This is a genomic window from Brucella oryzae (genome assembly GCF_041929965.1).
Lineage (GTDB): Bacteria > Pseudomonadota > Alphaproteobacteria > Rhizobiales > Rhizobiaceae > Brucella > Brucella oryzae.
Window position 1 is genome coordinate 1 of sequence record NZ_JBHEEO010000024.1, and the last position, 57,671, is coordinate 57,671.

The following is a 57,671-nucleotide window of genomic DNA, read 5'->3' on the forward strand; positions in this document are numbered from 1 at the left end:
GAACGACGGATGATACGATTCAAGTCCGCACTACACTGCCCGTGCTTTGTCTCAACACATAGCCAGATTGCCAATCTCTTTCTTCTTCATCGAAAACACGTGACCGCCGCCGATCATCGACAACTACGCAGCAACGCCATCACGACTTGGCGTCAAATCGCCTTGTCGGTAAATGCGTGAAATTCACCGCGCAGGAACTGTCCCGTCCGTCCGTAACTTAGAGCGACACCACCGCCGGACTTCCTCCTCCCAGGATCTGATCTTGCCCATAATTCCCCGTCGCGTCTCTCGCGGCGGGTGTTTTATTTTGGGGGAACGGAGGGTAGCTCAAGGAGCTGGGCTTTCCGGTCACTTGCAGAGTAATGTTGAATCTCAGCCGCCATTGCTAGAAATTCTCATCCGTTCTGCCGTGCAGGTGACATGGATCCGTTTGGTGAGAGCTACGCTACAGGAATGCGATTATGGTGTTTGCAACCCATAGGCAAAAGCAAAAGCGGACAGATCAACATGTATCTCAATTAATTTCCCGCCCACTGACCACAGTTCGATGCGATCGTCCGTGTGAATGCGAACGTCAATAATCGCCTCACCGGTGGCGAAGGCGTCAAAGGAAGCACCAGTCAGCTGACCCCCGCCGTCGTTAAGGGCATGCATTGCATTGTAGATTGACTGGGCCTGCGCGGTTTTCAAAATCATAATACGGCTCCGTTCCCGGCAATACTGGACAACCTCCGAAGGAGAGAACAAAGGCACTGGATTTCCCTTGAAAGGGAACAGGTGGCTTTACCTGCAAGTCACCTGTTTGGTGGTAGCCTGGTGTAGTTGCTACGCAGTAGTTTCGTCTCAGTCCCGACCGAGACGTCTACGCAATTCTTCATTTTCGGCACGCAACTTCGCAGCAAGTTCCTGGCGTAGCTTGAGGTTCTCTGCTTCCAGTGCAGCCAAGGTGGAAAAATCATCGCTGGACGACCACCCTGTCGATGGTCTGGGCGCTATCTTTGCAGCAGCATTCTTCCAGTTGTAGTAGGTCTGCTCGCTCACTTCAGCCTGCTGCAATGCAGCTTTGAGAGTGGTCTTGCCATCTTTTGTTGCTTTTTCAATGGAAGCAAGGATCGAGGCGCGTTGAACCGGCGTATACGTGGTGCGTTTGCGTGCCGCCGGTGAAGGTGAAGCAGCTTCAGTCTTTGCTGCAGCCTTCGGTGTTCTGGTGGATCTGGTACCAGATTTGGTTTCCGCTACAGGCGGATTTGCTTCTGTAATTTTTTCATCAGCCACGTGGAGTATCTCCTGGTTCGCTAATCGGGATTGGATTTGTCGTAAGATATACAGATCATTGCTTAATGTGAAAATAAGATCGAAAATAATATGAAAGGTTTGTTTGGGATTCAATCTATGTGCCGTACATTGAATGCCTAAAGCAAAGTCATTACACGGAGAAAAGGTTTTTTGTACTTCCTTATGTCATATTCCACTGTAATAGCTATTCACGCATGAAGAACCATGTCCGCAAAGTAGTTGTCGAATATAAGAACAAATGTGCTCGCAAGGGGAATTTTTCCTTGTTGGGAAACCTCAATCTGAAATCGATTGCCTGAGAAGGCGAAGCGGATACATTGCATGCTCCCATGCATACTCGCGCTGACACTGATTTGCCTAACCCTATCGCTATTCTGTCCAGTAAATACATGAACAACGCCATTGAACTGGATCATCACAGTCGTGGAGGCATCGCGCAACTTTCGGCGGACATTTGGCGCAGGTAGCTCGCCCTAAGCAGGCAGTTAGTCAGCTTGACCACTTACCAGACAATGTCAGCCACTGGATGGCACAACGAACCACATTGACGCGCAACGAATATGCGTTATAGTTCTTGTAAATGAAACATAAGTTCCGTTTAATGGAACAATTGAGGTGGAATGACAATACTAGCGGCTGCGGCAGACGTATTGCGTTGCTTTTCAAGCACGCGTCACGACGTCAGTGTAACGGATCTCGTCAATCTTCTGGGAATGCCCAAAAGCAATGCGTCGCGACTGTTGCGTACGATGCGTGATGAGGGATTCCTGGAGATGGTTGGGGATACGAAACGCTATCGGCCCTCGCTGTTGATCAGCCAGGTTGGCCAGCTTTATCGTTATGCGGCCTCGATTGTAGATCACGCAGACAACGCGGTTTCCAAAGTGACCCAGCTTGTCGGTCACACTGGTTATGTGAGCGTGCGCCGCGGCCAGGATGTCATCGGCGTAACAGCACACCCCGGAACACATGCATTACGTGTTTTTACCACAATTGGTGACCGTATTCCCGCATTTGCATCGAGTACCGGGCGCGTTCTTCTCGCCAGACTATCCGACCTTGAGGTGCAGGAACTTTACAAGGACGGCTTTGTACCGCCATCCGCTACATCGCCCCAGAATATTCCGGATCTCCTCGCCCGGTTGGCTGACACCCGTCGGCAAGGATATGCCGAGTCCATAGATGAGGCGGTGCGTGGTGTGCGAGCAATCTCTGTTGCAGTTGGCGATCCGCGAACCGGAGACGAGGCCGCACTTTGTATATCCTTTCCTGATGCAATCGTCAGCTCTGAGGAAAGGCAGGTGATCATCCGTCACCTAAGAGATGGCGCAGAGCAGATCGCCGCGCTTGTAAAGGATACGAAATTCATCCCCGTAGCGAAATAAATGTTAGTGGAGGCAGATAAATGAGTTCGCGTTGGCGTATTGGTTTTGATATTGGCGGAACATTCACCGATTTCATTTTATACGATAAACTTGAAGGGACGATCAGGCTTCATAAGCGCCTGACCACCCCACATGACCCATCTGAGGCGGCGCTGATCGGGCTTGGCGAACTTACTGAGCAGGCTGGTATAACGCTGGCCGACGTCGGGGATATCGTGCATGGAACGACACTCGTTACCAATGCTGTTATTGAGAGAAAAGGCGCCAGGCTCGGCCTGATCACGACGCAGGGTTTCCGTGATATTCTCGAAATGGGTACGGAACAGCGTTATGATATTTATGACCTGTTCCTTACATTTCCCGAGCCTCTCGTCTCACGCGACCTGCGTCTTGAGGTAAAAGAGCGTATCGACAGCGGTGGCAATGTCGTTGATACACTGGATGACGAGGCGGTTCGCAAGGCGGCAGACATCCTGGTTGCGCAGGGCTGCGAAGCAATTGCCATCTGCTTTCTCAACAGCTACCGCAATTCAGCTCACGAACAGGCAGCCGGACGCATTGTCCAGCAGGCCCATCCAGGCATCGCTGTTTCACTGTCAAGCGAAGTGGTCGCGGAAATTTGGGAGTATCAACGTTTTGTGACGACAGCGGCGAATGCATATGTGCAACCGCTGATGCATCGTTATCTGGAACGTCTGGAACGCGAGCTTACCCTGCGATCATTCAGGGGCGAACTGCGCCTCATGCACTCGGCGGGTGGGCTTGTTTCGCCGGAAATGGCTCGAACTTTCCCGATCCGGCTTCTCGAAAGCGGCCCTGCTGGTGGCGGACTTGCAACTGCATTGTTCGGTGAACTGGCTGGCCACAAGGAGGTGATTTCCTTTGACATGGGCGGCACGACTGCAAAGGCTTGCATGATAGAAGATGGTGCGGCCGAGATAGCACCGATGCTGGAAGCGGGGCGTGTTAACCGGTTTGCAAAAGGTTCGGGATTGCCGATTAAGGCGCCAGTCATCGATATGATCGAAATCGGTGCAGGTGGTGGTTCAATTGCTGCTATTGATGAGGTTGGCCTTCTGAAGGTCGGACCACACTCGGCCAGTTCAGACCCAGGGCCAGCCTGCTATGGGTTAGGGGGTACCAAGCCGACCGTCACCGACGCCAATCTGGTTCTGGGTTATTACGATCCCGGGTTCTTCCTTGGCGGGCGTATGTCACTTGACGTTGATGCAGCCCGCAAGGCAATTGAGGCTGTAGCTACTCCGCTTGATCTTTCTGTAGAAGAGGCCGCCTGGGGCATCCATAAGGTTGTGGTGGAAAGCATGGGAGCGGCTGCTCGCGTCCATCTTGTCGAGAAAGGCAAGGATCCGCGTCATTACGCAATGGTCGGCTTTGGCGGTGCAGGCCCGGCTCATGCAGTCGATGTGGCCCGCGTGCTGGGCGTAAAGCAGGTTATCATTCCACCTGCCTCGGGAGCCGCCTCGGCGCTAGGGTTCCTTAGCGCTCCGTTGTCTTTTGATATGGTTCGCTCGCTGCCGGTCGAATTTTCTGAAGGATTTGACGCAGGCACCGTAAACACTTTGCTGGCCGAACTTGAAGCGGAGGGCCGCAGGCATCTTATTGAAGCTGGCGTCAGGGAGTGTGACATCGCCGTTGCAAGGTCCGCCGATATGCGTCTTGTCGGACAGATGCACGATATCGCAGTACCTTTTCCAGCGGGCCAGATCAATGCGACCAGTCTCGATGCTGTGCGGGCTGCGTTCTCGAAAGCTTATTCGGCACGCTACACTTCCGTCTACGACGGAGCTCGTCTCGAGGCCATCAATTTCCGCGTCCATTGCGAGGGACCAAAGCCGGAACTGTCCTTGTCCGGCGCAACCGGAGGCGGCGACGCAAAAGCAAAAGTCAAAGGGCACCGCCGCGCATGGTTCGAGGGCGGGTGGCAAGATGCTACCGTCTATGACCGGTATGCCCTGCAAACGGGCGACAGGCTTGCAGGACCGGCCATTATCGAGGAACGAGAGGCAACGACGATTGTGCCTCCTGGTGACAATGTCAGCATCGATGCCGTACTCAACCTGGTCATCGAGGTCGCGCAGGCCGGCGCGGCCGAAGTTACAATTCCATCCGACATGTCGCTTGCTGAAGCAACCCGACTTATTGAAGCGGACCCGATCTCTTTGGAAATCATGTGGAGCCGTCTGGTCAACGTTGTCGAAGAGATGTGGTTGACCGTCTGTCGAACTGCTTTCTCGCTGGTAATCTCCGAAGCTCAGGATTTTGCTTGTGAGCTTCTGGACCCGGAAGGAGAGACACTAGCTCATTCACCACGAGCCATGCCTGTGTTCAACCTTACTCTGCCGCGCGCCGTGAAAGCTTTGCTTGAGCGTTATCCAGCCGATACGCTGAAGCCAGGCGACGTGTTGATTACCAATGACCCGTGGCTTTGTGCGGGACACCTGTTTGATATTGCAGTCGTAACACCGGTTTTCCTGGGGGGCCGGGTGGTCGGCCTCATGGGCACGGTCGGTCACGTTTCGGATATCGGCGGAACAAAAGACAGTTTGCGGGCGCGCGAAATCTACGAAGAAGGTTTTCAGATCCCGCCTATGAAACTTTACGAGGCCGGGGAACTCAACGAGACGCTGACACTCCTTTTGGGCGAGAATGTACGCAATTCCGAACAGGTGCTGGGTGATCTGCATTCCTTCGTTGCAGCCAACCGGATAGGCGCTGAACGTCTGCAGGCATTTCTGCAGGATTATGGAATGCAGGACCTCCGCGCGCTGGCCTCAGTGGTACAAGACCGTTCTGAAAAGGCAATGCGCGATGCCATATCGGCTCTGCCCGACGGTACCTATCATGGCAGCGTATCAAACAATCCTCTCGGCACCAAGATGACCTACCCCCTGGCGCTGACAGTCAGGGACGATACTATTCACCTCGACTTTACCGGTGCGCCACCGCAATTGCCGCAAGGCGGCCTTAATTGCACACTCAACTATACAATGGCTCACGCTACCTATCCGCTGAAATGTATGCTGACGCCGAATGTACGGGGGAATGCGGGTTGCTATCGTGCCTTCTCCATCGAAGCGCCGGAAGGATCAATTCTTAATTGTGACAAACCGCTTGCAGTGAATTTGAGAACCAGGACCGGCTGGTATATTGCGCCGAACATCTTCCGCGCGCTTTCAGAAGCTGCTCCACGACAGGTGCAGGCTTTCACCGGACTGCCGGTTGCTGCCAGTGTCTATGGTCGCGATAACAACGGCAATACCTATTCCGACATGTTGTTCGTCGGAGGCGGCCAGGGTGGTTCTGCCCATGGAGATGGTAAGTCAGGCCTGCTTTATCCAACGTCAGCAGCAAATACTTCAATTGAAACATTTGAGGCTCGCGTTCCTGTTCTGGTGATAGAAAAGTCGTATCTCATCGACTCCGGTGGAGCCGGCAAACATCGTGGTGGTCTTGGACAACGCGTCCGCTTGCGCAAGATAGCCGATGACGATCTGGCAACGCTCGTTTCGCTTTATCCGGAAGGTGTAAACAACCCCATTCCGGGATTGTTTGGGGGGCATGCCGGTGGAGGAGCATCCGGTCGGGTTATTGATAGCTCAGGCCAAACGCTTCGCGATGTCGGCACGGGCGACCTGGTACAGGTTACGCAGGCCGACGAGATCGTTGAACTCGTTCTGGCGGGCGGGGCCGGTTATGGCGCGCTGTCCGAGCGTGACCCCGATGCGATCGCGCGCGACATCGCATTGGAACTTGTATCGCCGGAGGCTGCAAACCGGGATTACGGCGCAAAAATACCATCCACGCCTCAGCTGATCTCGGCACGGGAAAACATGGGGGCATCCTCCTGAACGCGTGAAAACACCAGAAGATGTCAAAATAAATCCTGGGGAACCGATATGACAGACCAAACAGGGGGGGCGCCGCGGCGTCACCCCAGCCTCTTCGAGCCGTCGACGCTTCTGCTGATTACAGTGCTTTGCGTCTTCGGTTCGATCATTGGCATCCAGTTACTTGTATCGCTGGGTGTTTCAGCCAATACTTCGCTCATCGGTGCAATGGCTGCCATGGCGCTCGCCCGTGTGCCAGTCGGTATCTTTGCACGATACCGCTCGATCCATGTACAAAATCTGGCCCAAAGCGCTATATCCGCGTCCACGTTCGGTGCATCGAACAGTCTGCTGCTTCCGATCGGAATACCGTTTGTTCTCGGGCGTTCCGATCTGATCATGCCGATGTTCATTGGCGCGTTTCTCGCGATGTTGCTGGACGCCTATCTTCTGTACCGCATGTTTGATTCCCGTATATTTCCGGCAGAGGGCGCATGGCCACCTGGCGTTGCGGCAGCTGAGGCGATCAAGGCGGGCGACGAAGGCGGCAAGAAAGCCGTTCTTATGGGAGCAGGTTTTATTGTCGGAATCATCGGCGCATTTTTCAAGGTTCCGATGTCTGCATTCGGCGTTGCGTTCATCGGGAACATCTGGGCGCTGTCCATGTTCGGGGTAGGCCTGTTACTGAGAGGTTATTCACCGCAACTGTTCGGCGGCGTGCTTCCCGACGGCGATCTGATGGCTGCCTATATTCCCCACGGCTTTATGATCGGGGCTGGATTAGTAGCACTCTTTCAGGTTATCGCCCTGTTTGTGCATCGGGACAAGGGTTCCGTCGAGACGAGCCGGTCAGCTGCTACATCCAACAAAGAAGTGCGCCAGGCGCTTGGGTTGGGTGCTGTACTTTATATCGCAATCGCAATTCTCATTGCATTGATTGGTGGGCTGATCGGAGAGATGTCGTTCGGTATGCTGCTGATTTTTGTCCTCTATGCTGCAACAGCCGCTTATGTTCACGAGTTGATTGTCGGCTTGGCAGCTATGCATTCAGGGTGGTTTCCGGCCTTCGCGGTTGCATTAATTACCTTGATCATCGGCATGTTAATTGGCTTTCCTGCACCGGCACTTGCCCTTCTGGTCGGATTTTCGGCCGCCACGGGGCCGGCCTTTGCTGATATGGGATATGATCTCAAAGCTGGCTATATTCTCAGACGAAAGGAAAATGATCCTGTCTTCGAAAGGGATGGCCGAAGACAGCAGCTACTTGCTTCGATGTTCGCGCTGGTTATTGCTGGAGCGGTGGTTTTCTTTTCGTATCAGTATTATTTCGACCAAGGACTTGTTGCGCCTGTGAACAAAGTCTATGCGGCTACAATTGAAGCCGGTGTGGCGCCGGGAGTGGGATGGTCTTTGTTTCTCTGGGCGATTCCAGGCGCCCTGCTTCAGTTCATCGGTGGCTCAAAACGCCAGATTGGCGTGCTTTTTGCGACTGGTCTGCTGATCAGTTTTCCGGCAGCTGGCTGGGCCGTCCTAGCAGGTATTGTCATTCGGATCGTTTGGACGAGAGTAGCAGGTGAAGAAGGAAAACACGGAATGGAGGTTTTTGCGGCAGGTGCGATTGCTGGTGATGCCATTTTCAGCTTTTTTGACTCTGCAGTGAAAAGTTTCCGACGCTGATCCTTGCTTTTGATAAATACGTAAATCAACGGCAACTGACCGAACGTAGAAGCCCTCAACCAGGTCGACCCGAATGAGACCATCCGGGTCGACGACCGCCCACCTGAGCCTGTTCATTCGCGTGGCTGACGATGGACTTCCTCCGGCTCTGTCGCAAATTTTCGTTTGGGGTACAGTTTAACTATGGACGGATTTATTCTGCAAGTTCAGCAAAGATCTTGAATGACGAGCGATTGTCATTGGCGAACTGGTTCTTGGGGATCATGTAGGCAACTTCGATGCCCGCAAGGGTAGCTGACGCCGAATAAAACGCCTTGAAACCTATCATCGGCTTTGTGATCCGTTTGATGAAGCGATGATCAGAGGTTGCTCGGTTTGTCTGAACAGTTTCTGGCGTTTTGCCAAGTGGATTTCCGCCTCGATTATGCCGCCGCCATTATCGGTGTCAGCGCGTTGAAGTAGGCCTGATCCGGTGTCTGCCGGTCAAGGGATGAATGTGGACGTCGGCTATTGTAAAAGGTCAGATACCGACCGATCCCGGTGCGGGCTTCGGACACGGTCTTGTGGGCATGGAGATAGAGCTCTTCATATTTGATCGACCGCCAGAGCCGCTCGACGAAGACATTGTCCCGCCATGCGCCTTTGCCGTCCATCGAGATGGCGCCCTCCGCCTTCTTCAGCACGGCGGTGAAATTGATGGAGGTAAACTGCGATCCCTGGTCCGTATTGACGATATCGGGTTTGCCGTATCAAGCAAGCGGCTCTTCGACGGCTTCGATGCAGAAGGCTGCCTCCATCGTGATCGACAGCCGCCACGACAGAACCTCCGGCTGAACCAGCCGACGACGGCGCAGAGATAGACGAAGCCGCGCGCCATGGGGATATAGTCCAGACCTGGTTGGGCCGGGTGACCGCCAGCTTGCGCAGGAGGTGGGGTAGATTTTGTGATCTGGTGCTGGTTTGGAGGTATCAGCGTGGCGACATGAAGTCGCTGGCCTTCATGCCTTCTCCTCTCAAAAGCCCCTGCAACATCCGACTTCCGGCAAAAGGGTAGTCGAGACGCAGTTCATCGATCCGGCGCATAAGGGCCAGATCGCCGTCGGACACTGGACGCGGGGAGTAATAAACGCTGCTACGGCTGAAGCCGAGAAGCCGGGCTGTGCAGATTTCCCGAGCCATCTCTCCCTAATCTGGGTCAGCACTACCGTTTTCAATCCGTGCTTGACCTGGTCAATCTTCCAAACTCCGATTGTGAATGCGCAGCAGTTTTGTGTTGCTCGTCAGGTGTAGCAACTCGAAGCGCACAATCCACGACGAAAGAAAATCCTTTAAAGCGCTCCATGACTCACCCCTTAACTGCCAGCGGTTGGCCATCTCGATTGACAGGCAATCTGGTGTGTGCAACAAATATTGCAGAATATAACAATAAGAAATTTTCACTGTGAGATGTAATCGGGCGTCGTCGCGAAACGGGAGGAAAGCGTGAAGAAGACAGGTGCATCACAGCCGCAGTCCCCGCTTCTGGAAGCGAGGGGCGTTTCTAAATTTTTCGGGGCGATTACTGCCTTGCGAAACGTGAATTTTCATGTTGATCCAGGCGAGGTACTAGGGGTTGTCGGCGATAACGGGGCTGGCAAATCTACCTTGATGAAGATCCTGTCTGGTCTTTATGCGCCCAGCGAAGGAGAACTCATTTTCCAAGGCGTTCCGGTGCGTTTTTCGGGTCCGAAGGACGCCCGTCTGCACGGTATCGAGATGGTCTATCAGGACTTCGCGCTGGCCGGAAATATGCCGATCTACGAGAATATCTATCTCGGCCGAGAACCCGGCCGTAAATTCGGGCCGTTAAGGATTGTCGATCACGCCAAATCCCGTCTCATGGCCCAGATGCACCTGGAAAAACTGAAGATCAGCGTCAAATCTATCGATCAGAATACTGAGAATTTGAGTGGCGGCCAGCGTCAGGCCGTTGCGATTGCACGTGCTACCGCCTTTGATGCCAAACTAGTTATCATGGATGAGCCGACGGCTGCACTGGCGATCAAGGAAGTAGGAAAGGTGCTCGATCTGATCCGCTCACTCAAGGAACATGGAGTCGCGGTTATCATCATTTCGCATCGCATGGACGACATCTTCTACTGCTGCGATCGTGTGATAGCCCTCTTTCATGGGACCAACTTCGCCGAGGCCAAGCTTTCAGAGACGAACCGTAACGAAGTTATCGGTTGGATCATGGGCGCAAAGGACCATGCCGACGAATTGGCTCACGATCGGGTGAAATAAAGTGCTGGACAATCCAAAATTTTCAAAATTTCTCGAAACTTACGGCATTGTCGTGGTCGTCATCGTCATGATGATGGCTCTGGCTATTATCAAGCCCGGTGTCTTCCTGTCTGCGGAAAACCTCTCCAATATCCTCAAGCAGAACGCCTCGCTAGCACTGCTCGCGCTTGGCATGCTGCTGGTGATCATAACCGGCGGTATTGATCTTTCCGTCGGTTCGACCATGGCGCTGGCGATGGTCTGCATTGCCATGGCTGCCCAGGCGGGTGTGCCCTGGCCGATCTGTTTGCTGGTTGGACCCGCGGTGGGACTGGCGGTCGGCTATATCAACGGCGCCGGACTGACGAAGCTAAGACTCCCGCATCCTTTCATCATGACCTTGGGCACGCTCAATATCGCACGCGGACTGACGTATCTGCTGACCGGTGGGGCGCCCGTTTCCGGGCTTCAACCGGAAGTTCGTTATCTCGGCATCGCTTATTGGGACCTGGGACTGTTCGCGCCGCCAGCCGGGGTGCCGGTCAGTCTTGTCGTCGTGCTCGTCAGCGCCGTACTCGTCTGGTTGTTCCTTAACTACACTTCAACCGGACGTCATATCTACGCGATCGGCGGTAATCCGCAGGCTGCGCGCGTATCGGGCGTCAATGTCGATAGAATTCTGGTTCTGGTCTACATGATCTGCGGCTTCTTCGCAGGGCTTGCCGGCCTTTTGCTTGTTGGTCGAAGCGGCAGTGGCTTTCCTAATGCCGGTATCGGCATCGAGTTGGATGCCATCGCGGCGGTTATCATCGGTGGCGCTTCCTTCTTCGGTGGACGGGGAACAGTTCTCGGAGTTTTGGCCGGGGTGCTCATCATGGGCCTGCTCCGCAATGGCCTCAATATCAACAATGTCAGTGCCTTCTGGCAGATGATCCTGATTGGCTTTGTCATCATCATTGCTGTCTACATCGACGTTTTGCGCAAGCACGCCTCTGTCCGGCGCTGAACGTCCAAGATCCCGGATGCTTTTGTCTCGGCACGCCCGGTGAAAAAACTCCAGCGAGACGTTTAAATTATGGGAGGAAACCTAAATGAAAAGAATTCTTCTTTCCGGCGTCGCTATCGCCGCCATGATCGTAACGGCCCAGGCCGCCGACACATATGTAGTCACCATGAAAGGGCCAGCTGCTGGCAATCCATACTGGGCCGCTTTTGAGGAAGGTGCTAAAGCGAAAGGCACGGAACTCGGTGTCGATGTGGTTGTGGTATCTCCGCCAAGCGAAACGGATGTTCAGGCGCAGATCGGCCAGGTCGAAGACCTGATCGCACAAAAGGTGGCGGGCATCGCCATCGCGCCGACCGATCCTGCCGCTCTCGCGCCAGTCGTGGACCAAGCGAAAGAAGCCGGCATCAAGGTGGTTTTCGTTGATGGAGCCGGTACGAACAAGGATGTGCCGTTTATCGGGACCAACAATCTGGAGGGCGGCAAACTTGGCGGCGAATACATGTGCAAGCAACTGCAACCTGGTTCCGAGGTTGCCATCCTGCAGGGTGTGATGACTACGACGAACGGTGCCGATCGTTACAACGGAGCCAAAGAAGCGCTCGAAGGTTGCGGCATGAAGATCGTCGCCGCACAGCCAGCCGACTGGGATCGCGCCAAGGCGCAGTCAGTGACCGAAACCATCATGGCCGGCAATCCAAACATCAAGGGCGTTTTCGGTTCAAACGATAATATGGCGCTCGGTGCAGTGGAAGCTTTAAAGGCTGCCGCTAAGTTGAAAGACGTTCTGGTCGTGGGCTACGACGCCAATCCTGATGCGGCGAAGTCCATTCTCGCAGGCGAGCTTTCCGCCTCCGTTGCGCAGGCGCCGCAGAAAATGGCGGGTCTCGGCATCCAGGCGCTGGTGGATATGAAGGCCGGCAAGGATGTGCCGATGGTGACCGATCCTGGCACCGTTCTGGTCACTAAGGAAAATGCCGAGCAGTACAAGTAAGTGACGGTGGCATGGTCCCGCCGCTGAGCGGGACCACATTTCTCCAGATGAGAAGAATTTGTGCGATGGCTGTAAATGCATCCTTTTCAGGTTTTCCACCACCTTCACGATTGCTCAGGCTCGGTTTCGTCGGCGGCGGCGAAGGTGCATTAATAGGCACCGTTCATGCTAACGGTGCGCGATTGTCCAATCGCTGGCACATCGTCGCGGGCGCTCTTTCCTCTGACCCGGAACGCGCGCGCCGTTCGGGCCGCGCATGGATGCTCGATGATGATCGCATCTACAGCGATTTTGGGCAGATGGCGCAGCGCGAGGCCGAGTGCTCCGACGGCATCGACGCTGTGGTAATCACCACTCCAAACCATTTGCATCACGCTGTCGCGTCGGCATTTCTGGACGCCGGGATCGACGTCATTTCCGACAAGCCGTTGACGACTAACCTTGATGACGCGCTCGAGCTCGTACGTCACCAGCAGACCACCGGGCTTGTTTTCGGTGTCACGTATGCCTATGCCGCCCACGTCATGGTGCGGCAGGCGCGCGAGATGATCCGCTACGGCATGCTGGGGGATGTTCGCCAGATACATGTCGAATATTTTCAGGAATGGGCCGTCAACCTGACGGACCAGGACGGCGAGCGTCCCTGGCGTCTCGAACCGGCGAAGGTAGGCGCGGCGTTCACAGTCGGCGACATTGGTACCCACGCGATGCATCTCGCCTGCTTCGCCACCGGCAAGGAGCTCGAACAGGTGCGGGCGCTTTTCCATGTTGCCGGCGCGCCGAAATCTCTGGAGGACACCGCCTTCATGCATTTGCGTTTCGAAGGTGGGGTGCCCGGCACATTGATGGTGTCGCAGGCGGCAGCAGGAACGCAATGCGGTTTACGGCTCAGAGTGTTCGGCAGTCTGGCTGGACTTGAGTGGAACCAGGAAAATCCGGAACATCTTCTGTTCACGCCGCTGGATTCGCCAACACAGATCATCAGTCGAGGCTATAGTGCGGGCATGTATCCCGCCGCCGCACGTTTTGTACGCATGCCGCGCGGTCATCCGGAGGCGTTGACCGACGCCTGGGCCAATCTCTATACGGAGTTTGCGGTCGCGATCGATGCGCGTCGCTCTGGCCGGACGCTTCCCGAGGGACTGCTTGCCTATCCCGACGTTATCGACGGTGCAAAGGGGGTCAGGTTCGTTCAGGCTGCGGTCCAGTCCAATGCGACCGGCGAATGGGTGGATTGCAGATTATGACTGCCACAAATTCCGGTAAACCCGTCATCCTGATCGCGGATCCCGAGCCGCGCACACTCGACATGATCTTCGAACCGGAAGTTATGGCGAGGCTTGCGCAGTTGGGAACCGTTCGAGTGCATGCGGATGGGCGTCGCCTTTCGAAACCGGACCTCGACGCCGCCCTGGTGGAAGCGACGATCTGTATCGGGCAGATCGATCTGCCGGCGAAGCGCCTGGCGCAGATGACTAGCCTGCGGGCCATATTCAACGTCGAAGGCAATTTCCTTCCCAATATCGACTATACTTGGTGTTTAGACCACGGCGTCCATGTGCTGAACACCAGCCCGGTCTATGCAACGTCGGTCGCGGAGACGGCGCTCGGCATGGCCCTGGATCTGTGTCGCGAGATCACGGCGACGCACCAAGCGTTTAGAACACGATCGGAAAAATGGGGGGTGGCGAGCAATGTCGACAGCTTCCTTTTAACTGGTGCCCGGGTGGGTATTGTGGGCTTGGGCGATCTTGGCCGGCGCCTGCGCGAAATGCTGGTGCCCTTTCGCTGCCAAGTGCGGGTTTTCGATCCGTGGCTTTCCGAACGACGGATCCTTGAACAGGACTGTATTCCATCCTCGCTCGATGATCTATTCCGGCAATCGCAGGTCGTGTTTCTCTTTGCGAGTGCCACTAGCGAGAACCAGGGCTTTATCGGTGAGCGCGAGTTGTCGTTGATGTCGCGCGGTTCGGTGGTTCTGGTCATGAGCCGGGCCGGGATCATCGATTTCGACGCGCTGGAGTGTGCGGTCCGAAGCAGGCATGTACGGGCGGGAATAGACGTTTATCCCGTCGAGCCCCTACCGGGGGACGCATCTCTTCGACAACTCGACGGTGTGGTCCTGTCCAGCCATCGCAGTGGCGGTATGCGAGAGAGCTTTCTGGAGATCGGCAGGCTCGTCCTCGCCGATACGGAACTTATCCTGCGCGGGCTGCCGCCCCAAATCTGCCGACGCGCCGAGCGGGAAACGGTGACACGTATGCGCAGCCGTCCCGTGGCGAAATCCTAGAGGGATTTTATGGTCGAGCGAAATCGCTCGTGTCATATAGGTGCCCGCGTAGATGGAGATGGCCTATTCGTGCCCATTGGCCAGCCTCCACGAGACATTTCAGTTCCCGATTTGCGATGGTTGGGGTTTATCGGCAGGATATCGGGTGCGGAATAATAATTGCATAAAATTATATATGCAATTTTTGTTGCAATGCTATTTTGCCGTGGCTATGATGCTATCGGGAGCAGAAGGTTGTCCGTTGTCGGTAGAAATGGCGGGATATTGAAACCGCTACGATGGGCAAGGCTTTCTCATTGGCTTTCGAATGATGACGACTGAACGTTCCGACCGCACGAACTAAGCGGCCGGACGATGGCGCCGCGTTGCCTCCAGACAGGCGGTGGCGTCGAAAGATCAGGGGAGGCGTCCCCGATAGACGCTGAGGAGGAGCGAACAGCATGATTAGGAAGATTACGTTTGCGGCCGCGTTTTGCGCGGTACTGGCAGGGCAGGCTCATGCCGAAAAGATCGGTGTTGCAATGTCGTCATTCGACGACAATTTTTTGACCGTCCTGCGCCACAACATTCAGCGCCACGCCGGCGAAGTCGGCGTCGAAGTGCAGATGGAGGATGCGCAGGGCGATATAGCGCGCCAGCAGTCCCAGATCGAAAACTTCGCGGCATCAGGTGTCGACGGGATTATTACGATGCTCGTTGATGCGGATTCGGGCCGGGCAATGTCGAAGATTGCCGAAAGAGCAGGGGTACCTCTGGTATTTGTGAACATGCTGCCTGCAAATATGGATGAATTTCCTGAAAAACAGGCATGGGTTGGTTCCGATGAGGAGCAGGCGGGACGGCTCGAAACCATGGAAATATGCCGCTTACTTGGTGGAAAAGGCGATGCCGTCATTCTTATGGGCCAACTCGGCACGACTGGACAGCGAGGCCGCACAAAAGCGACAGAAGAAGTTCTCAAATCCGATGCATGCAAGGACATAAAGGTGCTCGATTCACAATCGGCGAACTGGATGCGAACGCCTGCTATCGATCTCATGACCAACTGGATAACATCCGGTATCAAGCCCGCTGCCGTGATCTCCAACAACGACGAAATGGCACTCGGTGCCATCCAGGCGATGAAGTCTGCTGGCGTAGACATGAAGGGCGTCATCGTCGGCGGTGTCGATGCTACGCAGGACGCCTTGGGCGCAATGGAAGCCGGCGATCTCGATGTTACAGTTTATCAGTCGGCCAAAGGGCAGGGTGAAGGTGCGCTGGACACGGTCCTGAAAATCGCGCGCGGGCAGCAGTTCGAGCAAAAGGTGGTCGTTCCGTTCGAACTCGTGACGCCAGAGAATCTCGCTCAGTACAAATCCAAAAACTGAAAACGAGCGGCGCCGGAATGTCCCGGCGCCAATCCCATGGGGCAAAACAAACGATTTGCTCCGCAGTGCATGGGGATTGAGCAAATGATTTCCACGACGACGATGCAGGCCGTTGAACAATTCAAGGCGCAACAAGGCGACTATCTTCTTGAAGCCGAGGGAATACGCAAGGAGTTTCCGGGCGTCGTTGCCCTTGACAATGTGCAGTTCCGCTTGCGCCCGGGCACGGTCCACGCGCTGATGGGCGAGAACGGCGCAGGCAAATCGACCCTTATGAAGATCATCGCAGGTGTTTACACGCCGGATGAAGGTCAAATACGCCTTCGCGGTGAGTATATCAGCCTGAAAAGTCCACGCGATGCTTTGGAACGTGGCATCGCCATGATCCATCAGGAGCTCGCTCTCATGAATTTCATGACCGTTGCCGAGAATATCTGGATCAGGCGCGAGCCAACGAATTCAATCGGGCTTATCGATCACGCTGAAATGGCGGACCGAACGAGGACGCTGTTCAAACAGTTAAAAATCGATATCGATCCGCTGGCGGATGTTCATACATTGACGGTCGCCCAACGACAAATGGTCGAAATCGCCAAGGCCGTCAGCTACGAATCCGGCGTCCTGATCATGGATGAACCGACTTCCGCATTGACCGAAACCGAGGTGGAACATCTGTTCGAGATCATCCGCGATCTGCGCGCCCGGGGAATCGGGATCGTTTACATCACCCATAAGATGAACGAGCTTTTTGAGATCGCGGACGAATTTTCGGTATTTCGCGACGGTTCCTATGTCGGCACTCATGCCAGTTGCGACGTAACGCGCGATGACATCATCCGCATGATGGTGGGGCGCGAAATAACGAACATGTTTCCCAAAGAGACGGCCGAGATCGGCGACGTTATATTGTCGGTAAACGGGCTTACCCTTCACGGTGTGTTTCACGATATCAGTTTCGATTTGCGGCGCGGCGAGATTCTCGGTGTCGCCGGGCTTGTCGGTTCTGGCCGTTCAAACGTAGCCGAAGCACTGTTCGGCGTAACACCCGCGACCTCGGGTAGTATCCGTATCAACGGAAGAGAAACTGTTATTCGGGCCCCCTCGGATGCGATGCGGGAAGGTATGGCCTTATTGACGGAGGACCGAAAGGAAACCGGCTGTTTCCTGCCTCTTTCTATTCTTGAGAATATGCAGATTGCCGCATTGCAGGAAAACTATGCTCGCGCCGGGTTTGTCGATGAGCGGGGCCTGACCCTTCAATGTGAGGAAATGCGCAAGGCGCTGCGGGTGAAAACACCCAACCTAGATGAGCGGATCGAAAATCTTTCGGGCGGTAATCAACAGAAGGTTCTGATCGCCCGCTGGCTGATGACCCAGCCTGAAATTCTCATCCTTGACGAACCCACGCGCGGCATCGATGTGGGCGCCAAGGCGGAAATCCACCGGCTGATATCGCAACTGGCACAACGAGGTGTCGCTGTCATCATGATTTCGTCTGAACTGCCCGAAGTGCTGGGCATGTCGGACCGGATACTGGTCATGCACGAGGGCCATATGACCGGCATTCTTGATCGTGCCGACGCCGATCAGGTGAAGATAATGGAACTGGCGGCTCGGTGAGGAGGAAACAATGGATAGTATGAAAATCGAGCCGGTCGCGCAGCAAAAGCGCAAACTGCCGCAGGAAGTGAACATTCTAAGCGTTCTGATCGGCGTGGCGTTGGTCTTTGAGATTCTTGGCTGGATATTTCAGGGGCAAAGCTTCCTGATGAATCCACAACGTTTGACAATTATGATATTGCAGGTCTCGGTCGTCGGTATCATCGCTGTTGGGGTGACACAGGTCATCATTACGGGCGGCATTGACCTCAGTTCCGGTTCCGTGGTCGCCATGACCGCCATGATTGCGATGAGTTTCGCTCAGGCAGGCAGCTATTCCCGCGCAATATATCCAGCCTTGACGGACCTGCCGGTCATCGTACCGCTGGCGATCGGTCTTGGCCTTGGCCTACTGGCGGGAATCATCAATGGTGTCTTGATCGCACGCACCGGAATACCTCCTTTTATCGCCACGCTTGGCATGATGGTCACCGCCAGGGGCATTGCGAAATGGTATACGAAAGGTCAGCCGATTTCGTTTCCGACGGATAGCTTTGCGGCCATCGGCAGCGGCGCGTGGCCCGTCGCCATCTTTCTCGTGGTGGCGATTATCTTCCATATTGCGTTGCGCTATACCCGCTATGGCAAGTTCACTTATGCGATCGGAGCCAATGCGCAGGCTGCCCGTGTGTCCGGCATCAACGTTCAGACCCATATCATCAAGGTCTATGCTATAGCCGGGCTTCTTTCCGGATTGGCGGGTATCGTTACCGCTGCCCGGGCCGAGACAGCACAGGCAGGGATGGGTATGATGTACGAACTTGACGCCATCGCAGCCGCAGTTATCGGCGGAACTTCCCTTTCAGGCGGACGTGGGCGGATTTTTGGAACTGTGATCGGAACCATCATCCTGGGACTGATGCTTTCGGGTTTCACATTTCTTCGCGTTGATGCTTATTATCAGGAAATCATCAAGGGCGTTATAATCGTCACTGCGGTCATTGTGGATGTCTATCGACAAAAGGTCCGTAGCGCGAAGAATTGATCTCTCCCATTCGTATTCAATGAACAGCCCTGTGGTCCTGATACCGCAGGGCTTTCGTGTTCCCGACGTCATTTTGATACCTTCCCGGAACCATAAAGGATGCCCTGTTGCACGGCTCGCGGCATAGATACCGAGCGTCAAAACTGTCCGACTAGTTGCAAAGTCCAGCCCCAGCAATCGAAACATTTATTGACATATTATTTATTCAGCAATTATTATTGCATTCTTGTTGGGAGGGACTGCGATGCATGAAGTGAGGCTACCTACAAAGCCACGGATATGCGGCCTCTGGCGCGCTAGCCACAGCGTTTCGTTTTCTTCCACGTGTTTGTACTGACAATGGCGCTCCTCTCATTCGAGAAGATTGCCAAGACATTTGCCGGCATCCCGGTGCTTCAGAGCATCGACCTTGATGTGGGCAAGGGGCAGGTGGTGGCGCTCGTCGGCGAGAACGGCGCGGGAAAATCCACGCTGATGCGCATCGCGGCAGGCTTGATGGCACCAAGCACGGGAAGGATAACGTTCGACGGTGCGCCTGCACCCGCCACATTGGCTGCGGCCGAACAGGCCGGTATCGTCATGGTCCATCAGGAATTCTGCCTGGCTCCCCATCTCAGCGTGGCGGAAAATGTCTTTCTGGGGCGTGAGATCGTCCGTGGTCCTTTCATTGACCGCCGTGCGAGCGAGGCGGAGGCCGCGCGGGCGCTCGCGGAACTCGGTTCATCGGCATCGCCGAAGGCGCGCCTTCGCGACCTTCCCGTTTCCGACTGGCAGATGATCGAATTGGCCAAGGCTTTCGCCCGCAGTCCGAAAATCATTCTTATGGATGAACCTACAGCCGTTCTTTCTGCAATGGAAGCCGCAAGGCTTTTCGAACGTATTCGCACCTTCACAGATGGAGGTGGCGCGGTGATTTTCACGTCGCATCGTCTCGACGAGGTCAAAGAGATCGCAGACCGTGTCGCTGTCCTGCGCGATGGACGGATCATGCGCGTGGAAGATGTCACCCAGATTTCGCAGAAAGAAATGGCCGAAGCCATGGTCGGCCGGCCACTCTCGGAAATATATGCGGCACGACGCTCGGTGAGCGATGGGGACGTGCTGATGGAGGTCTACAACCTCACTTCTCCAGGTACGGTGAGTGACGTATCACTCGCGATTAGGCGCGGCGAAATTCTCGGAATATCAGGCCTCGTTGGATCGGGCAGGACCGAGCTCTTCGAGGCGGTGTTCGGCCTGCGACCTGCCTCGTGCCAACGTTTCCGGTTACGCGGCCAGGATCGGGCCTTGCCGAATGCACGTGACGCCTGGCGGTCGGGGCTCGCCTATCTGACTGAAGACCGAAAGGGCAAAGGCCTTCTGCTCACTCGTTCCATCACGCAGAATGTGGCACTTGTGAAGGGCGCACTCGCCGGACCGGGCTGGATCGATGCGGCTGCTGAACGGCGCGGCTTTCAGGAAGCGGTGCGCGCTTATGATATCCGGGGTGCCCGTCTCGACGCGATGGTCGGCGCTTTGAGCGGTGGCAACCAGCAAAAGGTCCTGATCGCGAAGACGCTGGCGATCGAGCCCGAGATCGTGATTTTCGACGAACCGACGCGCGGCGTCGATATAGGAGCCAAGCAGCAGATCTATGAAGTCATCGCTCGTCTTGCGGAGGCAGGAAAAGGTGTCGTCGTCATTTCCTCCGAGATGCAGGAGATAGTGGGCCTCGCGGATCGTGTTCTCGTCATGCGTCAGGGCCGTATTGTCGGCGAACTGCGACACGGCGAAATTAGTGAGCAGGCGATCATACGCTATGCCATGGGCTTGCAGGAGGAAATGCAGCATGTCTGATCGAACCGCTGAAACGGCCGGTGCAGTTGCGGAGAACCGCGCGGTTCTGTCGAGGATACTCACTTCCACGGGGCCGTTGCTGGCACTTGTACTGTTGATGCTGATCGGCCTTCTGATGAGCGACAGTTTCCTGACCTATGAAAACCTGACCAACGTCTTCACCCGCAGCGCGATCATCGGCATCATCGCCATCGGTGCGACCTTTGTGATAACTGCAGGGGGCCTCGATCTTTCGGTCGGTTCGCTGTCGGCGCTGATCGCCGGTCTCACCATAATGGCGATGAACGCCTTGGCGGACTGGTCCAACACCGGCTGGCTTCTGGTGGTTGCCGGGATCGCGATTTCCTTGCTTCTTGGTGCTTCGGCAGGTTTCCTTAATGGAGCCATGGTCGTCAAGGGGCGTGTCGAGGCCTTCATTGTCACGCTTGGTACAATGGGCATCTTTCGCGCGCTCGTGACCTGGCTTTCCGACGGCGGCGCGATCTCACTCAATTTTTCGCTGCGCGATGCCGTCCGGCCGATTTACTACAATGCCGTACTGGGAATCCCTATCCCCGTGATCGTGCTGATCGTGATCGCGATCGCTGCCGAACTCGTTTTGTGGAGAACGCGTTTCGGCCGCCACACTGCGGCCATCGGCTCCAATCGCAATGTCGCGCGCTTTTCAGCCATTCCGGTCGATGGGGTGCGTATCGCCACTTATGTGATCCAGGGGATTTGCGTCGCCATTGCCACAGTTATCTACGTGCCGCGTCTTGGATCTGCCACACCTTCGACGGGCCTGATGTGGGAGCTTGAGGCCATCGCCTCGGTCATTATCGGCGGGACGGCGCTTGCGGGCGGTTATGGGCGCATCTGGGGCACCATCGTCGGTGTGCTGATCCTGGGTTTTATTGCCAATATCCTCAATCTGACAGGCGTTGTTAGTCCTTATCTCAACGGAGCCTTTCAGGGCGTCATCATCATCATCGCCGTGCTTTTGCAACGGGACAGGGTGCCCGATTGAGTTGGGACATCGGACAGTGTCCCATCAATGAAATATCGATCACAGGAGGAGAGGAAACATGCGAGGAAGAATAAGGACATATCTGGCCGCAGCCGGTATCGCGATAGCAGGTTGGGCCATGCCCGTACATGCTGCGGACACGCTGATCGGCGTATCGATCCCGGCCGCCACGCATGGCTGGACCGGAGGATTGAACTACCACACAAAACGCACGATTGATGCGATGAAGAAGGCGTTTCCGAATGTAGACTTCGTGCTGACGACAGCATCGAGCGCCACGCAGCAGGTCAATGATATTGAGGACATGATGGCGCGCGGGATCAAGGCGCTCGTCATTTTGCCCATGGAGTCGGATCCTCTCACCGAACCTGTCAAGACCGTTAAGCAGAAAGGCGTTTTCGTTACCGTCGTCGACCGCGGGCTTTCAGAACCGGGTATAGAGAACCTCTACGTGGGTGGCGACAATCCCGAATATGGCAAGGTAGCCGCCGAATACTTCAAGGGGAAATTCCCTGACGGCGCAAAAATCGTGGTTTTGCGCGGTATTCCGACGGCCATCGACAATATTCGCATCGAAGCGTTCAACGACGTCCTGAAGGGAACGAAAATTCAGATTCTTGATATGCAGTATGGGAACTGGAACCCGGACAAGAGTTTCGAAGTGATGCAGGACATGCTGCAACGCTTCCCCCAGATCGACGGTGTCTGGGCGGGAGATGACGATGCGGCCCTGGGTGCAATGGAGGCAATCAAGCAATCTGGCAGGAAGAATGTCGCAGTGCTTGGCGGCTCTGGCATGAACAAGGTCGTGAAGATGGTGATGGATGGTTCCGACCATGTGGACGCAGACATTTTCTATCCGCCGACGCTGATCATTCCGGCAATCGAATTGACGACCATGAAGTACGCCACGCAGGCGCCGATTACCGGCCGCTATGTGCTTGGTAGCCCGCTAATCACCAAGGAGAACGCTGCGGAATTCTACTTCCCCGATTCGCCGTACTGACGATTGGCCGAACAGCTTTACGTCCGGCGCCACGAGCACCGGACGTTTTCGTTTCCAAATTCAGTTTCTCGTATCAACACCTGTTACGGTAGGAATTCGCGGGGCCGAATGATCGTGTTGTACCCGCGCCGCAACGGCAACGACCAGAGCTTGCGCCAGACACATGGGTGCCGCGAGCGAGCGAGAGAATGTGTAGTCATGTTCGGGAACAGCAAAGAGCACCCGGGCGGATTTTGCCAGCGGCGAAAGCGTGCTGTCCGAGATCGCAACGATCTCTATTCCCTTGGCACCCGCTTCCTCGACGATGTTCACGACTTCATTGGCGTAAGAGCGGAAAGACACGGCCACCAGCACATCGTTGTTGCGCATCGTACGCGCCATATGCGTGGCGAGCCCACCGGAGGAACTGAGCAGAACGCAGCGCTTGCCAAGCATCGTCAGGACATAGCGCAGAAGCTCAACGACAGGCTCGGAGCGTAGTTGTCCGAGTAGATAGATCGTATCCGCCTTGAACAGAGCATCGGCGGCAAAGGTCAGATCTTCCTGTGAAATATCCTCCAGCAATTCCTGCAGGGAGGCGATATCGCGCACAACCAGTTCACGGAGCAGGCTTACCTCCGAATGGTCACTGCTCTCCCGCAATTCTGTTTCCAGGGCCCTGACGCGGGCTTCGAATCCCGGTGCTGCAGTGGCTAACCTCTGCTGGAATAGAACCTGCAGTTCCTTGAATCCCTTGTAACCGAGTGACTGCGCAAAACGCACAAAGCTAGACGCATGAATCCCGCATCGTTCCGCGATGGCGTTGACCGATTGGACAGCGACGTCGTTCGGATTTTGCGTCAGGAAAACGGAGATGCGCTGATAGGTCTTGCTCATCTGATCATGTTGCTCGTGAATAAGCTTGATCAGTTCTTCATAATTGCTCGGAATGTTCGCTGAACCCATACATTTCTCCGTTGCATCATTGTGCAATAAATATTGCAGCACGCCAAGTGTGGCATAACCGTAAGGAACAAAAAGGCGCCCGGCTCTATCCGGGCGCCAGGAAGGCGATCGGTGCGCCTTGGGAAGCAATCAGCAAGGTAATTTCATCCATCGTCCCGTCTTCGAAGATTGCTTGATTGTCTCCACCAGCGTCTGGATGCGCAGGCCAGCGGTAAAGCCGAATGGCTCGGGAATTTCCCCCGCAACGGCGCGCAAAAAACCTTCGATCTCTATAGCCTTGAGATCATTAAAGCCTAGCTGGTGGCCGGACGCGATGCAGAAACGCCCGTAAGGCGCATGATCCGGCGCCGCTTCGATCCGTCGAAAGCCCCGGCGACCGGCAGCATCTTGCGTCGAATAGAAATGCAGTTCGTTGAAGCGTTCCTGCGTGAAGGCGAGCGCACCTTTTTCGCCATAAACCTCGAAATCGTGCTGCATTTTGCGGCCAGTAGCGATCCAGTTGCCCTCTATCGAGCCCTGCGCGCCGCTGGCGAAGCGCAGAAATGCGCGGCCAACGTCGTCCACCTCGACCTTACGCACCCCGCCTTTCCCGTCGGGGCGTTCCGCGATCATGGTGATGCAGTCACCCATGACGTCATTGATCGGGCCGAGCAGAAACTCGGCCGTCGCCAGCGCATGGCTGCCGATATCTGCAAGGGCGCCACCGCCGGCGGGATCGTGCCTGAAGGTAAAAATTCCCCTGGGGTCCGCCATATAGTCTTCGGCGTGCAGGCCGCGATAACCGCGAATTTCCCCCAGTTCGCCGGCGGCAATCATATCACGCGCTAGACGCATCATGGGATTGCAGAGATAGTTGAACCCGACCTGGGTTTTAACTCCTTTGGCTGCCGCGGCTTCGGCCATTTCCCGCGCATCCGCTGCCAGTGGTGCGAGCGGTTTTTCGCAATAGACGTGCTTGCCCGCGGCGATGGCGGCCAGCGCCATTTCCTTGTGTAGGGCATTGGGCGCGGTAATGTCGATCAGGTCGATTTCGGGGTTAGCGACGAGGTCGCGCCAGTCGGCGGTCGAGTGATCGAAGCCGAAATCTGCCGCCGCGCGTTCGGCGGCCTCAGGGGTGATATCGGCGACTGTATGCAAATCGATCCGATAGGGAAGATCAAAAACCTTCTGGGCAGACGCGAAGCCGAATACATGGGCCTTTCCCATAAACCCAGTGCCGATGAGGCCGACGCGCAGTTTCGGTTTATCACGCATGAGCGAACTCCTGATTGACGATCAGATGCGGCTCGATGGTTCCCGCCAGAAAATTGACCGCGTTTTCGATGGATGCAATCGCCATTCGCTCGCCGCACTCGGCGGTGAGGCCGGCGATATGGGGAGAGAGAATGACTGCTTCATGGAAGAACAGTGGCGATCCGTCAACGGGTGGCTCCTCGTCGAACACGTCGACGCCCGCGGCCCCGACCTGCCCGGACGTGAGCGCGTCCGCGAGCGCCTTTTCGCATACCACGCCTCCGCGCGCCGTATTGGCGAGGATGACGCCAGATTTCATTTTTGCGATTTCCGGTGCGCCGATAACCGGCGTGTCGCTTCTGGGGATGTGGACCGAAATGCAGTCTGCCCACCCCAGCCCCTCATCAAGTGAAACCGGCGTCACCGCGCCTTCCGGCCAGCCAGCCTTTTCAAGCAGGGGATCGCAGGCGCGAACTTGCATTCCGAAGCCCGAAGCCATGCGGGCCAGATGCCGCCCGATGCGGCCATAGCCGAGAATAAGCAGGTTCTTGCCGGATATTTCCCGCTGTTGCAGCTTGTTGCGCCAGCCCCACTGGCCTGGCTCGCGCACGGCGTGGTCAGCGAGAAGCACCCGTTTGGCCCCGGCCAGAAGCTGCATCATCGCGTGTTCGGCGACCGACACCGAATTGACGTCGCCGACGATGGTGAGTGCGATGCCGCGTGCATTCAGCGCCCCAAGATCGACGGCGTCATAGCCGACGCCGTGGCGCGATACGACCTTGAGCTGTTCGGCCCGCGCGATGGTCGCAGCGGAAAGCGGCTGCGTGCGCAGCACCATGGCATCCGCCCTGGCGATCAGTGGCGCATAGGAGGCTTCCGACACTTCCTCGACGTAATCGACGGTGAAACCCCGGCTTTTCAATTGCTCCAGCAGAGCCTCGCCGGACGGGTGCAGTTTTCCCGCCACCAGAAGATGCGGCATCAATAGGCTCCTTCTGTCGCCTTCGTGAGAGTAGCGCCTGTCAGTTCCCGCCATTTTGCGACGGAAGCCGAAGCGGCAGCGGCGAGCAGGCGCGTGTCGCCTGAGACGGTGGTGAGATCGAAACCCCATTCTACTGCGCGGGCGGCATATTCGGCCGTTCCGCAATGCAGGCATGCGCGGATATCATTCTTTCTACAGACGGCGACAATATGCTGGATTAGTTCAATCAATTCCGGCTCCTCCCGATCGAAACCGGGCGGCAGACGGCCTTCCTGCGTGCCGAGCGTGAGATCGGCGGGACCGATATAGAGGCCATCAAGGCCCGGCGTCGCGGCGATCTCCTCCAGATTGTCTACGCCCTCGCGAGTTTCGATCATGGCTAGTGCCACGACCTCCTCATTGGCAGCCACGCCATAGCTTCCATAGGCGAAGGCGGCGCGGGTCGGGCCGAAACTGCGCTGGCCCTTCGGCGGATAGCGCATATAGCTGACGAACTCCGCGGCCTCCGCGGCCGAATTAATCATCGGGCAGATGATCCCTTGCGCCCCTGCGTCGAGCATTTTCATGATGACGCCCGGCTCGCGCCATGGCACCCGCGCCATGACTGTGACGCCCGAGGCGCGCATGGCCTGCAGCATCGGTAGTGCCGAATTATAGTCGAGCGCGCCGTGCTGCATGTCGATGGTGATGGTATCATAGCCCTGCGCCGCCATGATTTCGGCGGTGAAAGAATTGCCGATGGAAAGCCAGCCATTCATGGCTGGTCGGCTCTCGGACCAGAGTTTCTTGAGCTTATTGGTGAACATCGGCCCTCCTCAGAACACGATCTGCGCCAGTTTGGTATCGAAATAGTCCTGTATTCCCTCCGATCCCCCCTCGCGCCCCATGCCGGAATGATTGGTCCCCCCGAAGGGCGCTTCGGAAGCGGCAAGCGCGAAGCTGTTTATCCCGACCATGCCGGCTTTGAGCGCGGCAACCGTGCGCCGGGCGCGATCGGGCGAGCGGGTAAAGGCGTAGGCCGACAGGCCCATATCTGAAGAGTTGGCACGCGCCAGGGCCTCGTCTTCGCTCTTGAAGCGGGTGATCGCGGCGATGGGGCCGAAATTTTCCTCCGCGAAGACCTTCATGTCGTCTGTCACATCGATGAGAACCGTCGGCTCGAAAAAATAACCGGCGTTAAACTGGGCCGGGCGTTTGCCACCATATGCAACCGTTGCGCCAGCGGAAACCGCGTTTGCGACGATGGCTTCGATCTCTGCAAGCCGGTTGGCGTTGATCAATGGACCCATACCTGTTTCAGGATCGAGACCGTCGCCGAGCCGGATTTTCTTTGTTCGCGCGACGAAGCCTTCGACGAAGGCGTCATGCAGGCTTTCGTGAATGAAGAAACGATCCGGCGTGACGCAGACCTGTCCGCAATTGGCGAATTTGGTTGGCACGACGAGATCGAGCGTCGTTTCCAGATCGGCATCGTCATAGACGATTAGCGGAGCGTTGCCGCCAAGTTCCATTGAGACTTTTTTGACCGTATCCGCTGCGTCACGGATCATCTGCTGGCCGATTCGAGTTGAACCGGTCAGCGAAACTTTGCGCACGCGGTTGTCGGCCATGATCTGCGCGTAAGTCGAACCTGTGTCGCCAACCACCAGATTGAAAGCGCCTTCTGGCAGGCCCGCCGCGCGCAGGCAATCCACCATGACCATGGCGACACCCGGCGTCTGTGAAGAGGGGCGCAGCACGATGGAACACCCGGCGGCGAGCGCCGGCGCGAGCTTGCGCGCCGGCAGCGCCGCCGGAAAGTTCCAGGCGGTGAAGGCGCCGACGACGCCGAGCGGCTCATGCGTAACCTCGAAGCGCCCGCCCGGTACGCGGCTGTCGATGATGCGGCCATAGATGCGCCGTGCCTCCTCCGCATACCAGCGGAACTGGTCGCAGGCGAGGCCCCATTCGCGTCCCGCCTGCGCCGCTGGTTTACCGGTTTCAGCGGTAATCATCCGCACGGCTTCGTCCGTGCGGCGGATCATTTCGTCGGCGGCCTTGTGCAGCGCGTCAGCGCGCGCAAAGCCGCCCATGGCACGCAGCGGCTGCAAACCCGCAGTGGCGGCGTCAAGTGCCCTGCGGGTATCTTCGACCGTCGCCAGCGGCACGGAGCCGAGCGGCTTTTCGGTGACGGGCGAAACGACCTCTCCTACGGCCGAACCTTTCGACCAATGGCCACCGATGAAGAGTCCAAAATTCGTATACATGATCTATCCAATATCGCGGGTGGGAATGGTGCGTTCTTCGGTCAGAGAGCGGATCGCTGCTTCGGCCAGAATGAGCGCCTGCCTGCCGTCCTCAAAGCTGACTTCCGGTTGCCGGCCCTGTTCGACGGCGTCGACGAAGGCGCTGATCTCGGCGGCGAAAGCATCGGCATAGCGGTCGATGAAGAAATTCATAAGCGCCGGTTTTCGGTCGCTGAAGTCCGCGCCGTATAAGCTGAGTTTGGTGAGGGTGCGGTTTTCCGAAATCGCCATGCCGCCGCTGCCGAACGCCTCGACGCGCTGGTCGTATCCGTAAACGGACCGGCGCGAATTGTTGATGACGCATTGTCGTCCGGACGCAGTTTTCAGCACCACCGTGACCGTATCGTAGTCATTGCAATTTTCCATTAAAACCGGATCGACCAGCCTTGAGCCGGTAGCGAAGACTTTCTCGATCTCCTCGCCCAGAATGAAGCGCGCCATATCGAAATCGTGGATTGTCATGTCGCGGAAGATACCGCCCGACACGTCAATATAGGCGGCAGGGGCCATGCCGGGATCACGCGAGGTGATGAAGACCTGATGTACGTCGCCGATCTGGCCACTTTCGATGGCTTCGCGCACAGCGCGGTGGCCGTTGTCGAACCGGCGTACGAAACCAAGCATGATCGGTAGCCTGCTACCCGAGATCACTTTCGCACAGGCGTTGACGCGGGCGAGCGACAGGTCGATCGGCTTTTCGCACAGGATCGGCTTGCCAGCAGCGACGGCCTGCTCGATGAGGTCCGCGTGGGTGGCTGTGGACGTGGCGATCAGCACTGCGTCAACGGTGTCGGAGGCAAAGACCGCCTCAGCCGAATCGAACAGTGGAACGCCGAATTTCTGCGCAATTTCCTGCGCAGCAGGGACATGCAGGTCGAAAACGCCTGCCAATCCGGCGCGCGGATGCGCTGCGATATTTTCGGCGTGCATCCGTCCGATGCGGCCGACGCCGAGCACTGCGATATTGAGCATGAAATCTCCTCCGGGAATTTTGTGCAATAATCATTGCAAGATTGTTGTATTGTCAATATGTATTCCGTAATCTTCAGATATACCCATCCGCAGGAGGAGGCGAGATGACTCGAAACACTGTGCGTCTGACCATGACTCAGGCTCTTGTCCGTTATCTTTGCAACCAGTTCACCGAGATTGACGGTGTGCACGTGCCACTGTTCGCCGGCGTGTTCGGCATTTTCGGCCATGGCAATGTGACGTGCCTTTCGGAAGCGCTGGAGTCGGTTCAGGACCAACTGCCGACATGGCGCGGTCAGAACGAGCAATCCATGGCCCTGGCCGCCATCGGCTTCGCCAAGGCGAAGCGCCGCCGGCAGATCATGGTTGCCGCGACCTCCATCGGTCCGGGCGCAGCCAATATGGTGACGGCGGCAGGCGTGGCCATGGCCAACCGTCTGCCGGTGTTGCTTCTGGCCGGCGATACTTTCGCCAACCGCCTGCCGGACCCGGTTTTGCAACAGGTTGAGCACTTCGGCGACCCGACGATCACCGTTAATGATGCCTTCAAGCCCGTCGTGCGCTATTGGGACCGCATCACATTACCGGAGCAGATCATCCAGTCGCTGCCGCAGGCGGTTGCAACCATGCTTGATCCCGCCGATTGCGGGCCGGCCTTTCTCGGTCTGGCGCAGGACACGCAGGAAATCGCCTTCGACTATCCCGAAGTTTTCTTCGAACCGAAAGTCTGGAAGATCCCGCGCCCGCGTCCGGATCGCGACGCGATCGCAGCCGCCGTGGAACTGCTCAAATCGGCCAAACGCCCGCTGATAATTTCCGGCGGCGGCGTGCGCTATTCGCTGGCCGAGAATGAAATGGCCGATTTCGCGCTGAAGCGGGGAATCCCGGTCGTCGAAACCATCGCCGGCAAGGGTGCGGTGACGCATGAGCATCCGGTCCATGCTGGACCGCTCGGCATCGTCGGCTCGACCTCGGCCAACGCGCTCGCCAAGGAGGCGGACGTGATTCTGGCTATCGGCACGCGTTTGCAGGATTTCACCACCGGCTCATGGACCGCCTTCGCCGAGGACGCGCAATTTATTTCGGTCAACGCGGCGCGCTTCGATGCTGTAAAGCACCGGGCATTTTCCGTAGTTGGCGACGCGCTGGAGACGGTACGGGAACTGGACGCGGCTCTTGGCGATTACAAGGCTGACGCCGACCTGATGAAGCAGGCCAAGACGCTGTTCGCCGATTGGAACACGTTGCTCGACGAGCACCAGATGCGCACCAACGCGCCGGTGCCGTCCTATGCGCAGGTGATAGGCGTGCTCAACGCGGTGGCAAAGCCAGACGATACGCTGATCGCGGCAGCGGGCGGCACACCCGGCGAGGTGGTCAAGGGCTGGCGAGTCAAGAATCCAAATACATTCGATTGCGAATTCGGCTTTTCCTGCATGGGCTACGAGATTTCGGCGGGCTGGGGCTGTGCTATGGCGCAAGAGGGCCCGGGTGCAGCTGGCGGCACGCCGATCGTCATGCTGGGCGACGGCACCTATATGATGATGAACTCCGATATCTATTCGGCAGCGCTCACCGGCCACAAGATGATCGTGGTGGTGTGCGACAATGGTGGTTATGCGGTGATCAATCGATTGCAGCAGGCCAAGGGAGTGCCAGGGTTCAACAATCTCCTGACCGATTGTCGCGTGCAAAATCGCCAGAATCCGCTTCATGTCGATTTCGTCAAACACGCCGAGGCCATGGGAGCTCAGGCTCGCAAGGCCGAAAGCCTCGCCGATCTGGAGGAGGCGATGAAATGGGCGCAGGGCAATGACGGTGTGACCGTCATTTCCATCGTGTCCGACGCATGGAAATGGGTACCGGGAGACGCCGACTGGGATGTAGGGGTGCCCGCTGTCTCAACATTCGAAAAGGTTCGCGCCGCCCGCAAGGCACAGGAAAAAATCCGTGAAGCGCAGCGCAGAGGTGTTTGATATGAAAGCCAAACTGGGGATCGCCCCGATAGCCTGGTGGAACGACGATCTGCCGGAACTCTCGGATGATGTGAGTTTGGAAGAATGTCTGCGTCAGGCCTCAGTCGCCGGTTTCACCGGCATGGAGACGGGACGCCGCTTCCCGATGGATATGGAGGAACTCGGGCCGGTTCTGGATAAATACGGAATTTCCGTCTGCGGTGGCTGGTTTTCGGGCCTATTGCTCGACGGCGATATTGAGGCGGAAAAAGACCGGATATCCCAGCAGATGGCGTTCTTCATCGCTGCGCGCGCACCCTGTATCGTCTATGGTGAGACGGCGCGGTCAATTCAGGGCGTGCGCTCTGCGCCGCTTGCAGCCAAACCGAAGCTGGACGAGGCCGAAATGGCGGCTTATGGGCGCAAGATGTCGGATTTTGCCGACTGGTGCGCTAGGCAGGGCATGCCGATTTCCTATCACCACCATATGGCGGCAGCTGTTGAGACGGAAACCGAACTTGATTTGTTCATGAAACATTCGTCCGTGCCGCTGTTGTTCGACGCCGGGCATATGGCTTTCGCTGGCGGTGACGTCATGCGCGTGATCGACAATCATCACGAGCGCATCAGCCATGTCCACACCAAGGACATACGCAGCGCAGTCGTGAACGGGCTTGACCGAACCCGGGAAAGCTTTCTCGACGCCGTTATCAAGGGCGCCTTCACGGTACCCGGCGATGGCTCACTCGATTTCGAAGCCATCGTCAAGGCGTTGGCCGGCAAGGGCTATGAGGGCTGGTTCGTCGTCGAAGCGGAACAGAATCCGGTCGCCAATCCGCCATTGGAGATGGCGCGTAAGGGTCACGTGGAGTTGCTGCGCGTTATGGCGGCGGCGGGATATGAGGTTGTAAAATGAACAGGATCGAAGGAAAGGTCGCCATCGTCACCGGTGGCACGCAGGGACTTGGCGCGGCTATTGTCCGGCTTTTCGCGCAGGCCGGCGCGGTGGGCATTGTCATTGTCGGGCGCGGCGTCGAAAAAGGACAGGTGGTCGCAAAAGGTATCACCGACGCCACCGGTGTTCCGGTCGAGATGATTGCCGCCGATCTGGCGAATATTGACGACGTGCGCGGGATCGTTCCCGCCGCCGACCGATACTTTGGCCGAGTGGACATTCTCGTCAACGCCGCCGGCCTGACCGACCGCGGCAATTTGCTCAATACGAGCCCGGAGCTTTTCGATCACATGTTTGCGGTTAATACGCGCGCGCCGTTCTTTTTGATGCAGGATGCGGCCAAGGTCATGATCCGCGAAGGGATCGAGGGCCGCATTGTGAATATCGGTTCGATGTCTGGATTGGTTGGACAGCCATTTCTTGCTCCCTACGCAGGCTCCAAGGGGGCGCTGGCCACGCTGACGCGCCATGCAGGCTTTGCCCTGATGCGCCACCGCATCCACGTCAATCAGTTGGATATCGGCTGGATGAACTCGGACCACGAGCGTGCGTTGGTGCTGTCGGAAACCGGCGACCCGGATTTCATCGACCGTGCGGCCGCGCAAAAGCCGTTCGGTCGCATTCTCGATCCTGCCGAAGTCGCCCGCGCCGTGCTGTGGATGGCGTCGGACGATAGTGGCATGATGACCGGTGCAGTGATTCCCTTCGACCAATCGGTCCATGGCGGTTACGACGAAGCGCCGGTTCCAGCCGGCAAGCTGGAGGCATGATGATGCGCACTATCAAGGGCCCCGGCGTCTATCTGGCGCAGTTCGCGGCGGACGACGCTCCCTACAATACGCTTCCTGGCTTGGCGAAATGGGCCGCGGACAAGGGTTTTAAAGGCGTGCAGATTCCCACATGGGACACGCGTCTGATCGATATGAAAAAGGCGGCGGAAAGCGACGCTTATTGCGACGAGATCAAGGGCTTGCTCGCCGATTACGACTTGCAGATCACCGAACTGGCCTCGCATATCACCGGGCAGCTCGTCGCCGTGCATCCGGCGCACGACACGATCATGGACAGTTTCGCGCCGGAGCATGTACGAGGCGATCCGGCAGTGCGCCGCGCGTGGGCAGAAGAACAACTGCGCTTTGCCGCCCGCGCCTCGAAGCGGCTGGGCGTCGACCGGCACGTCACCTTTTCCGGCGCGCTGCTCTGGCCCTATCTCTATCCCTATCCACAATGGCCGGAAGGGCTGGTCGAGGAAGGTTTCGACGAACTGGCGAAGCGCTGGACACCGATCCTGAACGACTTCGACGCGTATGGTGTCGACGTCTGCTACGAGATCCATCCGAGCGAAGACCTGCATGACGGCCATAGCTGGGAAATGTTTCTCGACAAGGTGAAAGAGCATCCCCGCGCCAATCTGATGTACGACCCGTCGCATTTCGTGTTGCAGGCGCTGGATTATCTGGCGTTCATCGATCATTACCACGATCGGATCAAGACCTTCCATGTCAAGGACGCGGAGTTCCGCCCAGACGGAAAATCGGGCGCTTACGGCGGTTATCAGCCCTGGTCGAAGCGGGCGGGCCGGTTCCGCAGTCCAGGTGACGGTCAGGTCGATTTCGGCGCGATCTTCACGAAGCTGACGACATACGGCTTCGACGGCTGGGCTGTGCTGGAATGGGAATGCTTCGTCAAGAACCCCGAGGATGGCGCCGCTGAAGGCGCAAAATTCATCGCCGATCACATCATCCGCGTTTCCGGCCGCGCCTTCGATGATTTTGTCAAGTCAGGCGCCAATCGTAGCGCGAACCGGGCCATGCTCGGACTGGAGGAAAAATGAGCGCTCAACGCGTATTGCGTCTTGGTATGATCGGCGGCGGGCAGGGGGCCTATATCGGCAATATCCACCGGCTGGCGGCGCGGCTCGACGGCCAGTGGCGACTGGCTGCCGGTGCTTTCGACGTCGATCCCGTCCGGGGACGGGAATTCGCCATTGCCGAAGGATTGGACCCAGCGCGCAGCTACGGGACCTATCAGGAATTGATTGCTGGCGAGACGGCGCGGGACGACCGGGTCGACGCGGTCGCTATTTGCACGCCGAATTTTACGCATTATCCCATCGCCAGGGCGCTGATCGAGGCCGGCTTCGACGTCATCTGCGAAAAGCCGCTGACGGCGACACTGGAGGACGCCGTGGCGCTGGAAAAGCTCGCGCGCGAAAGTGGGCGTTTCGTCGGCGTGACCTACACCTATTCCGGTTATCCCATGGTGCACGAGGCGCGCGTGCGTGTGGCGCGCGGCGAGATCGGCGACATCCGCACGGTACAAGTGGAATATCCTCTGGAATGGATGGCGACGGCGATCGAAAAGCAGGGTAACGCGCAGGCCGCATGGCGCACCGACCCGAAAAAGAATGGCCGTGGCGGCTCCATAGGCGATATCGGCACCCACGCCTATCACCTTGCGGGCTTCGTGACCGGATTGAAGCTCCAAGCGCTGACAGCGGATCTCGCCACCTTCGTTGAGGGCCGAGCGCTGGACGACAACGCCCATGTGATGATGCGCTATGAAGGCGGCGCGCGGGGCCTTTTGTGGTCGTCGCAGGTGGCGCTCGGCAATTCCAACGGCGTGCGCCTGCGCGTGTTTGGATCGAAAGGCTCCTTCACATGGTTTCAGGAGCAGCCCAACGAATTGATCTATGCGCCTCTTGACGGGCGCGTGCAGGTCATCAAGCGAGGCGCTGACGATCTGTCGGAAGACGCCAAGCTGCGCATCCGCACCCCGCCGGGCCATCCGGAAGGTTATCTGGAAGCTTTCGCCAATCTCTATACTGGTTTCGCAGAAGCGATCCGTGCGAGGATGGAAGGTCGAGAGCCCTCCCTGCTTGGTAAAAACCTACCGCTTGCTTATGATGGGCTGAAGGGTGTTGCCTTCGTAGAGGCCGTGGTTGATAGCAGTGAAGACAAGGATTGTCGCTGGATCACGCCAGTTGCGATTTAAGCGGATGGACTGATGGGTATCAAGTGATGTTCGATCTGAACGATGCACGTCTCAAGCCGCTCTGGTTGCGGGTAATGTTGGTTGCTATTTGCTTTGGCTGGGCAGCATTTGAGTTTGTTAGCAGCAGCCCGGGATGGGCTGCAATTTTTGCTGCGATCGGTGCGTGGGCCGTCTGGGGTTTCTTCATTAATTTTCATCCGGATGGGAGGAATGCGCCGGAATAACGAAATTGTATCAAGGCATCAAACACACGATAGAATGCGCCAATACGGATATATTTGAGTTATTATCTGCAGCCTCCGCTGCGCGAATGACTGCTATCGTGAGGTGATTATTACCGCGGATCGGGTGTCGATTTGTGCGGCTTACCGTCAGGAAACGGATCAGTGAATATGGTTTCTCCCTGAGTTCTATCGATTACAATTCGATTTACATCGCCATTGGTGCGACTAGATATAGATATGGCCGCACTGCAATATGCACTTAGCAAAATGGCAATGGTGATGAAAGTAGCGTGCCTGAAGATCGGGTTTGTTAGAAACTTATATCGACTCGCTAAGCACCGCGCCGCGAAGGATCGGTGCCCAACGGTTCGGGAATGCTTTAATATTTCACTCGAAATCGATCGGTAGCACATCGGCTGGGATATTCTGATAGCTGACAGGGCGCAGGAAGCGACGGATGGACATGGTTCCGACGCTGGTTGCACCGAAATTCGTGCTGGCGGGGTAAGGGCCGCCATGAACCATCGAATCGACGACTTCCACGCCGGTCGGGAAACCGTTGGCCAAAACGCGTCCGGCCTTGCGCTCCAGAACCGGCAGAAGCTTGCGGGCGTCGGCGGTGTCGTCCTTGTCCATATGCAAGGTTGCGGTCAGTTGGCCTTCAAAGCCCTTGGCCAGATGCACCATGTCATCAACCGACTTGACGCGAACGACAACGCCGAGCGGGCCGAACACTTCCTCACCGATGGTATGGTCGCCAAGGAAGGCTTCGCCCGTCGTCTCATAGAGATTGGGCGAGGCTTCGCGGCCCTTGCTTTCGGTGGTCAGCACCGGCTTGACGGAGTTGCGGCTGTCGAAATGCGCCTTGCCGTCCTGATAGGCCTTGGCAATGCCATCGGTCAGCATGACCTGCGGCGCAACCTTTTCGAGAGCCCTGCGCGTGGATTGCACAAAACTGTTGGCGTCCGAACTGTCGATAACCACGGCAATGCCCGGATTGGTGCAGAACTGACCTGCGCCCATGGTCAAAGACGCAGCCCAGCCTTCGCCGAGCGACGGCGCGCGGGCTTTCATGGCTTCCGGCAGTAGGAACATCGGATTGACCGAGCCAAGCTCGCCGAAGAAAGGAATCGGTTCCGGACGCTGTGCACACAGATTGAACAAAGCACGGCCACCGCCCAGCGATCCGGTAAAGCCTACAGCCTTGATTAGAGGGTGCGTGACGAGCGCTTCGCCGACCTTGCGGTCGCCCCCCTGAATGAGACTGAATACGCCCTTGGGCATGCCGGTCTTGGCAATAGCGGCTTGAATAGCATCAGCGACAATCTCGCCGGTGCCAGGATGGGCGGAATGGCCTTTCACAACCACCGGGCAACCTGCAGCAAGGGCGGCTGCGGTGTCACCGCCAGCAGTCGAGAAAGCGAGCGGAAAGTTGGAAGCGCCGAAAACGGCGACCGGGCCGATCGGGCGCTGTATCAGGCGGATTTCCGGTCGTGCAGCGGGCTTGCGGTCGGGCTGGGCTTCATCGACGCGACGATCCAGATAGTCACCCTTGCGGATATGGCTGGCAAAAAGGCGAAGCTGGCCGGTCGTGCGTCCACGTTCGCCTTGCAGACGGGCAACTGGCAAACCGGTTTCCTGCGTGCCGACTTCGGTGATGGCCTCCGCACGTGCTTCGATCTCGTCGGCAATGGCTTCCAGAAAAAGTGCGCGTTCTTCACGACTCTTGCAACCATAAGTCCAAAATGCATCTTCCGCTGCCTCGCAGGCCCGCGCCACCAGCCCGGGTGTGCCAACTGCAAATTCATGTGACGGACCGCTCGCAGGTGCCGATGCAAATGTCGCCTCCCCTGCCACCCATTCACCGGCGATCAGATGGCGTCCGTGGAGTTCAAAGCTCATTTCGATTCCTTTCCGCAGTAATCACCGCATTGCGATCTGTATTTTTACATCCGTTGAATGAGCCGCATCCGCCCGCTTGAATGCCTCAACGCTATCCTTGAAGTCATATGTCGCAGAGATCAATGGCTTCACATCAATCTTGCCTTCTCCCAACAATGCAATTGCACGTTCATAGACATTTGCGTAGCGAAAGACCGTGACGAGGCGGATTTCCTTGACCTGCAATGCGACGATATCGATAGGTACCGCTTTTTCAGGCATGCCCACACAAGCCAATGTACCCCCTGGACGAATGCAATCGGCAATGCCATCAAATGCTTTGGCAGCGCCTGAACATTCATAGATAATATCGACGCCCCAGTCATCGGTCAGACATCGAACCTGATCCCTCAGGGGACCGTCGCCTGCGTGAAGTGGCTGGATGCCTGTATAGCACGCGGCAATGTCGAGCTTTTGTGACGCCGGATCGAAGATCAGGACGCGCGAACACCCGGCGGACAACGCGCTGAGCGCCACAAGAATGCCGATCGGGCCTGCTCCGAGGACAAGAGCGACATCGCCAGCTGCCACGCCGGTTTTATGAACCGCCTGCAGGCCCACCGCCAAAGGTTCGACCATTGCACCTTCGGCAAAAGAGACATTCTCGGGCAGTTTATAAGTCAGGTTTGCAGGGTGCACGACGTCTGGTGTCAGACATCCGTGAACCGGCGGAGTGGCCCAGAAAGTGAGAAACGGATCAAGATTATAAAGTCCGATACGGCTCGGGCGGCTCGTAAAATCAGGGACGCCCGGCTCAACACAGACCCGGTCGCCCACCATGAGATTGTGAACCCCTGCGCCGCAAGCAATGACAGTGCCAGCTCCCTCATGGCCGAGGATCATCGGTTTCTTCACGATGAAGGGACCGATCCTGCCATGACGATAATAGTGAACATCGCTGCCGCATATTCCAACGACGTCCATCGCGATGCGCACGTCGCAATCGCCAAGTGTCAAATCGATATCGATATCGCGCAAAGCCAGTTCACGCGCCTTTTCCAGAACAAGTGCGAGAGCCATGGTGAACCTAGATACTCGTATAGCCAGCGTCTGCAGTGACAATCGAGCCAGTCATCAGGCTTGAAGCGTCTGAGGCAAGGAACTGGACGATGGAGGCGATCTCCTCCGGCTTGCCCATGCGACCGGCGGGGGTCAGGTCGAGCCAGCGCTCAACAAGCCCCGGCTGCTTTTCAAGTCCATGCAGCAATGGCGTTTCGATATAGGTTGGCGCAACCGCATTCACCCTGACACCTCGTTTGGCCCATTCGACTGCGAGCGAGCGTGTGAGGTGGTGTACCCCGGCTTTCGAGGCGTTGTAGTGGCACTGTGGCTGCGGTACATTGACGATATGTGCCGACATCGAACCGATATTGATGATCGAACCCTTGCCATTTTCCAGCATTCGACGACCAAAGGCCCGACAGGTGCGGAATACGCCACTGAGATTGACCTCAATGACACGATCCCATTGATCATCCGTCATGTCTTCAGCGGCAACATTGTTGACGATACCTGCATTGCAGACGAGCACGTCAAGTGGCGGTAAGTCATTCGCCAGCGCGTTCAACTGAATGCTGTCAGTAACATCGAGTTGCCGGGCGCTTGCAGATCCACCGATTTCTCTCGCGGTGGTCTCGGCGCGTGACAGATCAATATCCGTGCAGACCACCGTCGCCCCGGTTTGCGCCAAGGCTTGCGCACATGCTGCACCTATTCCCTGACCGGCTCCTGTTACCAGTGCCAGCCGACCGCTCAAATCCATTCTTGCACGATAGGACATTTTGTTCTGCCGTTCCTAAATCAAACCGCGTTTGGCCATGTCCCGCATCAGCGAGCGCATACCGTAAGCCCATGGACGCGCCTTGTCCGACGTCGTGACGACATTGCGCAAGGTTCCAAGCGTTGGCGTCGAAATCTCGACGACGTCACCTTCCTTGTGGGTGAAGCCGCTGCCTTTTTCCGCACGATCCTGCGTAGGAGCGAACATGGTACCCAAAAATAGCAGGAATCCGTCAGGATATTGATGGCTGGCATTGATAGTCTGTGCGACCAGATCGACAGGTCTTCGGCTGATTTCGGCCATATTGGAGCGCCCTGACATTTCAAAGCCGTCTTCTCCTTTGACGGACATTTCAAGTGTTGCGTTTTCAATGTCTCCGAGCGTAAATCCAGCGTCAAACAGACGGATGAATGGTCCAATGGCACAGGAAGCATTATTGTCCTTGGCCTTGCCGAGCAGGAGAGCTGATCGACCCTCAACGTCGCGCAGATTGACGTCATTCCCAAGTGTAGCGCCACGGATATTGCCGTTTTTATCTACCGCTAGCACAATTTCGGGCTCGGGGTTATTCCACTCAGAAATCCGGTTGACGCCAACTTGCGCGCCATGGCCAACGGCAGACATGGGCTGCGATTTGGTGAAGACCTCAGCGTCAGGCCCGATACCTACTTCAAGATATTGCGACCAAAGCCCTTCTTTCTCCAGAGCAGTCTTTACCTCAGCAGCCTGTTCAGAGCCTGCGCGTATGTTGGACAGGCTTCCGCCGATCAGTTCACCAATGCGCTTGCGGATTGCGTCGGCTTTTGCCGGGTCGCCTGACGTCCGCTCATCGATGACGCGCTCAATCATGCTTTGCGCAAAAGTGACGCCACAAGCCTTGAGCGCTTGGAAATCACAAGGTGCAAGCCATGAATGGCGAGGCGATCCATAACCTGTTTCGTGTGGAGAAAGAACGAAATCGTCGGGCTTGCCGAGCTTTTCGCCCTGTAGACCATCAAAGCGAGCTGCGGGATCATTGTCGAGGAAGTCGCTAACTGAGATCACCGAGTTTGTGACATCAATCACCTCACCATTGCGAATGATGACAACACTGGGCGCAGATAGATCGGCGCGCCATACACGCCCGACCAGGCGGGCCTTTTCATGAGATTCGGGAAGCATGCTTCTCCTCCTTTGTATAGTAAAACTATTAATCTTATGACCATTTCGTCAAGGTATAATCAGCCTTTGTTGCGAACATCATTGCTGGTTTCGATTGCTGACCGAGGCGAATCTCGCCGTGAAGTCACTGTATTCATTTATTTTCGTCACTAAAAAAGATTTCTTGCCACCGGCATCGTTTTCTGGATTGGCAAACTTGATGCAACACGATATGTAGTTATGCTATATCAACGGACCTTGTGAACGTTGACGACATGGAACTGGGCGGAGAAAATCATGACCGATGCGATCCTGACGCGAATCGATGGCAAGTTGTTCATCGATGGAAAATTCATTGAGGGACGCGGCGCGCGTATCGACGTCGAGAATCCGGCGCGTGGCGAAATCATCGGGCAGATTGCGGCAACGACGCCCGAAGAAATCCAGCAGGCAGTCGCAAGCGCGCGGGTTGCATTTCGTTCATGGTCCAAGGTTCCGGCCAGAGAACGGTCACAAGCTCTCCACAGGCTCGGCGACCTGATATTCGCCGATGCCCCGCGCATGGCCCAGATCATGACGCTCGAACAGGGCAAGCCGCTGAATGAAGCCAAAGGCGAAATCCTTAAACTGGCCGAGGCTTGCCACTTTTATGGCGAGGAGGCTGTGCGTGTCCTGGGCGAAATCGTACCCAACGATCAGAACGGTTATCAAAGCCAGGTCATCCGCGAACCGATCGGCGTGGTCGGTGCAATCACACCCTGGAATTATCCTGCCGAACTTGTTGGCTGGAAACTTTGCGCAAGCCTTGCTGCTGGTTGCACGATCATCATCAAGCCGGCAGAAATCACACCCTTTACCGCCCTGGCCATTGCTGAAAAAGTGGCTGAGGCTAGGATTCCAGCAGGCGTCGTCAATGTCGTGACCGGCAAGGGCTCGCTCGTAGGTCAGGCGCTCGTCGAGCATCCAGACGTTGACAAGATCGCTTTTACCGGCTCAAGCGCGGTTGGCCTTCATATCCAGCAGTCCTGTCCAACCGTAAAACGCCTTTCATTGGAGCTTGGTGGCAATTGTCCGCTAATCATAACCGCTAGTGCGGACATTGATGCGGCGGTGAAGGGGGCGGTGCGCCGTTCCTTCCGGAATATGGGGCAGATCTGCATTGCGATTAATCGTATCTATGTGGCGCGCCCGATCTACGAGACTTTTCTCGAAAAATTCGTCGTTGCCGCCAATGCATTGACCATCGGCGACGGTCTTCTCGAACCAGCTGCCGATATCGGGTCCATGGCATCGCGCGCGCCCCTTGAAAAAACGCGCGAGCATCTAGCCGATGCATTGCAGAAAGGTGCAAGGCTTCTTGCCGGCGGCAAGGCGCCGGACGGTGATAAATTTGCCAAGGGCTTCTTCTTTCATCCTACCATTGTCGCTGACTGTACTCATGAAATGAAGGTCATGATTGAAGAAACCTTCGGGCCGCTTGTCGGGGTGGCCCCTTTTGACGGGCTGGAAGAGGCGGTAGCCCTCGCTAACGATACGCCTTATGGGCTTGCCTCTTATGTCTATGCGCGCGACTTGCGGGAAATCTATCAGCTGTCAAGCGATCTCGATTACGGTAATGTCGCCGTCAATAATGTCGACGCTGGCATCATGAACGCGCCTTATGGCGGTCGTAAGCAAAGCGGCATCGGCTATGAGCATGGCCGGGAAGGCTTGCTGGAATATTTCAATTTCAAGCATGTCCGCCTGAATCACGGCGTCGGAGCCTGACTTCATGACTTCCGCACTTCTAGGTATCGACATTGGAACTTCGGGCTGCAAAGCGCTGCTAGTGTCCGTCGAAGGCGATATTCTGGCCTCCAGTACCGCAACCTACGCGCTGTCGCAGCCTCGTGCCGGCTGGACCGAACAAGATCCCGCCCTTTGGATCGAGGGTGCGCGCAAGGCAGTGGCAAGCGTGATAGCGCAATACCGGGAGATTGAACTTCTCTGTGTCGGCCTTTCAGGGCAGATGCATGGCCTTACACCGCTCGACCAAAATAGAAAAATTCTGCGCCCGGCAATCTTGTGGAACGATCAGCGCAACGCTGCTGAAGTGGAGGAAATCACAGCAAAGGCTGGCGGACTGGATGCTCTGATCGGCCAGACGGGCAATCGCATGCTGGTCGGTTATACCGGCGGCAAAATCGTCTGGATGAAAAATCATGAACCGGATCTGTTTGCAAAACTGCATCATGTGCTCAATCCCAAAGATTATTTGCGACTGGTTTTGACGGGAGAACTTGCAACGGAAGTATCGGATGCGTCTGGCACCGGGCTTTTCGATGTGCGACAACGCAAATGGGCATCGGGGTTGATTGAGGCGCTCGATATCAACCCTTCTTTCTTACCTAATTGCCATGAATCTCATGAGATTTCCGGGCGCATCAACGCTTCTGGCGCAGCACTATTCGGGCTTCCGGCAGGGGTACCTGTGGCGGGCGGCGGCGGTGACAGTGTCATTCAGACCATTGGTTCAGGCGTCATCGAACCCGGTCAGTTGCAAACAACAATCGGTACTGCTGGCATTCTGGCAACAGCCTTGGATACGCCTGTCACAAGCGCAGATGGTCGCATCCAGATGTTCTGCAATGTCGCCCCTGCCAAATGGCATGCCATGGGCGTGTCCCTGAATGCGGGCGGAGCAATGGGCTGGTTCCGGTCAATCCTTGCCGAAACCGGGCATGGTGACGATCTTACCTTCGATGCGGTAGCAAAAGCTGCTGCCTCCAGCACACCAGGTGCACGCGGACTATTATTTCTGCCTTATCTCAACGGTGAACGTTGTCCGCATCCAGATCCCGCAGCACGCGGTGGCATCATCGGTCTCACAGCACGCCACACACTTGGCGATGTCTCACGCAGTGTCATGGAAGGCGTGGTTCACGCTTTTTATGACATGCATGCGCTGATGAAATCCATGGGGATCGAGGGTCGGGTGATCAAGGCATCTGGCGGTGGCGCCCGATCGCCATTGTGGCGACAGATTCAGGCCGACATGTTCGGTTGTGATGTGGTGACGACGGAAGGCGCTGCGGAAGGCGGCGCTTTTGGTGCGGCGCTGGTGGCTGGAGTGGGAGTGGGCGTCTGGAAGGACGCGACCGAGGCAGCTGGCATCTTGCGTGAATTGACGTGTCAGAAGGCCGATCGTGCTGATAGTGCTGTCTATCACAAGGCACATGAAATCTATCGAGGGCTTTATCCTGCACTTTCTCGGAGCTTCCACGCTCTCGGCGATCCCGTTTTTGCTGGCTGACTGTCGAACAGGCCCAACCAAAGGATTTTTCGAATTATGAAACAATATTCAGCTTTGATCTTCGATCTGGATGGAACGCTGATCGATAGTGCGCCGGACATCACCGCAGCGGTGAATGTCTATATGGTGTCCAAGGGCTGGCCGGCACTATCCGTCGACTATGTCGAAACCTTTATCGGCAATGGTCCGCGCCGCCTGTTGAAGGACATATTCATTGATCAGGGCCTGCCCTTCGACGATGCAACCGTGGACGCCGCGGTTCAAAGCTATATCGAAAACTATCATCGCAATCCGGCCGAGAAGACACGTTTCTTCAGCCACGTTCGCGAAGATCTGCAAAGCCTGCATGCTGCCGGTTTCAGGCTGGGCATCTGCACCAACAAGCCCCACGCCTTGACTCAGGAAATTCTGAAAATCCTCGAGCTCGATCGCCTCATCGAGGTGGCAGTTGGTGCAGATGCGGTGCCAGCCTGCAAGCCCGATCCCGGCCATCTGCGCGCCGTTGTTGAGCGCATGAATCTAAACGGTGCCAACTGGGCCTATGTCGGTGACACCAATGTCGACAAGGCGACGGCGGAGCGCGCGGGGGCCACTTTCTTCGTCGTGCCGTGGGGCGGTGGAGCGGATGTAAATGTCGAGCCGCATCAACGACTTGCACGTATCGCCGATCTCATGGAGTATCGCTCTCATTAAATAGTGAGACGACGAAGGAACGAATTTCATGACGGTCAGCCTGTTACAGCGCATATTCCATGAAACAGACGGAATGGGGGCCGCCGAACGGCGTATCGCCGAATTTGTGAGCACGTCCCCGGGCGAGGTCATTCATATGAGCATGGCCAAACTGTCCGAGCGCTGTTCGGTCAGTGATCCGACTATCATGCGCTTTTGTCGCCGATTCGGTTTCGATGGCTATCAGGATTTCAAACTGCATCTGGCGCAAAGCCTCGTTCCTTCTGCACCCTTCGCCTATGAACAGATCATCCCCAATGACGGCATAGAAAATATTGTCCGCAAGACTTGTCGCAATTCCCTTAACGCCATCCAGCGTGCTCTGGAGGATCTCATTCCTCAGCAGGTTGAACAGGCTGCCCTGCTTTTGCGCGATGCCGCATGGACCGGTATCTACGCCAGCGGTATTTCCGAAGTCACAGCGATTGACGCCGAACACAAGTTCCAGCGGCTCGGCATGCGGTGTGCTGCCGTCATGGGGCGCAAGAAGCAGTGGATGCATGTCGAAGGTTCGCGACCGCACGAAGTCGCGCTGATCTTTTCGCAGTCTGGTCACACCAAGCAGATGGTGGAGCTGGCCATTGCAGCAAGAGCAGGAGGCGCGCGTGTCGTATCGATCACCGCAGCCGAAAGTCCGCTCGCCCGTGTCACGGACGCGCTGATTGCCGTTCGTCCCTACGATCAGACCGAGTTGATGACACCGCTCGCATCGCGCCTCAATCATCATCTCGTCGTCAACATGCTCGTCACGGCAATTGCAGTGTCAAGCGGCAGTGAATTTCCCGATCAACTGCCAGCCCTCGATTCTTGGCTGACAGACAAGATACGGGACTAACGATCTAAACAACCGCCGCAGTCGTTCATAACGGCTCCGGCCAATCGGCAGGAAAGACAAATGTCCGCAGAGCAGAATGAAGCCAAGAAAGTCGCAGGCCGCCGGGTCATTGAGGAATTTGTGCGAGACGGCATGAAGCTTGGCCTTGGATCGGGCACCACCTCGCATTTCTTCGTGCGGGAGCTAGGCAAATATGTGGCCGATGGCATGAATCTGACCTGCACCACGACGTCACGTTCGACAATCGATGTCGCGCGGGAAGTGGGGATCGCCATTACGGATCCAAACGAAATTGGTGAGATCGATCTCACCGTCGACGGGCCTGACGAGATCGACCATCAGTTCAACATGATCAAGGGTGGCGGCGCGTGCCTGTTGTGGGAAAAGATTATCGCACATGCATCAAAACAGATGATTACGGTTTGCGACGAAACAAAAATCGTGGCTACGCTCGGCGCCTTTCCTCTCCCCGTGGAGGTTGTTCAGTTTGCGTGGAAACAGACCGAACGTATGGTGGATCGCATTTTGCAGGAGCACGGGATTACTGCGGGGATCACCCGCCGCATGCGTGACGGTCAGCCCGTGGTAACCGATAGCGGCAATTTCATCCTCGATTGCAAATGCGGTTCGATCGCCAAACCAGCACCGCTCGAAACTGAACTCAATCGCATACCCGGCGTCGTCGAAAACGGTCTGTTTACTCGCGAATCCGTCGGTATGGTGGTCGGTTGTCTCGACGGTACGTCCTACGTCAAGATGCGTTAATCTAGTAAAACTTCAACTTAACTAATATCACTGCAGCCTACCCAGGCTGCGGCGGCCATCAGATTTTGTAAAAAATGCCTATCTGTTGCCTTGAAAAGCGCTGTTCAGCCAGAATCTTTTTGAAACAGCTTGACAAGCTTACTTCATATGTAGTGAAACTATATCAGCATACCTCGGGAGGTGAATATGGGTATCGATCTCAAACTCAAGCGACGTCAAGTTCTGGCAGGGGGACTTGCACTGGGAGCAGCGACATTTGCCGGACGCTCGGCTTTCGCGCAGGATCGCGTGTTCCTGCCGTTCAGCAACAAAAGCCTTGATTATTATTTCTTCGTTATCGAGGAAGAAGCGGTAAAGCGTGCCGTCGAAAGCCGCAAATGGTCCTTCCAAGCCACCAATGCCAATTTCGACAATACCAAACAGCTTGAACAGTGGCAGAGCCTGATGCTGTCGCAGCCCGCCGGTCTCGTCGCCGATCCGATTGACAGTCAGGCGATCGTCAGCGCGATCCGCCGCTACAATCAGAAAAAGATACCCGTCGCCATCATTGATACGCCTGCAGATGGTGGGGATGTCGCCATCACCGTCAGCTTCGACAATTACCAGGGCGGCGTCATGGCCGCACGCGAGATTATCGACCGGTTGACCAAAAAGCACGGCAGCCCGCGCGGCAAGGTCCTCAATTGCTATGGAGCACTTGCAAGCGTTGCCTGGCGTCAACGCAAGGAAGGTATGGACGCCGAATTCGCCAAGTGTCCTGATATTACCTATATCAGTCGACCCACCGAAGGTCAGCTCGATCAAATGCTTTCCGTGACGTTGTCGACGCTTTCCGAACATCCCGATCTTGATGCCGTTCATGCCCCCAGCGACTCCCCCGCACGCGGCATCACAACTGCCCTGCAGCAGAAAAATCGCTGGAAAAAGGTAGGTGAGGAAGGCCACGTAATTTTCGTCACCATCGATGGCGAACCGGTTGCAGTCAGAGGCATTCAGGACGGGTACATGGATGCCTGCGTGTCACAAGACCCTATCGCCTATGGCGAGATAGCTGTCGAACTCTTGGAAAAGCACGCAATGAAGGGCGAGGAAGTGCCGCTCGGCACTTATGAAAACAAGAAATATTTCTGGGAGAAAGGCGAGATCGTCAAGGGCGATACCGGTCCAACCCTCATCATTCCGCCTTTCGTCATCAACGGCGACAATGCCGCCGACAAGCGCCACTGGGGCTATGTCGCAGAAAAGGAATGGGGCGTTCCCTATACCTGAACATGAAATGCGACGCCCGCGCAACAAGGGTGGGCGTCGTTTCGCATGTGATTGGCGTGCGGTCGCAGGCGATGGAGGAGTATCATGACAAACATCCAGACAAATGGGCGCGACAAAGATGCTGGCGAAAGCAGCATTGCCTTGCGCGTCGACAACGTTACCAAACGATATGGAACCTTTACGGCCCTGCACTCCGTCAGCCTCGATATTCGCCGCGGCAGTATCCACGGACTGCTCGGCGAAAACGGTGCCGGCAAAAGCACGCTGGTTGGCATCATCTCCGGGCAGCGCACGCCCAGCAGCGGAACAATCTATCTCAATAGCGAACCGGTACAGGGTGCAGACGTCAAGGCCATGGAAGAAGCCGGCGTCTTTCTGGTCACACAGGAGCCGATGATCATCGATCACATCTCCGCCTCCGAAAATCTGATGCTGGGCATCTGGCCTTCGCGAGGCGGTTTCGTGCGCTGGAAGAAACTGAAGGCGGACGCTGCACGCATGCTGAAAGATTCCGGAATTGATCCAGCCGTGAATGCCGGCAGGCTCAACGCTGTTGCAAGACGCAAGCTCAATATCCTGCGCGCCATGTTCTCCGGCGGTAAAGTCATCATTCTCGATGAACCGACTGCCGCCCTGACTGTTCCCGATCGCCGGCAACTGTTTGATTTCATGCATCAGTTGAAGAGCGAAGGTGTCACCTTCATTTTCATCTCGCATTATAATGACGAGATTCTCGAAATCTGCGATGCGGTTTCGGTCCTGCGCGACGGTTTTCTCGCCGGCGGCAGCCAGGACGTACAGGCGATGACGTCCGAGCAATTGTCTGAACTGGTGCTCGGGCGCGGACTCGACCTGTTTCAGCGTGAGCGCAAAACGTTCGGTTCTCAAGCCCCGGCAATAAGCCTGCGAGGTGTTGTGGCCCATCATGTCGATCTGGATGAGCTCGATATCCGGCCAGGCGAAATCGTCGGCTTTACCGGCCTGCCGGGCGCCGGCGCAAAAGAACTTGCGCGCGCGATCTTCGGCCTTAACCGGGCGTCGGCTGGAGCGATCAGCTTTGCCGGTGGACCACAGGAAAGTCTCCCGCAGCATCCAAAGGCAGCTTTCAGCAAGGGTGTCGCCTATTTGTCCGACGATCGACGCAAGGATGGCGTTGTCGGCCATTTGTCGATCGCTGAAAATATCGCACTTTCATCACTCGATCGGCGCGCGGTCCTCGGTTTTGTCAAACGCGACGAGGAAGCGCGTCTGTGCAGCGGATATTTCTCCAGCATGGGTATCAAGGCGCGAAGCGCTGCCGCAGCCGTCGATACGCTGAGTGGTGGTAACCAGCAGAAGGTATGTCTCGGTCGTGTTCTTGCAACACAACCAAGGCTTCTTATCCTCGACGAGCCGACACGCGGTATTGATGTCGGCGTCAAGCAGGACGTTTTGCGCATCATCGATGAACTCAGCAACAAGGGCGTCAGCGTTATTATTGTCTCGACCGATACGGACGAGCTGGTGCGCGCAGTCGACCGTGTCTGCGTATTCCGTCACGGCTCGATCGAGGAGATCGTGACGGGTGACGACATCACCACCGACAATCTGCGCCGCCTTTCGCAGGCGTGAGCGCATCATCGGTAAAGGAATAAGTGAAATGAGCAATGTCATGACGGCCACCGCGCCGAAAGAGGTCAAGCCTAACGAAAAAGCGACACATAATATTGTCGGCTGGATTCTGCACAATGTTGTGTGGATCTGGCTGGTGGCGCTGGTCCTCGGTTTCGGGCTGTTCAATGAGTTCTTCCTGACCGTGATGAACATGCAAAACATCATGGTTCAAGCGACGGTTCTGGGAATGCTGGGCTTGGCAGTAGCACTGCCGTTGCTCGTGGCGGAGATCGACCTGTCGATTCCGGCTAATCTCGGATTTTCGTCCGCAATTGGCGCACTGGCCTATTCCAATCTCGGAATGCCTTGGTTTCCCGCCATGCTTGCTGGCGTCGCGATTGCAACACTCACCGGTTTCTTCAATGGCCTTTGTATCACCAAGCTGCGAATGGTCTCGCTCATCCAGACGTTATCAATGATGATCATCCTGCAAGGGGCGCTCCTGGCTCTGACACAAGGCAAGACTCTGACCAATCTGTCCGACGGATATGTCTGGATTGGTCAGGCGTCGGTTGCCGGATGGCCCGTCATGCCGTTGATTTTCGTTGTCGCTCTGATTGTGATCGGCGTCTTGCTGCGCATGACCATTCTTGGACGCTCCATCTATGCAGTTGGCGGTAACCCGCAGGCATCCAATTCCGCAGGTATTCGGGTGGACCGTATCAAGATCATCGCCTATACGATCTCCGGCTTCCTGGCAGGCGTGGCCGGCTTTCTCCTGGCCTCTTGGCAGATGGCAATCACATCGAACCAAGGCTCCAGCTATCTTCTCTATGCAATCGCCGCACCAATCATCGGTGGCGTCAGCGTTTTCGGCGGACGGGGAAATGTGGTTGGGATTCTCGGAGGCGTTCTGCTCCTCACCGTCATTCAGGTCGGACTGGCGATCATAAATATTCCCTCCTTCTATGTCGGCATGATTGGCGGTTTTATGATCTTTATTGCCGTTGCCATCGATGCAATCAGGGTGCGCTACTTTGCTTGACCCGCATTAGTTGCTGCCTGCAGGAATTAAACAAGCATGATTGATCTCGTCGAAAAACTTCGCCGTATCGTCGGTCGTCGCCATGTCTTGACCGGCGATACGCAAACCCGGCGATTTCGCCAAGGTTATCGCTATGGTGGAGGTAAGGCTCTTGCAGTTGTGCGTCCGGGCACGCTTCTGGAAATGTGGCATGTGCTTGAATCATGCCACAAGGCGGGAACGATTATCATCTGTCAGGCAGCAAATACCGGATTGACCGGTGGCTCAACGCCGGTTCCCGAAGGCTATGACCGGAAAGTGGTCATCATCAATACGCTGCGTCTGCGCCGCCTCGATCTGATTGCTCAGGGCGCGCAAGTCGTTTCACAACCCGGCGTCACCCTTGATCAGCTCGAAAAGTCTCTGCGTCCCTTCGGAAGAGAGCCGCATTCGGTGATCGGCTCTAGTTGTATCGGTGCTTCAGTTACTGGTGGAATATGCAATAATTCCGGCGGATCGCTGATAAGACGTGGACCAGCATATACACAACTTGCCCTGTTCGCCCGCATTGATGCCAACGGCGATTTGAAACTCGTCAATCATCTTGGTATCGATCTGGGGAACACAGCTGAAGAAATATTGGGCAGACTGGATAAAGGTGAGATTCCCGCTGCCAACGTAGACCAATCTTCGAACCTCTGTGCCTCGGATCACGAATATTGCAATCATGTGCGCGATATTTCGGCCACCACGCCGGCACGTTATAACGCCGATCCACGTAGGCTCTATGAAGCGTCGGGATCGGCGGGCAAGCTTGCAATATTCGCATTGCGGATCGACACATTTCAGGCCGACGACGAGACGCAGGTTTTCTACATCGGTTCCAACGATCCAGAAGAATTGGAAAGCATTCGTCGCGATATGCTTTCAACCTTCGAAAATCTTCCCATTGCGGGCGAATATATGCATCGCTCAGCCTATGATCTGTCACGACGCTATGGCAAGGACCTCTTCCTGTTCCTCCAGACCTTTGGTACAGACAAAATCCCATTGGCTTTCAGCATCAAGAGCCGTTTTGACGGCATAACGGAAAAGCTTCGCCTCGGCAGCGCAATCAGCGATCGCCTCTTGCAATTCGTAACCGGTCTGTTGCCCGATCATCTGCCAATCAGGCTCAACAGTTTCCGAGACGGTTACGAACATCACCTGCTTTTGAAAATGGGTAACGAGGGAATCGATGAAGCGCGCCGCTATCTGGCCGAACGCTTTCCAACCACGCATGGGGATTTTTTCGAGTGCACCGACGAAGAAGGCAAGGCGGCTTTCCTCAATCGGTTTGCTGTCGGCGGTTCGGTGGTACGGTATCGCGCGGTTCATGCAAAGACAGTGGAAGATATCGTAGCCCTCGATATTGCCTTGCCGCGCAACACGCTCGACTGGTTCGAACGCTTGCCTGCCGAAATCGAAAAGAAAATCGATGTCACCATGTATTGCGGGCACTTCTTCTGCCACGTTCTGCATCAGGAATATCTGGTCAAGAAGGGGGAGGATTGCGAGGCTTTGAAGAAGGCAATTCTTGCCCTGCTGGAGGAACGCGGAGCGAAGTATCCCGCCGAACATAATGTTGGGCATCTCTATGAGGCTGAGGAAAGCCTCAAGCAGTTTTATCGGGACCTGGACCCAACCAACGCCTTCAATCCGGGGTTAGGCCAAACAAGCCGTCTCTTAAATTGGCAGGAAGCTGGACATCATTCCCGCTGTTAGTCAGCTTGTTGAGTGGAACCGGAAACACGTGCCAATTAGTCGAATGCTTTCCTTTAAAAAAGCAAATTCCTGATGCGATTACTTTCGGCTTCACAACACCTGTCTTTAAGCGAAGGCTGCAATGCGAGGTCTCATGCTGTCTAGACGTGGCGCTCAGTGGAGAATAGTAGCATTCTAGCAGTCGAAGTATGACTGCGCGACCCCATTCAAGCTAAACGAACCGGAAATTCGTCACGATTCTTGACTGGTTATCAGCGAAGTCGCGATCCGCAAACATCCAAGGCGGGTTGAGCATGTCTTGGTTCAAGCTTTAACTTGGAAACAGATCAGCCCCGCTCACTAAATTTCATACCACCAAGCTTTGATGCAATTCAAAACCAAAATGTTTGGAAACCGCGATGAACCGTATCATCGTGAGTTTACGACAAATCTCCTAACGCAAAGAACGAGCCGATTCCTCCTCCAATATTGTCGCGGCATCTAAAAAGCAGATGCTAGTTCTGTGATTGCTTATTCGACTGCCGGCCGACTTGACGCGGTTGTGTGTGATGTTGATTGAGATATTTGAAAAATGGGGTACTTTGACCAGAAAGAGGGTTGGACGACAGGAATTGCAATGAGCAGTCAAGCCGGCTGGTTGGTTGATTGTGAGGAATTGTTTGATCGACGTACCGCAACTGAGCGTTACGGGATTGAGCCCGAGCCATTAGGCGCATATTACGATGATGATCGTGGCCTGTTCCTCACGGTTTCCTCCGGGAGCAATACCTTTATACAGGATTTGATTCAGTTCGCCCCGGATGCGGTTGCGTTCACCGGCTCGAGTTGTCCAATTCCATTGCCGTCACTGCAATATCAGCGTCAGGCAACCGGCGCTGACGAATGGATTCATTTCAGCATCAGACTGACTGGTAATGGCGTTGAGCAGGTAGCGGGGCGCGGCAATAAGCTGTATCAGCCAACCGGCTTCTGCACTGTTACCTGATAGCCCGCCGGGAGCTGGATCGAGAGAACCTCCAACCTCAACGACCCGTGGAAGGTTGTCTGTCTCTGGCTGAAGCACCGCCGACGAGCCGACACGTGCGGAAATCCTGTCGCAACTGCAGATTGACAAGTGCGATGCCTTTATCGCCGGTTTCGACCGTCCCAATATTTGCTACGCGATCATGGAGAAGGAACAATCCCTGCGCGCAGTTGAAACGTTTTCTACAGGATCACCAGGACGAAAGCGGCATCGTTTACTGTCTCTCGAAACGGAAGACGGAAGAAACGGCCGAATGGCTGCGCAACCTAGGTTACGATGCTCTCTCCTATCACAGCGGCATGGAAAAGTCTGCACGTGAGGCGAACCAGGCACGATTCCACCATGACGAGGCGGTCATCATGGTGGCAACGATTGCCTTTGGGATGGGCATCGACAAACTGGATGTCCGCTTCGTCGCCCATATCGATCTGCTGGGAAGCATCGAAGCCTATTATCAGGAGACAGGGCGTGCGGGGCGCGACGGACTTCCAGCCGAGGCGATGATGCTCTACGGTTATGACGATATCGTCCTGCGTAGTTGCTTCATCGAAGAATCCGACGCGCCCGATCAGCGCAAGCGGATGGAGCGGCAGAACTCGGCACAGTTTTGGGTTCGCCGAAACCGCAAACTGTCGCAGACAGATGCTGTTGTCTTATTTCGGTGATCGATGCGAACCATGCGGCAATTGCGATACCTGCGCCGAACCACCAACCCTCTTCGATGGGACAATAGCCGCGCAGAAAATATTGTCCTGCATTCACAGAACCGGGGAACGGTTCGGACAAGCCTATATTATCGATGTCCTTCTTGGCGTCGAAGATGAGCGCATTAGCCGCTTCGGCCACTACCAGGCCAGCCTCACGCATCCAGATGGCCGATGTGCCTGGTGTCGGCGATACAAAGCTCGAACGCTACGGCGCGGCCTTTTGGGCCGTCATTAACGCACACGGGTAAATCCGCTGCAGTCTTTGGAACTCAACAATACCGACCTTAGAGTCTGTCAGCGTTACTCGGAATCGCCATGAGATTCCCTCGGGTTTGATTTTGTGTTTCTCAAGATGGTGGCGTCCGAACATCGCTGCCGCGCATCCATCATCCCCGAATCCCGTCGAACCCAGTGATTCCCGCGAACGCAGATTAAGCGAGAGGATTTTTCAACAGCCTGCTAGACGCTACTGAGCAAAATGCTGGTTTCGCTGTTCAGCACACCTTCGATCGTTCGTACTTCACGCAAGACACGATCGAATTCGTGCAGGCTTTCTGCATGGATTTCTGCCACCAGATCCCATGAACCGTTTGTCGTATGCAACGTGCGTATCTGCGGTAATCCCCGCAAGAGCTTGATCACCTTGGTTGTTGATCGGCCTTGCACCTCGATCAGCATGATCGCATGCACAACCCCATCATCGTAATCCTGCCGAACTCGGATCGTGAAGCCTAATGCTGCACCAGTTTCCAACAGCCGATCGAGGCGTGCCTGAACGGTTCCGCGTGAAACGCCAAGAATAGTCGCCAATTTTGAGAGCGGCGCACGTCCGTCCTCCCGCAAAATGGCAATCAGCTTATGATCCAGATCATCGAAAATATGCATAACACTTTTTATAGTTCGACTGTGCAAATTGCCAGAATTTTTACAAATCATCCGACACTTTTACAATTTTAACTAACTTTATGCCCTCCTATTCTGCCTATCGGGGTGCTGATGGAGGAGCGTGTGGAGTAGGTTGGAGAGCAGGCAGAGCGACCTGATCGGGCTACCAAAGTTCATGGCGCAACCTATGCCAAATTCGCTCCCGCTGGTGAAGCGATAAGCGCTTTAAATCTTTGTTTTTATGCATGTCTTTTGTGGCATGCTTTAGCAGTGAGAATAGTCTGAGAATGAGCAGGCCGTCTGTCCAGAGCCCGAAATCGGTCGTTATGATCCGACCACATCATTTTACCCCCAATGCGCAAACCGCAAAGGATAATGCGTTTCAGTCCGTCGACGAACGTCGCTCCGCTGAAGTGCTGGCGAAAGCTGCTTTCGATGAGGTAACGCTCATGGCCGAGGGATTGGCTGATGCGGGCGTAACGGTTCATCTTTTTGAAGACGAAACCCACGCCTTGCCCGATTCCGTCTTCCCAAATAACTGGTTCTCCACCCATGCGGGCGGACATGTTGCCATCTATCCGATGTTTTCGGAAAGCCGTCAGAAAGAACGCCGCCATGATGTGATCGAAATGCTCAAGCGCGACTATCGCGTTCAGGATGTCATCGATTATTCGGGTCTGGAGCGCGATCACTTCTATCTCGAAGGTACGGGCGCCATGGTGCTCGACCATATTGGTCGTGTGGCCTATGCAGTCCGTTCCAATCGCACCAATGAAGTGGCGCTCGAGCGTTTCTGCACACATTTCAACTTTGAGCCAATGGTGTTTGACGCGGTCGATTTGTCCGGCAAGCCGATCTATCACACCAATGTGCTGATGTGCATCGGTGCGACTTACGCATTGATCGGAACCGATATGATTACTGATCCGGGCCGCCGTCAGGAGATCGTTGATCGTCTGCAGGAAATCGGACGCACGGTCATTCATCTTTCTGCTGAACAGATTGGCGAGTTTGCCGGCAATGCCATTGAACTGGAAGGCCGGGATGGCCGGGTTTTGGCTCTTTCAGCCCGCGCTCTTGCCGCTTTGAGCGAGGATCAGATCAAGACAATCGAACAGACCGCAAAGCTGCTGCCTTTCGCCGTTCCGACGATTGAGCTGGCTGGCGGATCGGTCCGCTGCATGTTGGCTGGCATTCATCTTTCGCGCCGTACAACAAACGGCACACATTTGCTTTACGCAACAACAAGAGCCGGGTAGATAGGCTCCAGCTAAATTGAGGGTAACCTTCCATGTCTTCTAACAGACCCGTTTATGAGTTCAACTCGATTATCGTCCGTGAGCCTTCGCGCTCTGTGGTGAATGGTCTTCGTGCGCTGGATACCGGCAACCCGACCTATGAAGGCGTTAAGGCTGAACATCACGCCTATATCGCTGCCATGCAGGCTGCAGGCGTTGAGGCCACGATCCTTCCTCCGCTCGAAGATTTCCCTGATTCCATCTTCGTTGAAGATCCAGCACTCGTTTTCACGGAAGGCGCAATTCTGCTCCGTCCGGGCGCAGCAACGCGCGTTGGTGAAACGGCTGTTATCGAGCCAACGCTCCGCCAGATGTTCGACACTGTTGTTGAACTTCCAGAGCCAGGCTTTGCTGACGGTGGCGACGTTCTGACGACACAGAAGAGCGTGATGATCGGCCTTTCCGCCCGTACGGACAAGGCAGGTGCAGCAGCGCTTATTGAAAGCCTCGATAGGATCGGTCGCAAAGGTGAAGTTGTTTCGACACCGGAAGGCGTCCTTCATTTCAAAACCGACTGCTCACTGGTCGATGAAGAAACCGTTCTCTCCACGAGCCGCCTCGCAAAGTCCGGCGTCTTCTCCGGTCTTCGCCAGCTGATCGTGCCGGAAGGCGAGGAAGCTGCTGCCAATGCATTGCGCGTCAATGATGTTGTGATGGTCGGTTCCGATTTCCCGCGCACTATCGAGCTGCTGGAAAAGAGCGGTTACAACGTGGTTCCACTGAAAACCACGCAGATTGGCAAGATCGATGCTGGCCTTTCCTGCATGTCACTTCGCTGGTATCGCAAGTAAGTCTGACGGCTTAGGGGCACCCGCTCCTGAGCCGTTTTCTATATGCATTCCCCGTGCTTGCCGTAATAAAGAGGTGAGCCGCTAAAAAAATATAAGGAGAACGGGAACATGGTGGGTTTTAAAGGGAAAATTGCAGGCGCGATCGTGCTTGCTGTATTGGCTACCGGCGCAGCACAGGCGGAACTTCGCCTCGGCATGACGCCCGAGCCATATATGCCTTTCACACAGGTCAATGCTGCAGGTGAATGGGAAGGGCTGGAAGCGGACCTTTCACGCACGCTCTGTGAAAAGCTTGCAGACAAGTGCGAATTCAAGTCGATGGCATGGGATGGTCTTATTCCATCGCTCACCGAAAACAAGGTCGATTTCATTATCGGTGCTTTCTCGGTGACGGATGAACGCCGCAAGGTTGTTGATTTCAGCACACCTTACTACACCGAAGGTACCGTCGTCGTCGGTTCGAAGTCGGATACGGACAAGGTCGGTACTGTCGCGGCAAGCGACGGTTCGGGTGAAGTCGTTGATCAGGCAGCTCTGTCGGGTAAGATTGTCGGCGTTCAGACTTCGAGCGTCCAATCGGCTTACATGACCAAGTATCTGCCGGATGTCTCGATCAAGAGCTACGATACGGCCGACAACTCTGTTGCCGATCTTGTTGCGGGTCGCGTTGACTATGTGCTTGCGCCGGATCTGTTTGTGCAGAATTTCCTGCAGACCCCGCAGGGCGAAGAGTATGAAGTCAAGCTCGTCGCACCAAAGAGCGTTGTGTTGGGTGAAGGCGTTGCCTATGCTGTCCGTAAGGGCGATACGGCAACGCTTGAAAAAGTCGATGCAGCACTTGCGGAACTCGATAAGGAAGGTGCACTCAAGGCACTGGTCGACAAGTGGATTTTCGAGAAGAAGTAATCCTTTAGGGAAACGAACGCCGATAACGGCGTTCGGCCTTCGCTTGCAGCACCGGTCCAAGGTCCAAATCGACTTTGGAATGCCGGATGCGTAGATCCAATGAGCTGGAGCGCCCCTCTTGCGTCCATAGGGATGCGTGGTGCTCCATGCAAAGCGTCTGGCTTTTTGATCGGATTAATCTGCATGGATTCTTATTGGCAACTGTTAGCTTGGGGAAACCAGGGCTGGGGAGACGAGTTTGCACACGGACTTCTGATGACTTTGCAGGTCTCGGTCGTGGCGTTTGCAGTCTCATTCTTCTTTGGATTCACCGCCGCATCGGGGAAGCTTTCGCGAAGCCGATTCACGAAAGCGATTGCTGATCTCTATACAACGGTGGTTCGGGCTCTGCCGGAGCTGCTTGTTATTTTGCTGCTCTATTTCTCTGTCGCGACAGGTGCGGAACGGTTTCTCAAGGCGACAGGCCTTGTCGGCAATGATTTCCAGTTCAGCGCCTTTTGGGCTGCAATCATTGCGCTGGCTTTTGTCAACGGCGCGTTCATGACCGAAGTTTTGCGTGCATCTTATCTAGCAATTCCACGCGGACAGATCGAAGCAGCACTATCCATAGGGATGCGTCGCCGTCAGATATTTACCCGCGTCACTTTTCCGCAAATGATGCGTCATGCCGTACCCGGTATCGGCAATCTCTGGCTTTCGATAACCAAGGAAAGCGCGATCATTTCGGTTCTCGGTTCCTTTCATGAATTGCTTTATACGGGCT

General features: G+C 56.0%; 48 protein-coding genes and 4 pseudogenes (1 of these 52 running past the window's edge). 37 read left to right on the forward strand and 15 right to left on the reverse strand.

The annotated features are described in order from the left end of the window. A pseudogene (locus JNC70_RS19180) lies at nucleotides 1–180 on the forward strand (IS6 family transposase); the annotation flags it as partial. A gap of 279 nt (nucleotides 181–459) precedes the next feature. Here the strand turns inward: JNC70_RS19180 and JNC70_RS19185 are convergent. Together JNC70_RS19185 and JNC70_RS19190 are read right to left on the reverse strand one after the other, a co-directional pair. After that, complete coding sequence (locus tag JNC70_RS19185; RefSeq protein WP_167394092.1) at nucleotides 460–696, reverse strand: hypothetical protein; 237 nt, start codon at nucleotides 694–696, stop codon at nucleotides 460–462. Nucleotides 697–843: 147 nt separating this feature from the next. Further along, complete coding sequence (locus tag JNC70_RS19190) at nucleotides 844–1,275, reverse strand: transposase (protein ID WP_245414804.1); 432 nt, start codon at nucleotides 1,273–1,275, stop codon at nucleotides 844–846. A 641-nt stretch (nucleotides 1,276–1,916) separates the two neighbouring features. On the opposite strand from JNC70_RS19190, the gene JNC70_RS19195 reads away from it, so the two are divergent. From JNC70_RS19195 to JNC70_RS19205, 3 genes are read left to right on the forward strand one after another with little or no spacing between them, the layout of a single operon-like run. Continuing rightward, nucleotides 1,917–2,681 (forward strand): IclR family transcriptional regulator, encoded by a 765-nt coding sequence (locus tag JNC70_RS19195; RefSeq protein WP_104757034.1) that lies wholly within the window; start codon nucleotides 1,917–1,919, stop codon nucleotides 2,679–2,681. 20 nt (nucleotides 2,682–2,701) lie between these two features. After that, nucleotides 2,702–6,550 (forward strand): hydantoinase B/oxoprolinase family protein, encoded by a 3,849-nt coding sequence (locus JNC70_RS19200; RefSeq protein ID WP_104757033.1) that lies wholly within the window; start codon nucleotides 2,702–2,704, stop codon nucleotides 6,548–6,550. A gap of 48 nt (nucleotides 6,551–6,598) precedes the next feature. After that, nucleotides 6,599–8,206 carry an OPT/YSL family transporter gene (locus JNC70_RS19205; protein ID WP_104757032.1) on the forward strand — a complete coding sequence of 536 codons (1,608 nt, stop codon included), beginning with the start codon at nucleotides 6,599–6,601 and terminating at the stop codon, nucleotides 8,204–8,206. Nucleotides 8,207–8,399: 193 nt separating this feature from the next. Here the strand turns inward: JNC70_RS19205 and JNC70_RS19210 are convergent. Both JNC70_RS19210 and JNC70_RS19215 read right to left on the reverse strand, forming a co-directional pair. Then, nucleotides 8,400–8,582: pseudogene (locus JNC70_RS19210) on the reverse strand (IS6 family transposase); the annotation flags it as partial. A gap of 46 nt (nucleotides 8,583–8,628) precedes the next feature. Beyond that, a pseudogene (locus JNC70_RS19215) lies at nucleotides 8,629–9,364 on the reverse strand (IS3 family transposase); the annotation flags it as partial. A gap of 324 nt (nucleotides 9,365–9,688) precedes the next feature. Between JNC70_RS19215 and JNC70_RS19220 the strand changes: the two are divergent. The 11 genes from JNC70_RS19220 (at nucleotide 9,689) to JNC70_RS19270 (ending at nucleotide 22,617) form a co-directional block, all read left to right on the forward strand. Then, on the forward strand, nucleotides 9,689–10,489 hold the full coding sequence (locus tag JNC70_RS19220) for an ATP-binding cassette domain-containing protein (protein ID WP_104757031.1): 801 nt from the start codon (nucleotides 9,689–9,691) through the stop codon (nucleotides 10,487–10,489). A gap of 1 nt (nucleotide 10,490) precedes the next feature. Next, on the forward strand, nucleotides 10,491–11,474 hold the full coding sequence (locus JNC70_RS19225) for an ABC transporter permease (RefSeq protein WP_104757030.1): 984 nt from the start codon (nucleotides 10,491–10,493) through the stop codon (nucleotides 11,472–11,474). Nucleotides 11,475–11,559: 85 nt separating this feature from the next. After that, nucleotides 11,560–12,465 carry a sugar ABC transporter substrate-binding protein gene (locus tag JNC70_RS19230; RefSeq protein ID WP_104757029.1) on the forward strand — a complete coding sequence of 302 codons (906 nt, stop codon included), beginning with the start codon at nucleotides 11,560–11,562 and terminating at the stop codon, nucleotides 12,463–12,465. Nucleotides 12,466–12,530: 65 nt separating this feature from the next. Continuing rightward, complete coding sequence (locus JNC70_RS19235; RefSeq protein ID WP_104757028.1) at nucleotides 12,531–13,712, forward strand: Gfo/Idh/MocA family protein; 1,182 nt, start codon at nucleotides 12,531–12,533, stop codon at nucleotides 13,710–13,712. Then, the gene (locus JNC70_RS19240) at nucleotides 13,709–14,755 is read left to right on the forward strand and encodes a hydroxyacid dehydrogenase (protein WP_104757027.1); all 1,047 of its coding nucleotides are present in this window, start codon (nucleotides 13,709–13,711) and stop codon (nucleotides 14,753–14,755) included. Before JNC70_RS19235 ends, JNC70_RS19240 begins: the two co-directional genes overlap by 4 nt. 443 nt (nucleotides 14,756–15,198) lie before the next feature. Then, on the forward strand, nucleotides 15,199–16,125 hold the full coding sequence (locus JNC70_RS19245; RefSeq protein ID WP_374788861.1) for a substrate-binding domain-containing protein: 927 nt from the start codon (nucleotides 15,199–15,201) through the stop codon (nucleotides 16,123–16,125). 84 nt (nucleotides 16,126–16,209) lie between these two features. Continuing rightward, nucleotides 16,210–17,745, forward strand: a complete 1,536-nt coding sequence (locus tag JNC70_RS19250; RefSeq protein WP_104757038.1) for a sugar ABC transporter ATP-binding protein — start codon at nucleotides 16,210–16,212, stop codon at nucleotides 17,743–17,745. Between the two features lie 19 nt (nucleotides 17,746–17,764). Next, on the forward strand, nucleotides 17,765–18,769 hold the full coding sequence (locus JNC70_RS19255) for an ABC transporter permease (protein ID WP_374788862.1): 1,005 nt from the start codon (nucleotides 17,765–17,767) through the stop codon (nucleotides 18,767–18,769). Between the two features lie 324 nt (nucleotides 18,770–19,093). After that, nucleotides 19,094–20,605, forward strand: a complete 1,512-nt coding sequence (locus JNC70_RS19260) for a sugar ABC transporter ATP-binding protein (protein WP_374788859.1) — start codon at nucleotides 19,094–19,096, stop codon at nucleotides 20,603–20,605. After that, entirely contained in the window at nucleotides 20,598–21,611 is a 1,014-nt protein-coding gene (locus JNC70_RS19265; protein ID WP_104757023.1) for an ABC transporter permease, read from the forward strand. Before JNC70_RS19260 ends, JNC70_RS19265 begins: the two co-directional genes overlap by 8 nt. A gap of 58 nt (nucleotides 21,612–21,669) precedes the next feature. Next, entirely contained in the window at nucleotides 21,670–22,617 is a 948-nt protein-coding gene (locus JNC70_RS19270) for a substrate-binding domain-containing protein (RefSeq protein WP_104757022.1), read from the forward strand. 60 nt (nucleotides 22,618–22,677) lie between these two features. Here the strand turns inward: JNC70_RS19270 and JNC70_RS19275 are convergent, their stop codons facing one another. The 6 genes from JNC70_RS19275 to iolG all read right to left on the reverse strand — a co-directional run bounded on the left by JNC70_RS19275 (nucleotide 22,678) and on the right by iolG (nucleotide 29,034). Beyond that, the gene (locus tag JNC70_RS19275) at nucleotides 22,678–23,562 is read right to left on the reverse strand and encodes a MurR/RpiR family transcriptional regulator (RefSeq protein ID WP_104757021.1); all 885 of its coding nucleotides are present in this window, start codon (nucleotides 23,560–23,562) and stop codon (nucleotides 22,678–22,680) included. Nucleotides 23,563–23,691: 129 nt separating this feature from the next. Then, nucleotides 23,692–24,816: a Gfo/Idh/MocA family protein gene (locus tag JNC70_RS19280; protein WP_104757020.1), complete on the reverse strand. Its 1,125-nt coding sequence runs from the start codon at nucleotides 24,814–24,816 to the stop codon at nucleotides 23,692–23,694. Next, nucleotides 24,809–25,777, reverse strand: a complete 969-nt coding sequence (locus JNC70_RS19285) for a hydroxyacid dehydrogenase (protein ID WP_104757019.1) — start codon at nucleotides 25,775–25,777, stop codon at nucleotides 24,809–24,811. The genes JNC70_RS19280 and JNC70_RS19285 overlap by 8 nt, the downstream gene beginning before the upstream one ends. After that, complete coding sequence (locus tag JNC70_RS19290; protein ID WP_104757018.1) at nucleotides 25,777–26,583, reverse strand: HpcH/HpaI aldolase family protein; 807 nt, start codon at nucleotides 26,581–26,583, stop codon at nucleotides 25,777–25,779. The genes JNC70_RS19285 and JNC70_RS19290 overlap by 1 nt, the downstream gene beginning before the upstream one ends. Before the next feature lie 9 nt (nucleotides 26,584–26,592). Next, nucleotides 26,593–28,023, reverse strand: coding sequence for an NAD-dependent succinate-semialdehyde dehydrogenase (locus JNC70_RS19295; protein WP_104757017.1), 1,431 nt, complete (start codon nucleotides 28,021–28,023; stop codon nucleotides 26,593–26,595). A 3-nt stretch (nucleotides 28,024–28,026) separates the two neighbouring features. Beyond that, complete coding sequence (gene iolG / locus JNC70_RS19300) at nucleotides 28,027–29,034, reverse strand: inositol 2-dehydrogenase (protein WP_104757016.1); 1,008 nt, start codon at nucleotides 29,032–29,034, stop codon at nucleotides 28,027–28,029. Nucleotides 29,035–29,138: 104 nt separating this feature from the next. Between iolG and iolD the strand changes: the two genes are divergently transcribed. Genes iolD through JNC70_RS19330 form a run of 6 tightly spaced genes read left to right on the forward strand, consistent with a single transcriptional unit; the run spans nucleotide 29,139 to nucleotide 35,162 of the window. Then, nucleotides 29,139–31,010 (forward strand): 3D-(3,5/4)-trihydroxycyclohexane-1,2-dione acylhydrolase (decyclizing), encoded by a 1,872-nt coding sequence (gene iolD, locus JNC70_RS19305; protein WP_104757015.1) that lies wholly within the window; start codon nucleotides 29,139–29,141, stop codon nucleotides 31,008–31,010. Nucleotide 31,011: 1 nt separating this feature from the next. Then, a complete protein-coding gene (gene iolE / locus JNC70_RS19310; RefSeq protein WP_104757037.1) occupies nucleotides 31,012–31,905 on the forward strand; it encodes a myo-inosose-2 dehydratase in 894 nt (297 codons plus the stop codon). After that, the gene (locus JNC70_RS19315) at nucleotides 31,902–32,714 is read left to right on the forward strand and encodes an SDR family oxidoreductase (RefSeq protein ID WP_104757014.1); all 813 of its coding nucleotides are present in this window, start codon (nucleotides 31,902–31,904) and stop codon (nucleotides 32,712–32,714) included. Before iolE ends, JNC70_RS19315 begins: the two co-directional genes overlap by 4 nt. Before the next feature lie 2 nt (nucleotides 32,715–32,716). Continuing rightward, on the forward strand, nucleotides 32,717–33,778 hold the full coding sequence (locus JNC70_RS19320) for a sugar phosphate isomerase/epimerase family protein (RefSeq protein WP_104757036.1): 1,062 nt from the start codon (nucleotides 32,717–32,719) through the stop codon (nucleotides 33,776–33,778). Beyond that, entirely contained in the window at nucleotides 33,775–34,938 is a 1,164-nt protein-coding gene (locus JNC70_RS19325) for a Gfo/Idh/MocA family protein (RefSeq protein ID WP_245414803.1), read from the forward strand. Before JNC70_RS19320 ends, JNC70_RS19325 begins: the two co-directional genes overlap by 4 nt. A 26-nt stretch (nucleotides 34,939–34,964) precedes the next feature. Beyond that, nucleotides 34,965–35,162 carry a hypothetical protein gene (locus JNC70_RS19330; protein ID WP_104757013.1) on the forward strand — a complete coding sequence of 66 codons (198 nt, stop codon included), beginning with the start codon at nucleotides 34,965–34,967 and terminating at the stop codon, nucleotides 35,160–35,162. Nucleotides 35,163–35,549: 387 nt separating this feature from the next. On the opposite strand, the gene JNC70_RS19335 is transcribed toward JNC70_RS19330, so the two are convergent. From JNC70_RS19335 to JNC70_RS19350, 4 genes are read right to left on the reverse strand one after another with little or no spacing between them, the layout of a single operon-like run. Further along, the gene (locus tag JNC70_RS19335) at nucleotides 35,550–37,064 is read right to left on the reverse strand and encodes an aldehyde dehydrogenase (NADP(+)) (protein ID WP_104757012.1); all 1,515 of its coding nucleotides are present in this window, start codon (nucleotides 37,062–37,064) and stop codon (nucleotides 35,550–35,552) included. Between the two features lie 21 nt (nucleotides 37,065–37,085). Then, nucleotides 37,086–38,123, reverse strand: a complete 1,038-nt coding sequence (locus tag JNC70_RS19340; protein ID WP_104757011.1) for an NAD(P)-dependent alcohol dehydrogenase — start codon at nucleotides 38,121–38,123, stop codon at nucleotides 37,086–37,088. A 7-nt stretch (nucleotides 38,124–38,130) separates the two neighbouring features. Further along, on the reverse strand, nucleotides 38,131–38,883 hold the full coding sequence (locus JNC70_RS19345; RefSeq protein WP_104757010.1) for an SDR family NAD(P)-dependent oxidoreductase: 753 nt from the start codon (nucleotides 38,881–38,883) through the stop codon (nucleotides 38,131–38,133). A 15-nt stretch (nucleotides 38,884–38,898) separates the two neighbouring features. Continuing rightward, on the reverse strand, nucleotides 38,899–40,044 hold the full coding sequence (locus tag JNC70_RS19350) for a fumarylacetoacetate hydrolase family protein (RefSeq protein WP_104757009.1): 1,146 nt from the start codon (nucleotides 40,042–40,044) through the stop codon (nucleotides 38,899–38,901). Nucleotides 40,045–40,320: 276 nt separating this feature from the next. Here JNC70_RS19350 and JNC70_RS19355 point away from each other — a divergent pair, with 276 nt between their 5' ends. From JNC70_RS19355 to JNC70_RS19410, 12 genes and pseudogenes are all read left to right on the forward strand, one after another. Beyond that, the gene (locus JNC70_RS19355) at nucleotides 40,321–41,790 is read left to right on the forward strand and encodes an aldehyde dehydrogenase family protein (protein ID WP_104757008.1); all 1,470 of its coding nucleotides are present in this window, start codon (nucleotides 40,321–40,323) and stop codon (nucleotides 41,788–41,790) included. 4 nt (nucleotides 41,791–41,794) lie between these two features. Then, entirely contained in the window at nucleotides 41,795–43,315 is a 1,521-nt protein-coding gene (xylB, locus tag JNC70_RS19360) for a xylulokinase (protein ID WP_104757007.1), read from the forward strand. Between the two features lie 36 nt (nucleotides 43,316–43,351). Beyond that, nucleotides 43,352–44,008: an HAD-IA family hydrolase gene (locus JNC70_RS19365; protein WP_104757006.1), complete on the forward strand. Its 657-nt coding sequence runs from the start codon at nucleotides 43,352–43,354 to the stop codon at nucleotides 44,006–44,008. Between the two features lie 28 nt (nucleotides 44,009–44,036). Continuing rightward, entirely contained in the window at nucleotides 44,037–44,882 is an 846-nt protein-coding gene (locus JNC70_RS19370; protein ID WP_078341184.1) for a MurR/RpiR family transcriptional regulator, read from the forward strand. A 60-nt stretch (nucleotides 44,883–44,942) separates the two neighbouring features. Next, nucleotides 44,943–45,647, forward strand: coding sequence for a ribose-5-phosphate isomerase RpiA (rpiA, locus tag JNC70_RS19375; protein WP_104757005.1), 705 nt, complete (start codon nucleotides 44,943–44,945; stop codon nucleotides 45,645–45,647). A 186-nt stretch (nucleotides 45,648–45,833) separates the two neighbouring features. Then, entirely contained in the window at nucleotides 45,834–46,916 is a 1,083-nt protein-coding gene (locus JNC70_RS19380; RefSeq protein ID WP_104757004.1) for a sugar ABC transporter substrate-binding protein, read from the forward strand. Between the two features lie 84 nt (nucleotides 46,917–47,000). Beyond that, nucleotides 47,001–48,527 carry a sugar ABC transporter ATP-binding protein gene (locus JNC70_RS19385; protein ID WP_104757003.1) on the forward strand — a complete coding sequence of 509 codons (1,527 nt, stop codon included), beginning with the start codon at nucleotides 47,001–47,003 and terminating at the stop codon, nucleotides 48,525–48,527. A 28-nt stretch (nucleotides 48,528–48,555) separates the two neighbouring features. Continuing rightward, nucleotides 48,556–49,554: an ABC transporter permease gene (locus JNC70_RS19390; RefSeq protein ID WP_104757002.1), complete on the forward strand. Its 999-nt coding sequence runs from the start codon at nucleotides 48,556–48,558 to the stop codon at nucleotides 49,552–49,554. Between the two features lie 36 nt (nucleotides 49,555–49,590). Continuing rightward, nucleotides 49,591–51,297 (forward strand): D-lactate dehydrogenase, encoded by a 1,707-nt coding sequence (dld, locus tag JNC70_RS19395; protein ID WP_104757001.1) that lies wholly within the window; start codon nucleotides 49,591–49,593, stop codon nucleotides 51,295–51,297. Between the two features lie 616 nt (nucleotides 51,298–51,913). Continuing rightward, entirely contained in the window at nucleotides 51,914–52,282 is a 369-nt protein-coding gene (locus tag JNC70_RS19400; protein ID WP_146097132.1) for a hypothetical protein, read from the forward strand. Nucleotides 52,283–52,355: 73 nt separating this feature from the next. Continuing rightward, nucleotides 52,356–53,167, forward strand: a pseudogene (locus JNC70_RS19405) (RecQ family ATP-dependent DNA helicase); the annotation flags it as partial. 25 nt (nucleotides 53,168–53,192) lie between these two features. Next, nucleotides 53,193–53,276 carry a hypothetical protein gene (locus JNC70_RS19410; RefSeq protein ID WP_245414805.1) on the forward strand — a complete coding sequence of 28 codons (84 nt, stop codon included), beginning with the start codon at nucleotides 53,193–53,195 and terminating at the stop codon, nucleotides 53,274–53,276. 211 nt (nucleotides 53,277–53,487) lie between these two features. Here the strand turns inward: JNC70_RS19410 and JNC70_RS19415 are convergent, their stop codons facing one another. Further along, the gene (locus JNC70_RS19415; protein ID WP_104756999.1) at nucleotides 53,488–53,913 is read right to left on the reverse strand and encodes an Lrp/AsnC family transcriptional regulator; all 426 of its coding nucleotides are present in this window, start codon (nucleotides 53,911–53,913) and stop codon (nucleotides 53,488–53,490) included. A 287-nt stretch (nucleotides 53,914–54,200) separates the two neighbouring features. Between JNC70_RS19415 and ctlX the strand changes: the two genes are divergently transcribed. The 4 genes from ctlX to JNC70_RS19435 all read left to right on the forward strand — a co-directional run. Further along, complete coding sequence (gene ctlX, locus JNC70_RS19420; protein ID WP_104756998.1) at nucleotides 54,201–55,172, forward strand: citrulline utilization hydrolase CtlX; 972 nt, start codon at nucleotides 54,201–54,203, stop codon at nucleotides 55,170–55,172. A gap of 32 nt (nucleotides 55,173–55,204) precedes the next feature. Further along, nucleotides 55,205–56,002, forward strand: a complete 798-nt coding sequence (locus tag JNC70_RS19425) for a dimethylarginine dimethylaminohydrolase family protein (RefSeq protein ID WP_104756997.1) — start codon at nucleotides 55,205–55,207, stop codon at nucleotides 56,000–56,002. A gap of 108 nt (nucleotides 56,003–56,110) precedes the next feature. After that, entirely contained in the window at nucleotides 56,111–56,908 is a 798-nt protein-coding gene (locus JNC70_RS19430) for a transporter substrate-binding domain-containing protein (RefSeq protein ID WP_104756996.1), read from the forward strand. 183 nt (nucleotides 56,909–57,091) lie between these two features. After that, a protein-coding gene (locus tag JNC70_RS19435) for an ABC transporter permease (protein ID WP_104756995.1) crosses the window boundary here: on the forward strand, nucleotides 57,092–57,671 show its 5' portion. Its footprint extends 134 nt past the window's final position; the window shows 580 of its 714 coding nt (coding positions 1–580); the start codon lies at nucleotides 57,092–57,094; the stop codon falls past the right edge of the window.

Excerpts from the sequence above, each read along its gene's own strand:
- JNC70_RS19185 (WP_167394092.1), bottom strand. The coding sequence starts at position 696 with ATGATTTTGAAAACCGCGCAGGCCCAGTCAATCTACAATGCAATGCAT.
- JNC70_RS19195 (WP_104757034.1), top strand. The coding sequence starts at position 1,917 with ATGACAATACTAGCGGCTGCGGCAGACGTATTGCGTTGCTTTTCAAGC.
- JNC70_RS19200 (WP_104757033.1), top strand. The coding sequence starts at position 2,702 with ATGAGTTCGCGTTGGCGTATTGGTTTTGATATTGGCGGAACATTCACC.
- JNC70_RS19205 (WP_104757032.1), top strand. The coding sequence starts at position 6,599 with ATGACAGACCAAACAGGGGGGGCGCCGCGGCGTCACCCCAGCCTCTTC.
- JNC70_RS19230 (WP_104757029.1), top strand. The coding sequence starts at position 11,560 with ATGAAAAGAATTCTTCTTTCCGGCGTCGCTATCGCCGCCATGATCGTA.
- JNC70_RS19235 (WP_104757028.1), top strand. The coding sequence starts at position 12,531 with ATGGCTGTAAATGCATCCTTTTCAGGTTTTCCACCACCTTCACGATTG.
- JNC70_RS19240 (WP_104757027.1), top strand. The coding sequence starts at position 13,709 with ATGACTGCCACAAATTCCGGTAAACCCGTCATCCTGATCGCGGATCCC.
- JNC70_RS19250 (WP_104757038.1), top strand. The coding sequence starts at position 16,210 with ATGATTTCCACGACGACGATGCAGGCCGTTGAACAATTCAAGGCGCAA.
- JNC70_RS19255 (WP_374788862.1), top strand. The coding sequence starts at position 17,765 with ATGAAAATCGAGCCGGTCGCGCAGCAAAAGCGCAAACTGCCGCAGGAA.
- JNC70_RS19265 (WP_104757023.1), top strand. The coding sequence starts at position 20,598 with ATGTCTGATCGAACCGCTGAAACGGCCGGTGCAGTTGCGGAGAACCGC.
- JNC70_RS19270 (WP_104757022.1), top strand. The coding sequence starts at position 21,670 with ATGCGAGGAAGAATAAGGACATATCTGGCCGCAGCCGGTATCGCGATA.
- JNC70_RS19275 (WP_104757021.1), bottom strand. The coding sequence starts at position 23,562 with ATGGGTTCAGCGAACATTCCGAGCAATTATGAAGAACTGATCAAGCTT.
- JNC70_RS19280 (WP_104757020.1), bottom strand. The coding sequence starts at position 24,816 with ATGCGTGATAAACCGAAACTGCGCGTCGGCCTCATCGGCACTGGGTTT.
- JNC70_RS19285 (WP_104757019.1), bottom strand. The coding sequence starts at position 25,777 with ATGCCGCATCTTCTGGTGGCGGGAAAACTGCACCCGTCCGGCGAGGCT.
- JNC70_RS19290 (WP_104757018.1), bottom strand. The coding sequence starts at position 26,583 with ATGTTCACCAATAAGCTCAAGAAACTCTGGTCCGAGAGCCGACCAGCC.
- JNC70_RS19295 (WP_104757017.1), bottom strand. The coding sequence starts at position 28,023 with ATGTATACGAATTTTGGACTCTTCATCGGTGGCCATTGGTCGAAAGGT.
- iolG (WP_104757016.1), bottom strand. The coding sequence starts at position 29,034 with ATGCTCAATATCGCAGTGCTCGGCGTCGGCCGCATCGGACGGATGCAC.
- iolD (WP_104757015.1), top strand. The coding sequence starts at position 29,139 with ATGACTCGAAACACTGTGCGTCTGACCATGACTCAGGCTCTTGTCCGT.
- iolE (WP_104757037.1), top strand. The coding sequence starts at position 31,012 with ATGAAAGCCAAACTGGGGATCGCCCCGATAGCCTGGTGGAACGACGAT.
- JNC70_RS19315 (WP_104757014.1), top strand. The coding sequence starts at position 31,902 with ATGAACAGGATCGAAGGAAAGGTCGCCATCGTCACCGGTGGCACGCAG.
- JNC70_RS19320 (WP_104757036.1), top strand. The coding sequence starts at position 32,717 with ATGCGCACTATCAAGGGCCCCGGCGTCTATCTGGCGCAGTTCGCGGCG.
- JNC70_RS19325 (WP_245414803.1), top strand. The coding sequence starts at position 33,775 with ATGAGCGCTCAACGCGTATTGCGTCTTGGTATGATCGGCGGCGGGCAG.
- JNC70_RS19330 (WP_104757013.1), top strand. The coding sequence starts at position 34,965 with ATGTTCGATCTGAACGATGCACGTCTCAAGCCGCTCTGGTTGCGGGTA.
- JNC70_RS19335 (WP_104757012.1), bottom strand. The coding sequence starts at position 37,064 with ATGAGCTTTGAACTCCACGGACGCCATCTGATCGCCGGTGAATGGGTG.
- JNC70_RS19340 (WP_104757011.1), bottom strand. The coding sequence starts at position 38,123 with ATGGCTCTCGCACTTGTTCTGGAAAAGGCGCGTGAACTGGCTTTGCGC.
- JNC70_RS19345 (WP_104757010.1), bottom strand. The coding sequence starts at position 38,883 with ATGTCCTATCGTGCAAGAATGGATTTGAGCGGTCGGCTGGCACTGGTA.
- JNC70_RS19350 (WP_104757009.1), bottom strand. The coding sequence starts at position 40,044 with ATGCTTCCCGAATCTCATGAAAAGGCCCGCCTGGTCGGGCGTGTATGG.
- JNC70_RS19355 (WP_104757008.1), top strand. The coding sequence starts at position 40,321 with ATGACCGATGCGATCCTGACGCGAATCGATGGCAAGTTGTTCATCGAT.
- xylB (WP_104757007.1), top strand. The coding sequence starts at position 41,795 with ATGACTTCCGCACTTCTAGGTATCGACATTGGAACTTCGGGCTGCAAA.
- JNC70_RS19365 (WP_104757006.1), top strand. The coding sequence starts at position 43,352 with ATGAAACAATATTCAGCTTTGATCTTCGATCTGGATGGAACGCTGATC.
- JNC70_RS19370 (WP_078341184.1), top strand. The coding sequence starts at position 44,037 with ATGACGGTCAGCCTGTTACAGCGCATATTCCATGAAACAGACGGAATG.
- rpiA (WP_104757005.1), top strand. The coding sequence starts at position 44,943 with ATGTCCGCAGAGCAGAATGAAGCCAAGAAAGTCGCAGGCCGCCGGGTC.
- JNC70_RS19380 (WP_104757004.1), top strand. The coding sequence starts at position 45,834 with ATGGGTATCGATCTCAAACTCAAGCGACGTCAAGTTCTGGCAGGGGGA.
- JNC70_RS19385 (WP_104757003.1), top strand. The coding sequence starts at position 47,001 with ATGACAAACATCCAGACAAATGGGCGCGACAAAGATGCTGGCGAAAGC.
- JNC70_RS19390 (WP_104757002.1), top strand. The coding sequence starts at position 48,556 with ATGAGCAATGTCATGACGGCCACCGCGCCGAAAGAGGTCAAGCCTAAC.
- dld (WP_104757001.1), top strand. The coding sequence starts at position 49,591 with ATGATTGATCTCGTCGAAAAACTTCGCCGTATCGTCGGTCGTCGCCAT.
- JNC70_RS19400 (WP_146097132.1), top strand. The coding sequence starts at position 51,914 with ATGAGCAGTCAAGCCGGCTGGTTGGTTGATTGTGAGGAATTGTTTGAT.
- JNC70_RS19410 (WP_245414805.1), top strand. The coding sequence starts at position 53,193 with ATGGCCGATGTGCCTGGTGTCGGCGATACAAAGCTCGAACGCTACGGC.
- JNC70_RS19415 (WP_104756999.1), bottom strand. The coding sequence starts at position 53,913 with ATGCATATTTTCGATGATCTGGATCATAAGCTGATTGCCATTTTGCGG.
- ctlX (WP_104756998.1), top strand. The coding sequence starts at position 54,201 with ATGAGCAGGCCGTCTGTCCAGAGCCCGAAATCGGTCGTTATGATCCGA.
- JNC70_RS19425 (WP_104756997.1), top strand. The coding sequence starts at position 55,205 with ATGTCTTCTAACAGACCCGTTTATGAGTTCAACTCGATTATCGTCCGT.
- JNC70_RS19430 (WP_104756996.1), top strand. The coding sequence starts at position 56,111 with ATGGTGGGTTTTAAAGGGAAAATTGCAGGCGCGATCGTGCTTGCTGTA.